This window comes from Bacteroides sp. 214 (assembly GCF_010501015.1).
Lineage (GTDB): Bacteria > Bacteroidota > Bacteroidia > Bacteroidales > Bacteroidaceae > Bacteroides.
In genome coordinates this window covers 461,370-518,201 of sequence record NZ_QVML01000002.1, presented here as the reverse complement: position 1 = coordinate 518,201, position 56,832 = coordinate 461,370, and the positions used below count along the sequence as shown (strand labels likewise).

Here is a 56,832-nt window from a genome sequence, read left to right as displayed (position 1 = left end):
ACTCCTCTTTATCGGGTGTGATGCTCCAAACAGATTGTGGAGCCCATGAAAAGAACAATCGCTCACTAACCGCTACCCCCTCCTCGTTTATAAGTAAAAAATGACTAATTCCGTCGTCGAAGAAATCTGTTGGTAGTATTCCTTTAAGGGACTCGGATGTAATGGTACGAAACAGTTTGACAGCACCACGTGTATGAACAACCAAAGACAAGCCTTCAGGAAAATCTGTGGCCGGTGTGTGTTGTACAGTATAGAGTATACCTTGCCGGGTACGTGCTACAGATATCCCTACTCCCACTTTTTTTACTTCAGGTAATGCAACTTGTTTTCGCACCCCGCTCACTGTAAACAAATCGGCATAATAGACTTCATTGGCAGATGGCAACAAACTAAAAACGCCCATTCCGTCATGTTCTGTTCTTAGGTAAGCTACGGTATCTCCCCGATCTGTATAAACCCGCCCTTGTAGCTCCTTCGACAATCCATCAAAACCTTGAACTTTAAATGCTACCTGTTGTGGAACGCCATCCAGCAACTCGCCGCCTTCCGGAAAGAAAGTCACGGCATAATCATCTGCTAAGCAAGATAGAAAGGAGTCTCCCTCTTTCTCCTTATACTCCAATATAGCTTGTTTATTTACATCTATGGAATTCACCACCTGTATATTGCGCGAATAGATAAACTCTGGTCCGGCGTTAAGCATCCAATTGGAGTAACCACGTAAGGTATAATATCCTTCGGGTATATTAGCCGCAAGAGGAATAGAGCCGATAAATCCATCACCCTCTCGCCTTATTTTCTTCCGCAACAGCACCTTGTTATCACGATTAGTCAATTCTACTATAATGTAGTTGCTGGTAGTAACACTACTATGCGTGATGGCATCTTGCAAATATCCTTTAAACCAAATGTTCTCTCCGGCAGCATAAAAAGATTTATCAATGTGTAGATAGAGTTTCTCTTGCGGCGCACTTTCCAATAATTTGAAATAATGGAGAACGGAATTTTTAAGCGTTTGCGAAAAAGCCAGTGAAGGCAGTGTAATTATAATAACCGTGATTAAGAAAAATCGTTTAAATACAGTAGTGTTATTTGCCATGACGTTATTCTAAATTTGAGTTGTTCGTTGGTAAATATACAATAGAAGAGATTATCAAACGTATGGCAATGGTAATTGTGGTAAATAATCTACTTTTTGTGCGCGTTTTTTTCACCTTTTTGCCCTCACAAAGTCTTCATTACTTATTTTCGGGCTGTTTTTTATGTTAGAAAAAAAGCAACGAATTCAATTTTATTTTTCATTTTGATTATGTATTTCAAATTATAGGCAGCCGGAAACCCCAGTATATTTTACTTCAAAATACACTGGGATTTTTTATGAGTTGTATGGCTTTCCATCATTCCTTGTAGAATGATTCGGGAATATCAATAATCATCACTGCCAATCGTTTGCCCTCCGAGAGTTTGCCCGATTGTATCAATACTTTTTTATTGTCTAAGCTGAAATAAGGATGTGCATGATTTGGTTTCATCACATGTCCGGTAGTAAGCAAATGCATCTCTCCGGTCTTCACATTAACGAGTGTTACATTTCCTTTGAAGTCATCGCCCGCTGCCCACTGTCCATCTTGCGAACCGTTGCAATGCCAAAAGCTATTTGTTTGCGCCGGGATACTCTTCAAGTCATCATTTACATTACCAGTAAAGACTTGTCCAATCACACGTACATGTCCGTTGCGCAGATTAACCGAAAAGATGCCCGAAGGTTTCGTTTTCAGCCGGTCCAAGTGACACAACACATTAAAATAAACATGATTGGCATCGACTATGGTTTCGTGTGTCACCCATTCATAATCCGATTCAATGTAAAGCGGGCGATAGCTATTGGCAGCCATATCACCAAACCACATACGTTGCGGCGAGTCTCCTCCTGTTTCATGGCAAAATACAATCTCACGCGTAACAAACGGACTGGCTTGTACATGCCCCATCGTAAAATCGACATCGAAGGCTTTGCGAATTTCACCCGTTTTCACATCCAGAATACGAATACCACCGGGATGATTTTTTATGCGATGATTGGTATCATCAATAGGATTTTGCCACGTTTCGACATTATAGGGAGGGGTAACCCCTACATAAAGCAAGTCTTCTTCCACGTCTAGCCCCATACCTCCTGATATGCTGAGTGAATCGGGCCACACGCTAACAACACGTTCGTAAGCGGTGTGGTGTTTCATAGTGCCTTTTTCACTATCGGCAAGTACTCTGTCTGTATCCAGTTCTATGACTTGAGCAGGTTGATCTTTCAGCTTTCGCGTAAAATACAACAATCCCTTCTTGCGCGAAAGGTTGTATTCGCCACTTCGTCCTTCGCCGTCGGTTATCTGAATGATTTCGCCTGTGGTTTCGTGTACAAAGAAGAGTTGTCCGTTACCACTTCGTTGTGAGCGGAAGGCAATATATTTATTATCGTACGACCATTGCGGATGCGTTTGGTAAATGCGTGTATCGCTAAATTCGGGACTATTGGTAAGTACTTTAACGGGAAGGCCCGTTATGGAATCGTTGTAGGTAAACATTTCCGAAGGGAAACGTCTTCCTATCTGTGCATGCAGACTGCTTACAGTAAAAAGCAGCAAAACAGCAAATAATGCCGTAAATGAGTTGAATGTTTTCATCCTGTTGATGTTTAATTGGTTAAAGGCAAAAGCCTTCTCCAAAGGTAGGATTAAAAAAAATCAAAGCAAGGTTGTAAAGATAAGAAGAGATGTAGATTTGTAGCTTTAAGATACAATTTTGTACACTTACTCCGACATATTCTTAATATAAGGAAGCGCTACTAACTCTCCAAGCCCATAAAACCGCTGTGCGTTCTCTCCAAGAAATGCCGCTTTTTCTTCTTGCGTCATCAAGTCCGACTTTGTTACAAAATCATACGACATCCGATAAGTTATTGCTGCAATAGTTCGCGGATAGTCCGAGCCCCACATTAATTTATCCATACCCACAAGTTCTGCCGATTCTTTAATAGCAAGTACTGCACCACGAAACGGATAAAATTCATCATTGAACAACCACGTAATGCCGCCCGATTCAATCATAACGTTTTTATGTCGCGCCAACTTGATTTGTTCCTGCCATTGCGGACGAGTTACCATTGCAAAGTGCCCTATTGCTATACGTAAAGAAGGACACTCGGCAATAATCTCTTCCATCTCTGCTACTTGCTCCGTGCCATCGGCTAAATCGATGGAGAGAAAGATATCCTTTTCTTCCATGAGATGAAAAAGTTTCATCATTTCGTCGGAGGTAAGCCACACCCTGCCCTCAGGAAGGAGTAAGCGTTGAGCAGGTATCTTAATTCCCCGGAAGCCTTGTTCTATCAATGCCTTGCCATGTATGAAATAACCCGGTTGGCGAGCGTCCACCATGCCGCAGCAAAGAAAACGTTCTGGGTATTGCTGTTGCACCTGCCACAAATAGTCATTCTGTAGCCCATCAATATACTCTTGTGTAATAACGGCCGCAGAAACTTGCGCATAATCCATGTTAGAAAGAAAGACTTCGGCACTGTTTTGCCCATCAATCATAAAAGGAGGAAGCATCTGACGTACTTCATCCATAAAGAACGACTTTCCATTCTCCATAGTTTTGATTGTTTTTCCATCTACCACAGCATCTTGCCGCAACCACAGATGCGCATGTGCATCAACAATACGATAATCCATATACGTTAGAATTTGATTAAAATTCGGAACACCTTACCGGAATTGGCTGCCCAAGTATCCAATACCTCTTTGGCTTGCTCGGGAGCATATACACCGCTGATTAACCTCTCGATATTTGCCGCATCGCGTTTCATATACTCAATAACAGCCCGGAAATCTTCGGGCATGGCATTGCGCGAACCACGAATATCCAATTCTTTCATCACAAAGTATTTGGTTTCAAAAGAAACATCAGACTTAGCATAGCCAATACAAATAACCCTACCAGTGAAAGCTACCTCATTAATTGCCAACTGATAAGTAACAGGAGCACCAACAGCTTCTATCACTACATCGGGCCCTGCATTCTCTGTTATCTCCTGCAGACGCGCATGTACATCTTCGGTAGCGGAGTTTATTGCATAGTGGGCACCCAACTGACGTGCCAGCATAAGCTTTTCATCATCTACATCTACAGCAACAACACGAGCACCACGAAGTACAGCACGCACAATAGCCCCCACACCAATCATTCCGCAACCAATAACCATAACCACATCGAGGTCTGTTACCTGTGCGCGAGATACTGCATGAAAGCCCACACTCATTGGCTCTACCAAAGCAAACTGACGAGGAGTCAGGGTATTATCTACCAATACTTTTTGCCAAGGCACAGCGATATACTCGCACATAGCACCATCACGCTGTACTCCAAAAGTTTGATTAAATTGACATGCATTGGGTCTTCCGTTGCGACACGAAGGACAATGGCCACAACTGGTATAAGGATTTACCGTACACGGCATACCTTTTCGAATTGTATCAGGTACATTTGCACCTATCTCTTCCACTATCGCACCTATTTCATGACCGGGAATAACCGGCAGTTTAACCATAGGATTTTTACCCAAATACGTATTCAAATCTGAGCCGCAAAAGCCCACATACGCTATCTTGATTAACACTTCGCCGTTTCCGACTTGTGGTCTTTCTCTTTCGGTAAGGGCTACATTTCGTTCGCCCAGTATACTGATTGCTTTCATCCAACTATGCTGTTTTAAGGATTAACTATTGAGCCATGTATCACGAAAACCGGGTTCAAGGATGTGGCTTACTTCTTTTAATAATGTTTCGTCGAGAGGTGCATTTGTCCATGCTATGTTCTCTAATACTGCTTCTGCGCGGGTAGTACTGAAGAGCGTAGTTGCTATACGCGGATTAGAGGCGGAAAATTTCACAGCTAATTGCTCTATGGACTTGCCTTGTCCCTTGCAATGTTGTGCGGCTTTTCTACAAAGGCGTTGCAAAGGTGCGGGGGCAGGATGCCAATCGGGTGCACCACGCTCGGTTAGTAACCCCATAGAAAAAGGCGAGGCATTGATAACACCTATTTCATTAGCTTCAAAATAGTCGAGGTAATCTGTCAGCGCATCGTCATTGAGACAGTAATGACAAAATGAGAGCACACTCTCCACAGTACCCGCGGGCACGTGGTCAATGACATACTTAAAATGACGTAATGTGAGGTTGGTAATTCCAACATGCTTTACAATTCCTTTATCACGTAGTTCTACCAATGCCGGAAGAGTTTCGTTGCAAATTTGTTCGAGATCGGCAAACTCAATGTCGTGTACATTGATGAGGTCGATATAGTCTACATGCAGACGCTCCATACTCTCATAAACGCTTTCAATGCTTCGCTTTGCGGAATAATCCCACGAGTTTACACCATCTTTACCATAACGACCTACTTTAGTAGATAAGTAATAACGACTCCGCTCTATCTCTTTAAGTGCTTTACCCAACACGATTTCGGCTTTGAGATGACCGTAATAGGGTGATACATCGATAAAGTTTATACCACTATCTACTGCGGTATGTACCGCGTTAATACCTTCTTCTTCCTTAATAGAGTGAAATACGCCGCCGAGAGAAGAGGCGCCGAAACTGATGTTGGAAACATTCATTCCTGTTTTTCCGATTGGTCTATATTCCATAATAATTTATTGTTTGTTCAAAATTACCTTATCCCACTTATTCATACAACATCAGTCCATGAAAACTTTACGCAAACCTTTGCGTAATCAATCCTTTTTTTCTATTTTTACTCTTTAATTACATATTTATGGAGAAAAAAAAACCTACTTCTCTTAAAGAACTTGCTTCTGAGCTCGGAGTATCCATCTCAACTGTTTCACGTGCATTGAAGAACAGCTCCGAAATCAGCGAAGAACTACGTGAGAAAATCAAAGCATTAGCAAAAGAGCGCAACTATCGTCCTAATCCTTTTGCTATGAGTTTATTGAAAAATGCTCCACGTATCATCGGCATCATTGTTCCGGATATTGTAACGCACTACTATGCCTCTATCATCAGTGGTATAAACGACAGAGCACATAAACATGGCTACTCCACCATCATAACCTCTTCATACGAACAGTTTGAAAAAGAGAAAAAGTGTTTAGAAGACTTGATAAATATTCGTGTAGAGGGTATTATAGCTTGTTTGGCGCAAGAGACCACAGACTTTGCCCACTTTGAAGCATTAACAGTACAAAACGTCCCCCTTGTATTTTTTGATAGAGTATGTTTAACGAACATTTTCCCTTCCGTGGTTACTAACAATGCCACGTCTGCACAAGAGGCTACCGAGCATCTTCTTTTCCACGGATCTCAACAAATAGCTTTTATCGGTGGATCCAACCATTTAGCTATCGTCAAAGAACGCAAACACGGCTATCTACAAGCATTGCGCGAACATGATATACCTATTGATCGAAATCTAGTGGTCTGTAAGCGAATAGGATATGAAGCAGGATACGAGGCTGCCAGACAACTGTTAACACTCTCCTACCCCCCCGATGCTATTGTAGCTATGACCGATAGCCTTGCATTTGGCACCATGAAAGCCATCAAAGAGTTGGGACTATCAATTCCACAAGACATCGCCCTGATAGGCTACACCGACGAAACACATGCCAACTACGTAGATCCACCACTTACTGCAGTTACACACCAAACATATAAAATGGGCGAAACAGCTTGTGAGTTATTAATTGATCAGCTTAAAGGAAGTTCGAAAATAGAACAGGTAATTATTCCCTGCGTACTTTCCATTAGAGGGTCTTCCATCAAGACTCCAAAAAGTTGAATTAATGAATTTAATCAACTCTCTGGAAAACAGCAGTCAAGCTATTTTGCCAGATGCTTTTTTATTGATATTTTTGCGAATAGACCAATGGAGTAAATAATAGAAATATGCTAGCAAAAGAAGTTTATACAAATCTTGAAGATTACTTTATCAAACCAGAAATAAGCGATGAGTTTTATCAGCACATGACAGAACTCGACTCGTTTCTTTGTGACAACTTCAAGAAGAGAAGCATTGGTTTGGTTTGTGATTTTACAGAAACAATTAATCGTGTTTTTACAGCTGTCTTCCCAACAGAAAAAGTGATCCGAGCCGTATTGGAGCAACCGGGAAAAGCAATGCTCTTTACACACCATGCTTGTAATTGGGATTTAACGAAGTCGCCAACCGGCTTTTACAATATGAATGCCGGACTTCTTGAAGAATTGAGAGAAAAACAAATCTCAATCTATTGCTTACACACGCCTCTGGATAATTATTCTGAATACTCAACGAGCAAAACACTTGCCGAGAAGTTAGACATAGAGACCGTTAAAGCTTTCATCAATTATTTCGGTGCTATTTGCGGTATAGCAGGAAGAACAAAATGCAAAACAGTAAACGAACTTCAAAAGATATATTCGGAAGCGGTCGGACACTCAACTTCACTGTATCAATATGGAGACAACGAGATAAAAGATGGCATAGTAGCCGTAGTTGCAGGTGGCGGGAATAATACTTTTGTTTTGCCGGAACTGCATAAAAACAACATTAGCACCCTTATAACCGGCATAACATTGAAGAATGAGGTATCGGCAGAAACGCACGAATATGCAGAAAAGAACCGGATAAATATTCTCGGGGGAACACATTATTCTTCCGAAAAATTCGCTTGCATTGCTATGTGCAGCTACTTTGAGAAATTAGGTCTGCCTGCTGAATTCATTGACGATGAGCCTTGCTTTGAAGATATGTAAGAACGAAATCAGGCAACCCTATGAGCAAACATTTTGAGTTTAATGCAATCATAAAAAAGGTACCGGATATGGATGCCGCTTACGTGGAAATTCCATTTGATGTAAAAGCAACATTTGGAAAAGGTAGGGTTGCGGTCAATGCTACGTTTGACAGTGTTCACTATCAAGGAAGCTTGGTGCGAATGGGAACCCCCTGCCATATTATCGGCATACGAAAAGAGATACGTAAACAGATCAGGAAACAGCCCGGTGATACTATTTATGTAACCATTGAGGAACGAGAACAATGAAAGAAAACAAATACGACGACTCCGCCTTTTTTGAGCAATACGAGAAAATGAATCGCTCGCAGAAAGGACTCGAAGGTGCAGGCGAATGGTACGTGCTCAAAGAGATGTTGCCCGACCTTGCTGGGAAAGATGTACTTGACTTAGGCTGCGGATTTGGCTGGCACTGCCGGTATGCAATAGAGAACGGGGCAAGATCGGTTGTTGGCGTGGACATTTCCAACAATATGCTCGAGAAAGCAAGGAGAATAAACAACCTGAAAGGAGTAGAATACGTTAAAAAGGCTCTTGAAGACATTGATTATCCCGCCGAACAGTTTGATGTTGTATTGAGTTCGCTCACATTTCATTATATAGAGTCGTTTGAGAGCATCAGCCGGAATGTTTTTAAATGGATCAGACCCCGGGGACGCTTTGTTTTTTCAGTCGAGCACCCTATTTTTACCGCATTCGGCAATCAAGACTGGGCGTATGGAGAAGATGGTGAAAAGCTATTCTGGCCGGTCGACAATTACTTCAAAGAAGGAAAACGGGAAGCTGTATTCTTAGGCGAAAAGCTCATCAAATACCACAGAACGCTAACAAACTATATAAATACGCTATTGAAACAAGGCTTTACAATCAATGAAGTAATAGAACCCGAACCAAGTAGCGGGATGTTGGCAGAATTCCCGGAAATGAAAGAGGAGTTACGACGTCCGATGATGTTGATTGTTTCGGCGGAAAAATAAAACACTCTGAAATTGAAAGATATGATAACAGGAAAACTAAAGCCGCAGGGAGTGAAAATACTTAAAATGCTCCATATCTTTTTAGCCTTTTGTTGGATTGTAGGAGGACTTACCTTATGTTTACTGGTCTTTATTACTCATCCGCAGTCAGGCGATGAACTATTTATGCGCTCACGGATATTGCAGGTAGTAGACGATTATTTCATAATCTATGGAGCAATCGGATCGCTCATCACAGGATTGATTTATAGTATATGGACAAATTGGGGCTTCTTCAAACATACCTGGATCACAGTAAAATGGGTGATGATCGTTTTGCAAATATTATTCGGAACATTTGTGCTTGGCCCTTGCGTCAACGACAATGTTATTCTTGCAGACCAACTTCGTGAAGCTGCTTTAACCGACCCGGTATTTATTGAAAACATTCGCATGACACAGCTATGGGGAACCGTTCAAACAGCCTTATTGCTGATAGTCATTATTATATCCGTGCAGAAACCATGGAAAAAGAAGAAAATTGAAAAATAAAAAAGCAATATCATTATGAACATCAACGTATTTATCAACAACTACAGGGAAGCCTTTGGCGAAAAAGCAGAGTTACCAATCGTTTTTTGGTACTCCGAGACTCCCCTTGCCGATACTGAAAAGATAAACGGTTGTTTCTTCAAAGGGCTGAAAACAGTGAGAGAAGGGAATCCAATAAGCCTGAACGCGGAAGTTATTGGCTGTGGAGGCGGTAAATTCTATACCGGCTTTACCGAAATGCCCGAACGGGTACCCAACTTCGTTTCGCTGAAAGAGAAATATAAGAAGACGCCGGAGATGGTGGTTGAGTTTATTGAAAACCTGGGCGTGCCACTTACCAACCGAAAATACCTGAATTTTGCCCGTATTGATATGGTTGAAGCTTTTGCCGAGGTGGAAGGCCTCTTGTTTTTAGCAACACCCGATATACTATCGGGATTAACAACATGGACTTATTTCGACAATAACTCGGAAGATGCAGTTACTTCAATGTTCGGTTCCGGCTGCTCGGCAGTGGTAACAAATGCAGTTATTGAGAACAACAGGAATGGAAAAAGAACATTTATCGGGCTTTTCGATCCTTCGGTTCGCCCTTATGTAGAAGCCAATATTTTAAGTTTTGTGATACCATTCTCCCGCTTTAAGGAGATGTATTATACTATGCGCGAAAGTAGCTTGTTCGATACTCATGCCTGGAAGAAGGTACGTGAGCGGATAAATCAAAAGATAAATTAGAAACCGTTTTGAATTTTATGAAATATATAATTTCTTAAACTATATCTCATAAAATTCAAAACAGTTTCTTAATACTGTTCGTATATTTGCGAATTAAAAATCTATTCGTATATTTGCGAACTGATAATAATAAAGCAATGCAAAAGCAAGAACTTACAAAGGAACAAGAACAGATAGCGCGATTTGCTAAAGCAATGGCGCATCCTATACGGATTGCAATACTCCAAATGCTTGCCAATCAAACATGTTGTTTTCATGGCGATATGTCGGAGGTACTACCTATTGCTAAAAGTACCCTGTCTCAGCATCTGAATGAACTGAAGGATGCAGGATTAATACAGGGAGAAATCACACCTCCGACAGTTAAATATTGCATCAATAGAGAAAATTGGGCTTTGGTAAAAAAGCTATTAGGTGGATTTATAGAAAGTGTAACTACTTCAAAAGGTAGCTGTTAACAGCTATTTTTTTGCTTAATATGTTCGTTGAATTACGAACTGCAAGAAACAAATATCATAATGTTCAACTATCATTCTAAAACAACTAACATGAGAAAGAGTATTTTATTCGGATTACTGGTCTTATTACTGACCGCTTGCGGTGGTAGTACACAAAAAAACAATCAGGAATCATCTGCCTCACCGGAAACAAAAACGCAACTTGCCGATGTTTCTACTGTGAATGTCTACTATTTCCACGGCAAACAGCGTTGCAAAACATGCGTTGCAGTAGGCGATGTTACAGCAAAGACTATAAAGGAACTTTATACGGATAACCTCCAGGTGAAATTTGTTGAAGTAAAAACCGATGAAGAACAAAACGCTTCGCTTGTAGAAAAGTACAAAGTAACATGGAATGCCCTCATTATTGCCAAAGGAGACAACTATATCGAAATAACCAAAGAGGCATTCGCCAATGCTTTGAGTAGCCCTGAGAAACTTACCAACCTTATCAAAACCGAAGTCGATAAAAGGTTATGATGGATTATTTGCAAAACCTTGCCGATGGGTCGAATTGGCCGGTACTGACAGCCTTCATATTGGGACTGATGACTGCCATTAGCCCTTGTCCGTTAGCGACGAATATAACCGCAACTGCCTATCTGAGTAAAGATATAGGAGCGAAACACCGCGTATTGTTCAATGGGTTATTCTATACACTGGGACGGATGTTTACCTATACGGCACTGGGACTTATCTTTTATTTCGGAGCAAGCCAGTTCCAAGTAGCACGGCTACTGCAAAACATCGGTGGTATGTGGTTGGGTTTAGCACTTATAGTGATTGGAATATTGATGCTCGATGTGATTAAGTGGAATATTCCGGCAATGGGAAAGCTGACATCCAAACTCGAAAAGAAAGAAGGGAAGAAAAGTTATCTTGATGCCTTTCTGCTCGGGTTGCTCTTTGCACTTGCTTTCTGTCCATACAGCGGGGTACTTTACTTTGGAGGTTTAATTCCTCTGACCATTGCCAGTCCATCAGGCTTACTGCTTCCTCCGGTATTTGCTATTGCAACAGGACTTCCGGTTATAGTCATAGCATGGCTGTTGGCATACAGCGTTAGCAATGTCGGTAAGTTCTATAATAAAATGAACATTTTTCAGAAATGGTTTAAGCGTATAGTTGCAGCTATATTTATTATAGTTGGGATTTATTATATAATTACGAATTAAAAATTACGAATTACGGAAATGCTTTATGAAGAAGGATAATATTATACAAGAAAAATCATTTGCTTTTGCTATACGAATAGTGAATTTATACAAATATTTATATGAAGAAAGAAAAGAGTATATTTTGTCGAAACAAGTTCTACGGAGCGGAACTTCTATTGGTGCAAATGTAGAAGAATCTATCGGAGGACAATCAGAAAAAGACTTTATATCAAAACTGTCTATTGCGTACAAAGAAGCTCGAGAAACAATATATTGGCTGAAATTATTATTCGCAACTGATTATTTGAATCAGGAACAGGCTGATAGCTTACTTGAAGATGCCGAAGAAATCTGCAAAATTATAGGAAAGATTCAAATCACAATAAAAAATCGTAATTCGTAATTTTTAATTCATAATTGAAATAATATGGAAATCATTGTATTAGGTACTGGTTGTGCCAAATGTAAAACAACCTATGAGACAGTAAAGAAGGTAATTGAAGAAAATGGATTAGACATCAAACTATCCAAGCAGGAAGACATCATGGAAATCATGAAATATAATGTAATGACCCTGCCCGGAATTGTTGTAGACGGCGAAGTAAAGATCAAAGGGCATGTTCCTTCCGAAAGCGAAATCCGCAAGTTGTTAGGTGTTTAATAAGCTACAAATGGAAACTAAAAAGGAATTAAAAATTCTACTTTGGATAATCGTTATCTTCACAGCGGTATTTTTCCTGCCGCTGGAGAGTGAGCGATTCATGACAGCGATTGATGCCACACTCGACTTATCGAAATGGTATGCACAGGAGCACGTTGTTATGTGCCTTCTGCCCGCCTTTTTCATTGCAGGGGTGATAGCTGTTTTTATCAGTCAGGGTGCGATATTGAAGTACTTCGGAGCCAATGCTAAGAAATGGCTTTCCTATACGGTTGCGGCCGTTTCGGGCGCGATATTGGCGGTATGTTCCTGTACGATATTACCCCTGTTTACAAGTATCTATAAACGTGGAGCCGGATTAGGCCCGGCTATTGCGTTCCTCTATTCCGGTCCGGCAATCAGTATACTATCCATCATCCTTACATGGCGTATTCTCGGAACCGAAATGGGTGTTGCCCGTATGATTGGTGCAGTTCTCTTTTCTGTCATTATCGGTTTAATAATGGCATTTATCTACCGCAAAGAAGAAAAGATAAAAAAGGAAGAACAAATGAATATTACTGTTCCTCCGGCTAAACGCCCGATGACGCAAACCATGTTTCACTTCTTCACACTGGTGCTGATACTTGTCTTTGCCAATTGGGGCGCTCCGGCAGCAGATGATACAACAAGTGTTTGGAGCTATATATTCATGTATAAATGGTATATCACAGGAGGATTGGCACTTATGCTTGCCTATTCGCTTATTGCTATTCTGAAAATTAAATGGCAGTGGGTTATAGCGGGAGTTATTGCTACGGCAGGCTCGACCATATTGGCCAACCTGTTTATATCGAATCCGAAACTTATTCCGCTTGTACCTATGATCGTCGGAATCGCTTCGCTATCGCTTATGACACTGTTTGATAAACGTGATGCCGAAAACCGCGAATGGACATTATCGGCATGGGGATTTGCCAAACAGATAATGCCGCTTTTGGCTATCGGTGTGGTTACGGCAGGCTTCCTGCTTGGCTCCACCCACGACAACACTGCAATTGCGGGTGTAATACCCAATGAATGGATTGAGTGGGCAGTTGGTGGAAACTCTTTTTTATCCAATTTCTTTGCCAGTTTCACAGGAGCGTTTATGTACTTTGCTACTCTTACCGAAGTGCCTATCATCCAAGGATTGATAGCTTCGGGCATGGGAAAAGGCCCTGCGTTGGCTCTACTGCTGGCGGGCCCTTCGCTTTCCCTGCCTAATATGCTCGTTATACGAGGCGTTATGGGTACGAAAAAAACGATTATCTATGTAACGTTGGTCATTATCATGGCAACAATCTCCGGCCTTGTTTATGGAACTATTATTAATTAATAACGAGATTAAAAACGTATAGTTATAAATGAATTATTTGAAAAAGGAGCCATCCTCAATATGGCAGAAATGATTGCGGGCATTCCACATGCTTTGTATGCAAACAAACAGTTTAAGATGCTGCTTACAATGATTAAGGGATAATGTCTCTTTTTTACAATCACATATTCCGCCAAACTTTATACCTTTGGCGGAATATTTTGGTTTAAAGATATATGGAAGAATTCCGAATCATACCACCCTCGCCCCTGCCTGCGCCCTACATAATTTATAATTCATAAACCTATGGATAAGAAAGAATTTACAGAAAAAGCAAAGTTGCACTTAGCAGTATTATGCGCTGCGATTGGCGAACGCCGGGTGGGAAGCGTCGAAAACCGCAAGGCAACAGCCTATGCAAAGAAAGTATTGGAAGAATCAGGTTGGAAAACCGAAGCAACCGAACTGTCGGTTATCGATTGGAAAACCGATGGAGCAGCATTGAACTGTAACGGTCAGTCATTCGAAGTATTTTCGTCTCACTACTCTTCGGGCTGTTCCGTACAAGGAGAGTTGATTGCCGTGAACACCATCAATCAACTGGAACAGACTGACATAACGGATAAAATCGTTCTTCTTTACGGGGAGATTGCATCTCAACAAATTGCCCCGAAACGCTTTCCTTTTTGGAATCCCGAAGAACATCAACACATCATTTCCTTGCTGGAGAAAGGCAATCCTAAAGCCCTTGTTTGTGCCACGGAACGTAATTCGGCAACCGCAGGTGGTATTTATCCCTTTCCTTTGTTCGAGGATGGTGACTTCGACATCCCATCGGTTTACATGAAAGATACCGAAGGAGAAAAGCTGCTCGCATGTGCAGGACAAACGGTAGAACTCGAATCCAAAGCTATCCGCATTCCCGAAACAGCATTTAATGTCATAGGCAGAAACGGCAATCAAACAAAAAACCGGATTGTTATTACCGCCCACATAGACACCAAAATAGGCACACCCGGAGCAATAGATAACGGAACAGGCGTAGCAATCGTGTTATTGTTGGCAGAGCTACTAAAAGAACACTCTTCAAACCACCCGATAGAATTAGTCATCTTCAATGGCGAAGATTACTATGGTGCGCCGGGACAAGTAAAATACATGGAGCAGAACACCGGAAAATTCAGCGACATACTACTGAATATAAACATTGACGGAGCCGGATACAAAGAGGGCCTTTCCTGTTTCTCTGCGTTCGATCTTCCCGAGAATATCCTCGACGCACTTCATGAAGTTTTTTGGGATACTCCCGAGATTGTCGAAGGACTTCCATGGTATCAGGGCGACCATAGTATGTTCTTGCAGAATGGTTGTCCGGCAATCGCTGTCAGTTCGCAGTGGTTTATTGAGAATATGGAATGCCAGGAACTTACGCATACTCCGAAAGATAATCTAAGTGTGGTAAACTATGAACGGGTGGTTGAATGTGCCTGGGGAGTTGCAGGGTTGGTAAGAAGGCTGTAGTGAGTTTCAACATCATCTACAGCACAATATGTATAATAATATAACCATTTGACAACCTATTAAAAGCTGATTTATTTATAGACTATTAACTTTAAAGTTTCTGTAAAAAAGGTAGCATTTACTTTGGTTATATCGCAGAAATGGCAGTGCGAAGAATTTTATTTTCCGATGCAGCGTTTTAGACTTTGTGGTAACCACTAAGAGCGCAGTGGTTACCACTTTGGGTGTCGGTGGTTACCACTTCGACTAAAAGCAGTAACCGTTTTTGGTCGATTTTGTAAAAAAGAGAGGCGAAAAACCCTATGGTTTCCCGCCTCTACATGTATATATTATCTGTATATCTTTGCTATACTAAAGATAGCCTTTTTGTATGACATATCCAAATCCGAATTAACGTTTTACAACTAACTCATAGGGCGGTTTGTGTGATATTTGTACTTCCCCAACGTTGCTATGCAAAGATTTTGTTAGTGTGGAATATAGATATTCTTAGCTTTTACTAAAAAAAATCCCACCTAAGGGTAAAATTATCGCTCTTTATGGAGCGGATATTTGCTCTTATATGCAAGCTGGATTAATAGATATATTGAAAATTAAAACAGAAAATATAGATAAAAGAGATCATAATTGAAAAATCTTTCAGCCAGCAACCGTATATTTATTCGCATAAAAGAAAAAAAATGATAATTGTCAATTATTTGAAAAAGAGAGAATCAATTTGCAAGAAAAAAAGAGTTCCCCACGGTTTGTGGCTTCAAGAAGACAAAAAATATTTTATTGATTGTCAGGTAGATAACATTTTTTCTCCTAATCTAATTTTTTCTCCTGCTACATTATATATGGAGAGTGCTCATTTCATGTCGAGTTTAGTTTCGTATTATATATAGAAAACATTGAAAACAACAAATAAAAAAACGAACAATGAATACTTATACATTAATTATGGATATAAATGCGATTAAATCATGAATATTTTTAATGCACTCGCAAGCGGTAGCAGTTCAATCAACGAATTAAATATAAATAGTAGCGGGGATGCCGAAAAGCGTTTTTAGAGTAGGCGCAATTTATTTGTCTGCAAAAAGGGCGGACGTTAAACAAATTATTATGAGTCAAATAGTAGTAATGAAAATTGAGAATGGGAATGCCGTGGGTTATAGCGCACAGGGGCAATGTATTCGTACAATTACCAATAATGCCGTTAGTGCAGTTATTAATGGAGACATTATAGCCGTAACAAAAACAAATGGTCGAGTTGAGATGTATGATGCAAATAGATTTAATCTAATACGAACTGTTTAATTTTCAGAGAAGAGACTAACTATCAAAGTGTAGGTAGTCTCTTCTATGTATAAGCGAGAAATATTATGGCAATTGAATTAACATCAAAAATGTATGACAAAAGATAAAACTATTTTCAAATTAATTGCAATAGAATATTGTATAGATGATAATCCTCAATATCCTGAATTTGATGTGCATCGTTCCACAATGGGCTATTTTTCAAGTCTTGAAAAAGCCGAGACACAAATGAACAGTCAAAAACACGTTGAAAGCCGTAATCCCACATACAAATATTTTGGTTTTTTAATAGAAGAATATAGACTTGATAACACCTGGATTCTGCCGACAGAGAGCAGGCGAAGTTATTTACCCGACGGTTCGCTTTTAATGGAAAATTTACTATCTGAAACGCCTAATGGTGATTATGGATTTGAAGAATTCCTCGGTCACCCGGCAGATAAAGTTCCAATTAAAATCGGTGATTTAGTTGAAGTATTAAACTACAATACTGTAAGACTTGAAATTGTAGGAAATCTGCCCCCTTCACCCGAATGGGTGCGTGATTTGCACGAACGTAATAGTAAAAATGGACACCGTATTTCTCTCGAATCAAGTGATGATTGCTATTACACCCTTGATGAAAGTGGAGAACATAATCATCCCGAAGTGACCAATGTGTTTCCGGCCCGATTTGAAGTAAGCAAAGAATTGAGAGGAAAACTATTCGGAGAGGAGTATCATTCATATTGGGCACAATATGATGATTTGAATAAAAGATAGAGGAACTATAAAATGGAAATAGAACTCTAAATGCGAATTGATAAATTACAAAAAATAAATTTTGTTTATAACTTTGAAGAAAATAAAGTATAAACCTATAATCTTGATGATGTAAAACGAATCAAATAAAACCTGATGAACTATGGCAATCGAATTAGCATACATGAATTTGGTTATTCCAATCGAGAATATTGAAAAACACTATCCCGGCGGATTTGACCAATACAAGAAAGACAACGAAGCCGATATGAAATCGGACAATTATTGTGATAATGCGAAAATCAGACACGACAATCACCTTGTTGTAAAAAGTGCAGTATGCATGGAGGATATAGAATCCTTTGTCAGAGAGTGCGAAGATTTTGGCTTAATCGGAGTTGTCGAGAAAGACGGCATTAAGCAATGGCAAGATTTCTGTATCGTCGATATAGTTCCTACTCTGCCCTGTGATTGGCTGGTAGATCATAACCCTGAAGTTTGTCATATAGATGAGGAGAAAAGCGATGAGAAATATTGAGTGGGAATTTGTAACCCGAGATATAAAGAGTATCAATGATTATTTCGACGATTTGGAATTATCTAATCGAGATTTGAAAAAAATATTATTAGAAACAGCGCTACCAGAAAAGCAATCGCCCGAAAAGATAGAGCTATTGTTAAAACATCACTATCATTCATGGGATAGAGCAGGGCATAGAGATTTAATATATTTTTATTTAGAGCAACGAAAATATTTGCTTGATAAAGTTTTTGAATTCACGCCTAAAAATATCGAAAACTTTCTTCGAGTAAACCGTATTTTATCCGAAGGTAGTCAAAAAGTAATGACTAAATCAGTTGAAATGGCAAGAGAGTTGCAAAATAGAGAAGATAATTTTACAAATTATTATGAAATCAGTGGAACCGTACGGGTCTTATATGATGGTAGTGATTCATTAATTGATTTTGATCCAGAGCACGATGAAGACGAACTCTCTGACTGTCCTCATATTATGGAAATCATCAGTTCTGCGATGAGTTCAAGATATAGAGAAGATTTGTTTTTTTGCTATCCTTCTAAGAATGGCGATCTTTATGGTACTCCTTTGTATGCAGATGATCCTTGGAATCGTAATTTCGACTCACGCCCCGAATTTGCAGGAATCCGTTTCTCTTGGGCGTTCCATAATTTAGTCGACCACACACTCTATGCTTTACAGGATGTTGTTCGGATTAACGATTTCTGGAATGAAGTAACCGTTATACATCAGAACTTGGATGGGAAAGAACGCATAATCGATTAATATCAAAACAGAATAAAGATAAAACACAACAACAATGAGTTACATAGTAGTCGATATAGAAAGTGATGGTCCCATTCCCGGCGATTACTCAATGATTTCATTTGGAGCTGTTATAGTGGACGAAAATCTGGATAAGTCTTTTTATGGAAGATTAAAGCCGATCTCTGAGAATTACGAACCGGATGCGCTTGCCGTTTCAGGCTTTAGTCGTGAAGAGACATTACAGTTTGACGATCCTCGAGAAGTAATGCTTCGATTTGAAGAGTGGATAAAGGAAAACTCCAATGGGAAACCGATTTTTATCAGTGACAATAATGGTTTTGATTGGATGTTTGTCTGTTGGTATTTTCATCATTTTTTGAAACGAAATCCTTTTGGTTATTCATCGCGTAGGTTGTCGGATTTATATTGCGGACTTGTAAAAGACACTTTTGCTCAGTGGAGACATTTACGAAAAACCGTACATACACACGATCCGGTTGATGACGCAAAAGGCAATGCCGAAGTATTGCTTTTTATGAAAAATGAAATGGGACTCAAAATAGATTTAAGATAATAGAAACCTATAAAATTTGAATTAGATATGGCAATAGCAGCAATATTTATCAACCTAATCATTCCCATCGAGAATATCCAAAAACATTATCCCGGTGGTTTTAAGCAATACAAGCGAGATAACGGAAACGATATGGCACACGACTGTTTCCTTGTTGTGAGAGGCGCTATGAATGCGATGGATATAGAATCCTACGCCAAAGAATGCGAGACATTCGGGTTGGTTGGAGTAGTCGAAAAAGAGGGCATTAAGCAGTGGCAGGACTTCTGTGTGGTGGAAGTTGAACCCACCCTTCCCTGCGATTGGCTCTTGCAAAGTGGCGCTTACGTATACCATAAAGATGATGTGGCGCAAAAAATCGTCAGTTCATTTTCCCCTACCGAATGGATAAAGCAATTCCGAACGGCTTCGCGGAACAAGTCAGGTTTTCGCGAGCTGCGTGCCGAGATATTTCAGCAGACGGTTGAAGTCGCTCTACAAGGCGAATATGCCTACGGTTGGAGTTCGATAAAATTAGATAGTGCCTCTACAACCAAAGAGACGTATTTCTACACAAAGCCCAAAGCTTTGGAGCCAATAGAAAGTGATAGTCCCACTAAATTCAGTGTCATCGAGGCCGATTGCCTCGAAACGGCCGGCTTGTTAAAGAATGCAGGTTATAATGTATGTGTACTCAATATGGCAAGCCGGCAAAATCCGGGAGGAGGAGTCTTAAACGGTGCCGGTGCGCAAGAGGAAAATATTTTCCGAAGGAGTAATCTCTTTCAGTCGCTCTATCAATTTGTTGATTATTCATACCAATACGATGTAGAAAGAAATAGAGAAAATAGTTATCCATTGGATAGAGAGTCGGGGGGCATTTATTCGAAAAAGGTGTCGATAATAAGAGGATCGGAGAATAACGGGTATTGTTTTCTGCAAAGTCCGTTTGAAGTTTCGGTTGTCAGCGTGCCTGCCATAAATCATCCTCAACTCGAGACTTTTGACGGGAAACAATATATCGTAAGCGAATTGATTGAACCAAGCAAAGAGAAAATCAGAACGATTTTAAGAATATGCGGAGAATTTAACCACGACTGTTTGGTATTAAGTGCCTTTGGCTGTGGAGCGTTTAAGAATCCGCCTCATCACGTTGCTAAATTATTTAAGCAGGTTTTCAAAGAAGATGAATTTAAGAACCGATTTAAGTTAGTCGTATTTGCTATCATCGACGACCACAACTCGTGGCGAGAACACAATCCAGAAGGGAATATACTTCCTTTTTTACGGGAATTTGAAACGAATTTTGATTAAAGACTAATTTAATGACTCATACTGAAAAATGGATGGAGATAAGAGCACGGTATTTGAATAAAGAAATTTCGGAAGCAGAGTACTGGGAACTTTGTGATCAGGCCGGTCTTGAAATCGCGGCAATGATAGACGAAGAATATGCGAGAGAATCTTGCGGTTTTACAGGTGATAGTATAGACCTCGTAAGTTTTGCATCGGACGAAGAATGGATAAAAAATAACGTGAATTGATAGAAATTTAAGATTATATGAGAGATACAAGCTGGATAAAAACAATAGAAGAGTTAGACCAACTCTCTGTTTCTGAATTAGAAACATTGGCAATTAACGCAAGTAAAATAAGAACAAGACGTTCTTATACGGGCGAAAATGATTTTCACAATATTTTGGCAAAGCGGAAACTGAAACTCAATCAGGAATTTGTGTTTACACCCGAATACATTGAGAAATTTCTGTGGCTCGACCGAGAGATTAAAAGATATGCAGGTATCTTAAAAGAAAAAGGAGAAAAAATGCTTGATGATTTGGAACGAATGATAAAAGATGAAGATTCATTTTTCAACGACTATGAAATTGAGGCCATCATTAGCCCTTTTATCGAAGAGGATGATGACGATGATTATTATAATGGAATTATGTGGGCGATAGAGAGTTTTCATGATTGTGAATTAAAATTCAACATTAAGCATATAGAACACTCTTTATATTTTGAAGATTTTTATAGCGATGGAATGATGGCTGGCAAAGATAATTGGAATATAACAATACCGAAATGGCGAGATTTGATAACAGAAAAACCGGAATTAGCCAAATACAACATTGGATATGGAATGCACGAAATCTGCGACCACTCTCTTTGGGCATTGCAAGATATTATGCAAATCTGTGATTTTCATTGTGATTTGAAAGTGGAATATCAGAAATATATTAGTTGAAGAGTGAAAATTCAGCAAAAGATTAAATTTATTTATAACTTTGAAGACAAGAGATTATTAACCTATAAAATTAAATATTATGTCAGACAATAACAATGAGGAACCCGATTTCAAAGAATTGTATAAGAACCTATTGAACGACCCCAATTTTGAAAAATTGGAAACAGAGTTACAAAAACCTAATATCTTTAGTATTCTTGGAATCGGTAGAGCGGAAATCCGACATTCTAATTTTTTAGCATGGTTACTCGACCCAAATGAATCACATGGGTTAGGCAATCGCTTTTTAATAAGAGTATTGCGCGATTTGGCATTAGAAAAAAATAATGATTTGGATATTGTTACAATAAACAAATTGAATTTCAGTAATGTAGAAGTCGGAAAAGAAGTTAAGTGTCCTAATGGTTCTATAGACTTACTGATTAATTTTAAAGATGAACATGACAAACTGATAATCTGTATTGAGAACAAATTTGACACAATAGACTCTGTTGGACAATTGGGGAAATACAAAAACTTTATCCAAGATGATGAAAGTTTTAAGGGGTACACAAAAAAGATCTTTGTATATCTTACCCCTATAGGAGATAATCCTAAAAATTTCGACGGAGACGAATGGAATACATATTCGTATAAGAAAATTGTCAATCATTTAGAAAATATTCAAGAAACAGCTATAGATACAATAGTAAAAACATACATATCAGATTATATAACAACATTAAAACGCGAAATTATGGGAACAAATGATAAAGTCACAGAGTTGGCAAATGCCATTTATAATGAGAATCGAGAAATCTTTCAGTTTGTTATCGATAATATCTCGGATGAAGTGAATAGAGTTACTTGGGAAGATGATAAAAATAAATGGTTAAAAGAATTCGGAGAAAAAATAATAAAAAAAGTTCAAGAAGAAGATCAAGATAAAACAAAAAAATATGAATTAGGATTTACGAAAAGTTATATTTCAATAAAACGTGGTGGACAAAAAATCTATTCTCTCTGGCCACGAACAAAACCAAATTATTCTATGGATTTTGACTTTGCAGCTTCTGAATCTGGGAAGAAGGATATCATAAAGAAATCTATAATTGAGCTATTGGAAAAGCTAAAGAATATTGATAATGATAGGTTGAGAAATTTGAAATGGAGTGATGGTTCTTATTTTACGATAAACAATGTAAATCTTCTAAGTGATGATAATCTCAAAGAAATTCAAAAAATAAGATTTGGAAATAACGACGATAATTCTAAGATTTGAAAAGTTGATTTTTTATATCCAAAGTGCTTTACCAATATGAATTAAAACTTAACTTTTATGAAACTATTGTATATACACGGTTTGTCGTCGTCAGGCGCATCATCCACCGCGAAGAACTTACGGATACTACTGCCGGAGGCAAGCGTTATTGCGCCCGATTTGCCTATTAACCCGAGAGAAGCCTTAGCGCTTCTTTCGGGAATCGGCAAAAATGAATCACTGGGTATAATCATCGGCACATCTATGGGAGGCATGTTTGCACAGAAAATTGTCCTACCACATATTTCCTGATATTAAAGAGTGAGGTAAAAGAATGAAAATACTCCACCTCTCCGATACACACAATATGCACTATTTATTGCAGAACTTGCCTGATGCAGATATTATCGTTCATTCGGGCGATATTTCTTTTGCCGGCACGGAGTCCGAAGTATTGGATTTTATCGAATGGTTCGAAAAACTGCCTTATAAGTATAAGATCTTCGTAGCGGGCAATCACGACCACTGTTTGTTTGGAGAAACAATAACCGGTTTGCTCGATAATTGTTTTTATCTGTGTAACTCGGGAATTGTAGTCGAGGGCATAAAATTCTATGGCGTCCCGCTGTTTATGAACGATATCTTGTCGGACAAATATGATAAGCAAATATCGAAGATACCGACAGACACTGACGTACTTATAACACATCAACCACCTTATTCCGTGCTGGACTTTTCGGAAAACATCCATTACGGCGACCCTCTTTTGTTGCAACAAGTATTAACCATTCAACCTCAATACCACCTTTTTGGGCATATACACAAAGCTCGCGGTATAGAGAAAATCGAGAATACAATATTTGTAAACGCTTCGTTACTCGATAATAACTATGAATTAACAAACAATCCAATTTTGTTAGAAATGTAAAAATTGTTCAATCCTAAACAACTAAAAAAAATGAGAATAAAACTTTGGGACTTAAACACAGAAGCGGTAAACAAATACTTCGATGAAATAGCTTCTTTACGCCTTGCAAGACATTGTCCGCATCAACGATTTTTGGAATGAAGTCACCGTTCTTTGCCAAAACTGGGGTGAAACAGAGCAAATTGACGAAAATTAGCTATTGCGATTACAGAATCTTCACTATTCGACCTTGTACCAGATAAAACACCAAAGCATCTAAAACTGTTTTGCCGACAACTTGCTTAACATTTACATATTCAGCGAGTTGCCTATTTGCTGTCTTGAGCAAAGTTTTTTTGGGTTATATTGTTGGAAATTATGATGCAAAGACAACTATAATTTCAATAAATATGTTTTTATACAATTCTACACAAATCGAAGATTTTTATCTACATTTGTATACAAAAGTTTCTCAATCAGGATACGGTTGATGAAATAACAATATGGTTTTATTATATCGGACAAGGATATCATCCTTGGGGAGAACAATCACGAATTTATCAAATAAAATTATGAATCTGTAGTATTATGATAAAAGATAATTTGTTATCAGATGTTCGTCAGGCACTAATGGACAGCATTGAAGAACAGTTGAATTATTTAGAGAGCTGGTTAAAAAGAATAATACAATAAAGTATGTATAAAGAATATCCACCCGACCTACGCTTACAGCATCTGATAGAAACTTATTGGGTTACAGATGATGTAATAGAGAATCCATTTACGCATAGGATTCTCCCCGACGGTTGTGTAGATATTATCTTCGATTTCGGAAGTAATCAACCTTCAGCCGGCTTGCCTATGCTTGTCGGTACCATGACCTCTTTATTGGAAATAACCTATCAGCCGGGACGGGTGCAAATGATGGGAATCCGCTTTGCGCCGGCAGGAATTACCGCATTTACCCGTATGCCTATTTTCGGAATTACCAACCGGAACATAGAGCTTCCGCTTGCTGAAACCCTGTTTGATGAAAGTTTCTATGAACGATTACCTGAGATGGAGTATGTGCAGGAACGGGTTGCTTATATCAACACCTATTTACTGGCGCGTATGCACAAGTTATATCTGCCCGACAGGCAAATCAGGCATGCCGTTTCTCTTATTCAAAGCAATAACGGACATGTATCTGTCAGGGAGATAGCCGGAGAGGTCTGCCTATCGGAACGACAATTCGAACGTAGATTCAAAACAACCATCGGTATCTCTCCCAAAGTATTCAGTAACATCATGCGTTTCCGGTCTGTTCGCAGTTATATGAAAGCCCATCCGGATGAAAGCATGTACGAAATAGCCATTGCCTGCGGATATCACGATCACTCGCACATGAATAAAGAGTTTCAGCGATTGGGAAGTATCTCTCCATCGGAACACACTGTGTAGAATGTCGGTTTTTTACACGAAACAGTTCGAACCGGTATTGTATTTTTGCACTTAAAAAAGAGGAAAGCCATGGAATATCAAACCCTATCTCCCAATATTGGCGTAAAGAGCGTCGATGAAACAGTACAGTTCTATACCGAGACATTAGGTTTCAATCTGATAATGAGTGTTCCCGCTCCAACCGGAGGTTTGCAATGGGCAATGGTTGCTAATGGCGGAGCAACGCTTATGTTTCAGGAAATGGGTAACTTAACCGAAGAATATCCGCAGTTAGCTGGTCGGCCGGTGTTGGGTGCTATAACCTTTTATGTAAAGATGAAAGGCATGCAAACACTGTACGAAAAGCTTCAGGGAACAGAATCTATCGCCAAAGAGATGCATCAAACATTCTATGGAGCCGACGAGTTTGCCATCTTCGATAACAACGGGCATATCCTAACGATAACAGAAGATGCAGTAGAGCCTACCGCAATTAAGAACTATGATAACTACTTCCTGCCAGCTAACAATTATCAGGAAAGCGTACATTTTTATTCCGAAGTATTGGGATTGGAAAAGAAATTCGAGTTTGCAGAACAGGGCATGGTAGCCTTCAAGGTCGGCAATGAAGAGCCGGCAATTATTCTGAAAGACAAAACCAAGATGCCGAACACAATACCTGCCATTTGGATAGAGGTTGAAGATACCAAAGCGGTTTACGAAAAGATGAAAGCCAAAGGCATTGTCTTTCTATCCGAACCATTTAAGATACGGACAGGTTGGGCGGTAGAATTGAACGACCCTTCGGGCAATAGATTAGGATTTACAGACTATAAAAGAGATTAATAAATTAATAACAGAAGAACTATGAGATTCAGTAACGTAAGACTATTAGTCAAAGACTATCGGAAATGTTTTGATTTTTACACTCAACAACTTGGCTTGGAAGCCGCCTGGGATGTTGAAGACTGTTATGCCAGCTTCAAAGTAGCCGACGGAATAGAGGGACTTGCCTTGTTTACCTCCGATTATATGGCTCCCGCTGTTGGTAATGCCGACAAAACGCAACCCACAGGTTATCGCGAAAAATCAATGATATCTTTTGAAGTTGATAATGTAGATGAGACTTATCAAGCACTTTCGGCAAAAGGACTTAAATTTATTAATGAGCCAATAGATATGCCAGGTTGGGGAATGCGTGTTGTGCATCTGTACGACCCGGAAGAGAATCTGATAGAGTTGTATTCTCCGCTGAATCAATCAGAGTTATAAAAATAAACAATCGAAAAATGGAGGCTTCAGAACCCATACTGTTTATTCTATCGGGATTGCCCGCTTCGGGAAAATCAAGTCTGGCAAAACTGATTGTCAAGGAGTACAATGCTGCCTATCTGAGAATTGATACCATAGAACAAGCATTGCGAGATTTATGCAACTACAATGTACAAAGCGAAGGATACCGTTTGGCTTACCGCATAGCAAGCAACAATCTGGACTTGGGGCATAATGTAGTTGCCGATTCATGCAATCCGATAGACCTTACCCGTAGAGAATGGGAAGAAGTAGCTATACAAAGCAATAGCCGGTACATTAATATCGAAGTAATCTGTTCGGATAAAGAAGAACATAAAAAACGAGCTGAAAACCGGTGTAGCGAAGTGAAAGGTTTAACACTCCCTACATGGAATGAAATCCAAAGTAGGGAGTATCATGCATGGGCGACAGATAGAATTCTGATTGATACAGCAGGTAAATCGACAGAAGAAAGCTTCTATGAATTGATAAAAGAAATAAGAGATGCAATAAAAGAATAGAATGCATGGTAATAAACAAAAGAAACATCCTATTAAAGCCTCTACTTAAAGAAGATATGCCTTTATTTGAGGAATGGCTCAATAAAGGCTATGTTTATAAATGGCTCTGTCCCGATGGAGAAGAACAACGCAAAGCTTGGTTAGAAGAAGTTAACAACAAAGACGGCAAGTACAATTTTCTAACTCACTTTATTGTTCACCACAACGAGCATAAAATAGGCTACTGCCTTTATGTCGACTGCTTCTTTCTGAAAGAATTAGAAGAGGAAGGGCATGATTTCGAAAGCTTATATGGAGATGTAACAGAGAAAAACCATACCTTTGAAATTGGTTACCTGATTGGGGAAGAGGAGTATCTGAATAAAGGCATCAGCAAAATTGTTATTCAGCAGTTAGAAGAAAAAATCACAGCTTTAGGCGGACGTGAGATAGCAGCAGACCCTTCCGAAGAAAACACTTTCTCCATAAAGGCACTATTAAGTAATGGATTTATGAAAAAGAAAGACGGAGATTATAGAAAGGTAATAATATGAATGTCGATTTCATAAACATAACACCGGAAAACATTGCTAACGAACATCTATGCTGTATTATCCGCAGCAAAGTAACTCACCCGGGCATAGAAGCAAAGCGACAATGGCTTACTGATCGACTTAATGAAGGCCATGTCTTTAGGAAGTTGAATGCAAAGGCAACAGTTTTCATTGAATACGCTCCGCTTGAAACAGCTTGGGTTCCCATCGTCGGCGACAACTACATTTATCTCTATTGCTTGTGGGTCTTAGGCGAATACAAAGGAAAAGGATATGCGAAATCATTGTTGGAGTATTGCGTGGCTGATGCCAAAGCGAAAGGCAAATCAGGCATATGTATGCTCGGATCAACAAAGCAAAAAGCTTGGCTTTCCGACCAATCGTTTGCCAAGAGGTTTGGATTTGAAGTAGTTGATACGACTGATAACGGCTATGAATTACTTGCACTTTCTTTCGACGGGACAACGCCGCAATTCGCACAAAACGTTAAGACACAAGAAATAAACAGTGAAGAACTGATCATTTATTATAGTATGCAGTGTCCGTTTGTCTATCAAACCATTGAAATCTTAAAACAGTATTGCGACACACACGATATTCCCGCCTCCTTAATTCAAGTGGATACACTGCAAAAAGCGAAAGAATTGCCTTGCGTTTTCAACAACTGGGCTGTATTTTATAAAGGACGATTCGAGACGGTAAATTTATTGAGTGTTGAGAACTTAAAGAGAATACTCAAAAAGTAGCAAGAATGTATTCCAGTAAAACCGTTGTAATCTTTATTTCAAATTCTTCTTTAAGTAAATCATATCCACCAACTGGACTCCCTCTTCAAATATCAGATGGACATAATTATCTGTAAAGAAGTTCTTAATGCGATGAGATAACGTAAATCCGCATTGTTGATAGAACGAAAGGTTCGAAGGAGTTTCTCCCGTACCGACAAGCATCCTGTTGTATTTATCTTTATAATACTTTGAGATGTGCGAGATGAGGGCTTTCCCATATCCTTGTCTGTGGAATTGCTGATAGACGGCTATATTCTTCAACTCGCAAACCTCATTATCGATGTGAGCTACAACGCATACTGCTTTCAGATTCTCATCATACAAGGCGAACATATCGCCTGCCTCCAAATAGCGGTCGATCATACTTTCCTGTTCATCGCCCAAAAGCAGTAGGTCCAGGTATTGCTTTTTGTTCTCTGTTATTTGTTTGATTGTCATTGTCCTGATTTGAATCGTAAAAGTAGTACATTTAAGGCAGATACAGAAAAATATCGTATCTTTGCCATGTCGGACGACCGGCTATACACTAATAACAGATGGACGACCATCCTAAATCAATAAATTATGGCATGGTTATTCCTTATTTTGGGAGGCATCTTTGAAATAGGCTGGCCTCTCGGTTTCAAATTAGCTTCATCTACTTCACACAAGTTCTTGTTTATTGCGATGTCCGTAGTCTCTATGGCTTTGAGTGGTTACTTTCTTTATCTTGCTCAACGAAATATCCCGATTGGTACAGCATATGCCGTATGGACAGGCATCGGAGCTATTGGTACAATCACAATCGGTATTCTCTTTTTCAATGATTCTATGGGGTTTATGCGTCTTTTTTCTGCTTTCCTGATTATTGCCGGGATTATTGGGTTGAAGTTTTTTTAAGTCAACTCATTACTGTAATACAATTATAAGCGAATAAAGAAAAGCGAATACAGAGAAATATCGTATCTTTGCCTCCCTATGACAACAACAAAGAAGGATTTGGTGTAGTAAATAAGTTCCGGCGTCCTGCCGAACTTATCCCTTAGTCTATACTCGGGCATGGTCTTGCCGGAGTTATTTTCATATATCTATATTATAATAATCACTTATGACTTGCGGTAGGCGTATTACGTTCCTGTTGTCATGTCACAAGGCGCAATCACACAACAATGAATAATTTACAGCTATACGGTTGGAACGAAGAACTGTTCCAACAAAAACAAGATTCTAATTTCAAAGACCTTCTGCACGGGCGGGTAACAGTCACCCATAAAACCCGTTACGAAGTAGTTGCCGAAGAGAGATTCTACACCTGTGAACTTGCCGGAAATATGCTCTACGGCAAGAGCTCATCCGAATATCCCTGCACAGGCGACTGGGTTATTTTTCAATCCATCGACACAGACAAAGGTCTTATTCTTGATTTATTGCCCCGGCAAAAGACGCTTTACCGGCTGAAAAGTGGTACTGTTTCGGAAAGGCAGGCAATCGCTTCATTCATAGACAAAGCCTTTATCGTGCAAAGTCTGGATGAAAACTTTAATGTCCGCCGCATCGAGCGTTTCATGTTACAAACCGTAGACGAAGGTATTCAACCCGTATTGGTTTTGAACAAAATAGACTTGGGCTTCAATAGGGAAGAAACAGAAAATGCTCTGAGGCATATTTCCGGTAAGATACCCGTTTTTTATACCAGCGTGGAATCGATGGAGAGTATTAATCAACTTCGGGCGTTTATCTCTCCGGGAGAAACCATTGTCTTTACAGGCATGTCGGGTGCGGGTAAAAGCACGTTGATCAATGCGCTTTGCGGACAAGAGCTTTTGTTGACAGGTGCAATTAGTGACTCAAACGGAAAAGGACGTCATACTTCAACCCGCCGGGAGATGGTCTTGATGGCGGATTCGGGTGTACTGATTGATACTCCGGGTGTAAAGCTGTTTGGTGTTACAAACGATAATGCCGATAACCTGTCAGAGATCTTGGATATATCAGCTTATGAAGGTAAATGCCGATTTAGCGACTGTCAGCACATCCATGAAAAAGGATGTGCCGTAATCGAAGCGGTAGAGAATGGAGAGATAGATCGAGGTGTATACGAAAGCTATCTTAAACTTCGCCGAGAAGCCTGGCATTATACAGCTTCTGTACATGAGAAAAGGAAGCAAGAGAGGTCATTTACCAAGATGGTAAAGGGTTCCTATAAGGACAAAAGGAAATAAAACAGACAAATCGAGTGAGGGTGTGTCAAGGTAGTAAGGGCTCAAGTAGAAAACCTTTGTTGGTACTTGTCTTCCCTTTATATTTCTACCTATTTCCCCAAAAAACAACCTTGCGATAAGGCGCTTCTGAGAGGGGTATTTCGGTCCCAAATACTTGACGCGTCAACTCTTTATACTTGAAGCGTGTACTCTTTATACTTGACGCGTCAAGTATTGGGAGCACACGCCTATACTATTTAACGATCCGTTAATTACTTTGAAAACAGAGCAACCAATGCAGCAACAAAATCATTCAATGCGAAGGTAAAAGCATTTAGAGCACAGTTCAGGGGAGTAAGAGATATACCATTCTTTATCTTTAGGTTGGCTAAACTTTGTGCGTAAGAATAGAATCACCAACAAAAAGAGAGGGAACGGAACCAATTTCTCCAAAGTTCTATATATCAGAATGATTCGTCGGCAATCGACATGCAGGTTACGAATTGGTTACGAGAAAAAATGACTACTTTGTCCTTCTCTGTCTAACCTTTGTCTGCAATAATCTTAGGTTCAAAATTACTATATTTTTTTGGATATACAACTATACTGTATATCAAATATTTATCCCCGGTGCAAGGTGCAAGCTTATCTATATAGATACTTGCACCTTGCACTGGGACAACATTTGCTTTATTTTTTCTTGATTAATGTAACCGCCATTAACTTAATGACCATTACATTATTTAATCCATATAAACCTCAAATTCTCTTCTCATTTTAGGCGGACATCCCAAATGATTTAGCTGTTTCAAAGCAATTCTGTGTAGTATTTATTTGAGGTTTCGATTATTATCACTATTTTTGCACCATTATCACCATGTATGATAACGATGCAAAATACAAATGATAACATCTGAATATGAGCAATATTATATCCATATTAGGAGCATCACAAGAGTTGATTCCGGTACAACGGGATAAACTACGGGGGCTTAATGCAGATATGCTTTTGAGGTTTTCGTTTTATACCATTGACTTCAACCATCAGATTTTATGCGTTATCCAAGCAAAAAATGAAAAGGAAGCCATAACGCCCTTGAAGTATAAGAAAATCACCCAACAGGTTGGTAATGTCATGGGTATGCCCGTTGTCGTTTTGTTAGGCTCATTGCCTTATTATGAACGGGAGCGATTGATAAGCCAGGGTGTGTACTTTATCGTTTCAGACAAATATGCTTTCTTACCTTCTTTAATCGCTAATATTCAAGCTAAAAGAAGAGAAAAGAAAACTCAGTCCCAATTAACACCCGGTGCACAATACGTGCTATTATACTATCTTTTGAAAGAGAACAGTGAAAACGAGCTTACAATTAAGAGATTGGAAGAACTTGTCCCCTATAATTATGTGACATTGGCACGTGCAATAACAAGCCTCGAAGATTGTCAGCTATGTACTGCTGAAATACGGGATTCAGGGATTAAATACATTCGCTTCAAGGATTCTAAACGGGAACTTTGGTTGAAAGCACAAAACCACTTGTCGTCACCCATAAAAAAAGTTTTTTACTGCGATTCGATACCCGAAGGTAATTTCAGTACAAACGGAGTGAATGCCTTATCGCATTATTCACACCTAAATCCGGAACAATATGGTGCAATGGCAATATGGGATAAGCAATTTAATTCAAAGGATGGACACTATAACGAAATAGAAGGTCTGTACAAAATAGAAGTATGGAGATATCCGGCAACGATACCTTATGAGTCAAATGGTGGTATTGTCGATAAACTTTCATTGTATTTGGCAATGAAGGACGAGCCGGATTCCCGGATTGAAAAGGAGTTGGAAATTATGATTGAAGAAATGAAATGGTAAAAGGACTGGAAATATTCAAAGAATACTTCGCCGGATTTGAAGACAACTATGTTATCATTGGCGGAACAGCTTGCGACATAGCTTTGCGGGATACAGATATGCGCCCACGAGCAACCGACGATATCGACATGATATTAGTCATTGAGAAGATGACCCCTGAATTTGCTCTGCGCTTTTGGGAGTTTATTAACTTGGGTGAATACAAAAACCGTGAACGAAAACGAGACGATAAAGAACCGGCAACCGAATTATTCCGGTTTATCAACCCTAAAAATGGGTTTCCGGTTCAAATTGAATTGTTGTCAAAGTTTCCTGATGTATTGGGAGAACCGACAGGATTTCATTTGACACCCATTCCGGCTGGCGAAGACATTTCAAGTTTATCAGCTATACTGATGGATGAAGAATACTATCATCAGACGATTAATAGTAGCATCATCGAGGAAGGTGTTCGTATTGCAGATCCATTATCTCTTTTATGCTTAAAGGTAAAAGCGTTTCTGAATCTTACGGAAGAAAAGAAAACAAACCCGAATGTTCGTAGCAGTGATATCAAAAAGCACCGTGATGATGTTTTCAAGTTGTTGGCTATGCGCATCGATCCATTCACTCCTGTTGAATTGTCGGCTACGATGAAGAGTGAATTGGTTGCCTTTATTGGAATGATAGAAGATTCTCTGCCAAACCAATCTTTGCGGGATAGTTTGCAACGTACCGACAGTGATATCAGGGGATTTATAGAGATTATGAAAGAAATATTCGGAATTAAATAGCAATGAAAATTCAATACGCATCAGACTTACATCTTGAATTTCATGATAATTCGAGGTTTCTAAAGGAGAATCCGCTTCTCCCGGCAGGAGAGATTCTTATTCTTGCAGGTGATATAGGGTACCTGAACGATGACAATTACAATAAGCATCCGTTTTGGGATTGGGCTTCGGAGAATTACAAACAAGTTCTCGTTGCTGTGGGTAACCACGAACTGTACAAATACTACGATTTAGCAGAAATGCCTCAAGGTCTGGTTTGTTCAATCCGAGATAATGTAAAATGTTACTACAATGCAGTTGTCAGGATTGAGAATGTCGATATTATTGTTTCAACATTGTGGGCGAAAATCCCATTGGAAGAAGCCTACCCTACCGAACGTGGGGTTACTGACTTTCACCGAATTTTATACAAAGGAGAAACATTGACTTTTGCTGATTTTAACCGTGAACACGATAAGTGTTTTCATTTCATTCAGAATGAAGTTGCAAGAAGTACAGCCGACCACATCATTGTCGTAACACATCATGTTCCGTCATTCCAATTAGCTTCATCTGATTTTGCCGGAAGCAAAATAAATGGAGCATTTACGGTCGAATTGAAATCATTCATCGAAAATAGTCCGATTGAATACTGGATTTACGGTCATTCACACCGGAATATAGATAAGATTATAGGGAAAACGCAATGCGTGAGCAACCAGTTGGGATATGTATCCCATAATGAACATCACACATTTGATCCCGGAAAGGTAATTGAAATCGGCTAAGATTTGTACCTTTGCATCAAAATACAGAATTTAACGGATTCGTCCGTTTAGATATAACATAACGTTCGCTGAACGTCTCAACACGGAAACTGGTAATTTTCATTTGAAAGAGACTGATAGCGCAATGTTCATGCTATACGAAAGTATGGCGTGGGCTTGCCTGTTTCTTTCAAAGGGTATACCAGTACCTCGTGTTGGAACTGCGTGAGTTCCACGCTTCTTTTTTTGAAGTACAGCGAGCGATGGTATGAACAATTAAATTCAAAAAAACATGAAAAAGATTATCCTTTACATTGCTGCATCGCTTGACGGGCGTATTGCCGAACCGGACGGTGGCATCGAATGGCTTTCGGAATTTCCTATTACTGAAGAAATGAATTATGGCTACAAAGAATTTATGGATTCGATTGATACGATTATCATGGGTGGCCGTTCTTGGCGTGAATTATCAAATATGGATGCGATGGGTGCGTATGCCGACAAAGTGGTTTATGTAGTTTCTCGTCATGATGGGAAGAAAAAGAAAATATTAAATTCATTACGGAGAATGTGATTGAACGCATTGCCGATCTGCGTAATGAACCGGGAAAGAACATTTGGCTATTTGGCGGTGGCGAGTTGATTTCAATGTTCTTGGCTGCCGATTTAGTAGACGAAATGCAGATAGCTTATATTCCTGTTATTCTTGGCAAAGGTATTTCTTTATTTCCAGAACAGCCCAAAGAGTCAAAATGGGAGTTGTTGAATAATGCGATTTTTCCTTCTGGCGTCTTAATGGTAGAATATAAAAAGGTATGATATCATAGTTCATCACCTTACAATCTGAGAAATAAAAAATATTTCTTCATTTTTTAGAAAAAAGTACTTACCTTTGCAGCCACAAAAAAGAAAATGCCTTTATGCGATTTGAGTCCGTGTAAATACCATATTACAAGTTCGCTTCTCTAATCTTTTGAGAAGCCTATTACACTTATAGATTATTGGGTGTTGTCTCTGCGATATCCTATATTTATAGTAAAGGAGTGTATATTGTTGTAATATGGGAAATTTCTGTTTTTAATCAATTACTTTTTATTAATCGAATATTGACCTGTCAGCTTTATTAAAGCTGTTGGCTTGTATTGTATTAAAAATACGGAATCATGGGTATTTCTAATAAAAAACATAGTAATGAATATAACATTATTCATTTACCTAAAGAACAGTGGCAGAATCAAATTATACCAACAGAATGCCAAACTGAAAGCAGATTGTATAAAGAATCATGCTCACAAACGTGCGCATGGGGAGTTCTCATAGACGAAAAACTGGTAGCTGCAATTGAAGCAGTCCCAGAAACAACAAACAGAGGACTTCGCATCAATGTATTATGGGTTGATGTAAAATACAGAAAACAAGGTATCGGACACAGTCTTATTGAGGTAGCGAAAGAATGGGCAAAAATCGAACGAAAACAGATTATTATAGCAGTCCCGCCATCCACTACTACAATAGAATTTCTCAAAAATGAGGGATTCACATCGGAAAACTTCGGCAATGCAGATCTAGCATTAGAGTTTGGATGGAAATCACCACGCAAGGCTTGGCTAACTCGTTCGGAAGTTGAAATACGAGAAGAGCGTCTGGAAGACTATCACGAAGTTGAACGAATGTTGCAAAAAACTTTTTGGAACAAATTTCAAAAAGGAGCGGACGAACATTATCTGGTTCACCTATTGCGTAACTCTGCGGAATATCTGCCGAAACTTAGCCGTATCTTATTGAAAGACGGTGAAATCATCGGTGCTATTTTTTATTCCCTTGCATACGTGCAAGATGGAGATAAGCAACATGATGTCTTAACATTCGGGCCTCTTGGCGTAAGTGTAGACTGGCGGGGATGTGGAGTTGGTGAATTGCTGCTACAAGAAACAATGCAAATGGCTACAGACGCGGGATATTGTGGGATCATCATTTTGGGTGTTCCTGATTACTATCCGAGATTGGGTTTTCAAACCTGTGATAAATTTGGCATTACCACAGAAGATGGAAAAAACTTCGACGCTTTCATGGGTATGGAACTTATCCCGAATGGAATGAAAGATATACACGGAAAATTCTATCAATCTCCTTTCTTAGCTAATTTGCCACAGGAAGAAACAGAGGAATATAACAAATTGTTTCCACCTCTTGAAAAACAGTATTTCCCATTCCAGTGGTAAGTCAGATTGGGAGGAACTATAATAAATTAAACAAAACTTAAAATATATTTTTATGTATTTTGCTTCCGTATAAATACCATATTACGAATTCGCATCTCTTATTATTGAGATGTCAATGATACTAAATAGATAGGGATATAAATTCTAAAACATCCCCACCTATTGAAATACCGTATCTTGTCGGAATATGGGAAATCTCAGTTTTTATTCAATTACTTTTTTTATCAACAGTATATCGGTCTGTTAGTTTTATAATAACCGACAGCCGATATCATAATGTTATATGAGATCATGATTTATCCAGATAATTTTGAACAAAAAATAGGAATAGATACAATCCGTCAGTTTATTACAGAAAAATGTTTGTCTCCACTCGGAGAAGAACAAGTTACAGCAATGACTTTTTCAACAGATTACGCAACTATTGAAAAATGGTTAGAGCAAACAAGTGAGTTTACACAAATTATACGTAATAGGGAGGATTTTCCCACAAACTTCTTCTTGGATGTTCGCAGTTCGATATCACGAATAGAAAAGGATATTACTGTTTGGTTTTCAGAAGAGGAGATTTCTGATTTAATGAACTCCCTTCAAACAATCAACGATATAGTAACCTTCCTGCATAGTGCAAAAACGGATGCAGAAAAGAGTAAATATCCTGCCCTTACTTCAATGGCAGATAATATAAAAGTCTTTCCGTTGATTGTAGATAAAGCAAATTCAATATTGGACAAATCCTGTCAAGTAAAAGACAATGCTTCACGCAGGCTTGCAGATATTCGCAGGGATAAGCTGGAAGCGACTAAAGCTATTACACGCAACATGCAGACTGCTATGCGGGATGCACAAAAAGCGGGACTTATCGGAAGGGATACACAATTAAGTGTACGTGATGGTCGTATGATGATTCCGGTCGGAGCAGCCAACAAGCGAAAAATTAAAGGAACTGTTCACGAGGGGTCAGGTAGTGGCAAAACTGTATATATCGAACCGGAAGCAGTTGTAGAAGCAAGTAACCGGCTTAAAGGACTGGAAGCCGATGAACGCCGGGAAGTAATAAAGATACTTATTACATTTACAGACCTTGTTCGTCCACATATTGCGGAGATTGTACACTCCTACAGATTCATGGGAGAGATAGATTTCATTCGTGCTAAAGCATCATTTGCCGTGAGAATCAATGGTATTAAGCCAACATTCGAAAACAAACAGCAAGTTGAATGGAAGCAAGCTATACATCCATTGCTAAATATACAGTTATTGCAGCAACGTAAACAAGCATATCCTTTAGATATTATTCTTAATCAGGAAAATAGGTTGTTAATCGTATCAGGGGCGAATGCCGGAGGAAAATCACTTTGTTTAAAAACAGTTGCACTATTACAGTATATGTTACAATGCGGATTACTTATTCCTGTACATGAAAGTTCAAGAACAGGAATGTTTGAACACATCTTTGTAGATATAGGTGATGGACAGAGTATAGAAAATAGCTTAAGTACCTATACTTCGCATTTGACGAATATGAAGTTTTTTGTAGAAAACTGCGATAGCAAAACACTTATCCTGATAGATGAGTTCGGAAGTGGGACAGAGCCACAAATCGGTGGTGCAATTGCTGAAACTTTGCTTGACAGGTTTAACAACAAACATAGCTTCGGTATTATTACAACTCACTTTCAGAATTTGAAGCACTTCGCTTATGAAACAGACGGAATTATAAACGGAGCGATGCTTTATGATGCAGAACGTATGCAGCCATTATACAGGCTTTCTATCGGAAATCCGGGAAGTTCATTTGCAGTTGAAGTTGCAAGGCGGATTGGTCTTCCTGAGGATATTATTATAGATTCTTCGGCTAAAATAGGAGAAGATTTCATCAATATGGATCACTTCCTGCAATCTATTGCCCGTGATAAAATCTATTGGGAAGATAAACGCAAGGAGATTGATTCGATTGAAAATCAGTCAACTGAAAAGCCGAAGTCAAACGAAGTAAAATCCGGTGAAGTAACTAAAGTATCTTCTCCTGAATCTCTCATTATTGAAAAAGGGGATTGCGTTCGGTTAAATGGTCAAACTGCCGTTGGTAGTGTCTTGGAAATACAAGGCAAGCAAGCGATAGTCGCATTTGGCATGATAAAAAGTACTGTTGCATTAGGACGATTAGAATTGGTAAGTAAAGGAAACAGATAAATTCAAAGAACAAGAAAAGAGGGTGTGTGGTAATGCAAAACAACTATCCTCTTTTCTGTTTTTGGTTTAAATATCATAATAGCCTATGATTAATTTTACTACCAGTCTTAGAAAAATGGTTGATGCTAAGATTGAGCAAATAGAATGTTCAGAAGCCAGCATGATCACGAAATCTTTGGAGGCTTCTCGCATGCTTTCCGATGCAGTCTGTCAATTAAAGGTATTCATCCTGTCACATACTTTTAAAGACGAGGAGGAAGAAATATTCTTCTTCAAAGACATAAAACCCAGATTATGCTCTCGTTTAATATATTATCGAAAAGTCTATAATATTGAAATGAGTCGACCTACGGGTGTAGATATGCAACGAGAATACCTAAACGACATATTGGATGGCATAAATAGATATAACTCTAAGCGGCTTGACTTTATTCGTTACTATCGTTCGTGTTCTTCTCATCTGGATACTGCTTATTTTCTGCGTGGCAAACCTGATATGGAGCAATATCTCGAATCGTTCAATTACGAATTTGATCCTAATTTTTCTACAAATTGTGATTTCAAAGTAGCTAAAATTTTAGCGAATGATATGCTTTCTGCTTATTTGATGCACGAGATGGAACTGCTGGATGATAATGGTTTGTCAGCATGTTCTTTTAATTTCCCCGCAACAAAAAAGACATGGAAGGGGACAAAAACGGAATTGCAGGAACAAATTTTCTCTTGGGATAGCGCCAAAACATTTGGCGATGTACCACTTACGCAGCTTTACGATTATATCCAAAACGTGTTTAATATTCAGTTGGATGGGAATCTTTCGAGAGTTCTGGACGATTTGAAAATACGGAATACACCTACACCATTTCTTGATAAATTAAGGGATGTTCTCTTACGACGTATGGGTAGGAAATAATACCGGGGTCGGTATTGTTCGATAATACTTCTCAAACACCCGTTTTTGACCTGAATTAATGTCAGAATCGGGTGTTTTTGTTTGTAGTCCATTTTACCCCGGCCTTACCTCTATTTTCTTTTTCTGCTTTTCAGAGGAATTTCAATTTTAATAAACTGTAAACGAACGCCTTGGGTAAAATATTCAAGAAAAGTCATACCGGCCTCGTTAGCGAACATTGAGAAACGCCCGAACTTTGCACCGAATCAATAAGTTACCATTATGGAAGTGATAACAATGGAATCAAAAGCTTTCAAGGAATTGCAAGCAAAAATTAATGTCATTGCCAGTTATGTTCTCGACCATCAGGAGTCAGAAGATATAAATGAAGATGAAATATGGGTGGATAGTTACGAAGTCTGCACATTCTTAAAAATCAGCGACAGAACATTGCAACGGCTTCGCTCCAAAGGTGAGGTTAGCTATTCTAAAATCCGGGGACGGAATTTCTACAAAATAGGAGAAATCAAACGCCTGCTTGAAAGTCGCTTGATAAAAAGTACTCAGGAGTCTATGCAAGATTTAATAACAAACCACAAGCTTCATGTTAAGGAAAGACGAAATACTAAATAGGACGGCAAACGGGTTGAATGTTTTCAGACATTACATCACTGGACAGTGGCGTGTCGGTCGGAATTTCCTGAACCCATTATATGAAGACAGTAAAGCATCCTGTAATGTTTATTTCGATAGAAAAACAGGAGTATATAAACTGAAAGATTTCGGGAATGACGAATATAGTGGTGATTGCTTTTCCTTTATTGGTAAACTGAAAGGATTGAACTGTAATAACTCCAATGACTTTATGGAAATTTTGAAAACTATAAACTGTGATTTGTCGTTGGGGATATCAGAAGATACAGAAGCTCAAGTTCCGCAAATTGCAAAGTCAACCATATCTATCTCCGAAAAGCGATCTAAGGCATACACTTTTCAGGAACAAAAATTCTCCTCTGTAGAATTAGATTACTGGAAACAATACGACATCAGTTCCGAACTGTTGGCACAATATAAAGTCTGTTCAGTTTGGGAGTTCAAAAGTGAAAATTCAGAAGGCAAGCCTTATACGATCTCTTCATCACCAGAAGAACCGATTTTCGGCTACAAAAACAAGCGATTTATCAAACTATATCGTCCCTTCTCCAAAATACGCTTTTTATATGGCGGAGAGATTGGCGACAATTATTGCTTCGGATTAGAACAATTACCAGCCAAAGGCGATACTGTCTTTATCACTGGCGGCGAAAAAGATGTTCTTTCCCTTGCAGCAAAAGGGTTTCATGCAATATGCTTTAATAGTGAAACTGTAAACATTCCGGCAAGCATCATTCACAAGCTTTCTTTTCGGTTCAAACATATCATCCTACTTTATGATATGGATAAAACTGGGCTTGAGAGTTCTTCCAAACATGAAAAACAGTTGGCAGAATACAGTGTAAAACGACTTCTATTACCACTTTCAGGAACAAAAGAAGAGAAAGATATATCCGATTATTTCAGACTTGGGAATAGCCGTGAATCGTTCCTGAAACTCTTCCTTGATTTTTTAGATACTCTATACAGCGATACTATGACTATGCTGAAATCGTGCGAAATAGATTTTAATAATCCTCCGGCAAAGGCACAGGAAATTATATCAGCCGGGGATGTGCCACTGGGTACACAAGGGAATATCCTATGTATCACTGGTGGCGAAGGGACTGGGAAAAGTAACTATGTTGCTGCGTTGGTTGCCGGGTCAATCAGACTAGAAAACATCCAGGTGGATACGCTTGGTATTAATGTTTACGAAAATAACAAACATAAAGCTGTGTTGCTCTATGACACGGAACAATCCGAAGTGCAGCTATTTAAGAATGTTTCCAACCTATTAAAGCGGGCCAAACAACCGGAAAAGCCGGAAGAGTTGAAAGCCTTCTGTCTTACCGGGATGTCCCGCAAAGAACGTTTACAGGCTATTGTTCAAAGTATGGATAAATTTCATTATCAATATGGCGGTATCCAGTTGGTTGTAATAGATGGTATTGCCGATTTGGTACATTCCGCCAATGACGAAGCCGAAAGCTTACGGGTTGTTGATGAACTCTACCGATTGGCTGGAATATATCAGACCTGTATTGTTTGTGTGTTGCACTATGTTCCGAACGGATTAAAACTTCGTGGACACTTGGGGTCGGAACTGCAACGGAAATCGGCTGCCATACTCTCCATAGAATTGGATAATGAACCGACTGTATCAGTAGTAAAAGCCTTGAAAGTACGGGAAGGTAGCCCATTGGATGTTCCGTTAATGCTTTTTTCATGGGATAAGGAAGCCGGGATGCACTTGTATCGTGGAGAAAAGCCCCGGGAAGAAAAAGAGAAGCGAAAAGAAAAAGAACTGGTAAGTGTAGCCCGTGAAGTTTTCGACCAACAAACATTTATCACTTATATAGACTTGTGCGAACAAATACAGCAGATTATGGATGTAAAAGAACGTACATCCAAAAGTTATATCCGCTTCATGCGAGAGAAGGAAATTATCATTAAAGACCCTTCTAATCAGAGTTATTTTATCAAAGGTCATTTTTAATCAGTTATAGTTATGCATATAGATAGAGAAACATTCATCGCTTGGATGGAACGTATAATGGACAGGTTCGATATGTCAGACAAGAAAATCGAACGATTGACAACCCAGCGTAATTGCTTGGACGGCGAACAGCTTTTGGATAATCAGGATTTAATGTTTTTACTGAAAGTCAGCCTTCGAACACTTCAACGCTATCGGGCAAAAGGTATTCTACCCTATATAAAGTTAGATGATGGCAGGTGTTACTATAAGGCTTCGGATGTACACAAACTGATTAGGGAGCGATTTTAATCATATTCTTTCCCTCAAAATACAGCTTTAAGCATATCCACCACAAATAGATTCCATATTTTTCAATTTCAAAATGGGTTAGAAGTCCATGAGACAAATTATTCCTAAAATTGACATCTATCCCATTTTGTAGAAAGGATTCTATTTCATATAGTATCTCTTCGTCAATTACATCTTGAAGCATCGGAAAAATTACACCTAAAGAAGGAGCCTCTTGACGTTTTTTCTCTAAAGTAGTTATGTTTCCCTTTGTGATTTCAGCAATATTATGTAAAGCATGTTCTAAATATGGCATTAGGATATGAGATGCACTTATAAAGTCTTTATTTAAGCCTGCAACAATTCCTTTAGTCCAAAATATCAAGTTTTCGTCTTCTATATATGCTGGTTTTTCATTTTGCAAATAGAAATAGATTAAATCCTCTTCCGATTTTATATTTGACCATTGATGAAGATTGATATATGTCCATATTGCATACAGTCTTTTTTGTCGAAAATAAATATGAGCTTCTGTTTTTAATGACTTCTCTGACTCTGCTATGCCTACGACATTTCCCTTTTTATCTAACTGATTGTGGCCAAGCATAGAAGACATAGGGCTTGCCTTTCTCACTGCTGCTTCATAGGCGCAGACTTCTTCCGAAGTCATGAAAGGAATTGAAAGCATCAGGTTAATTGTGTCAATAAAATTACCTATAGTAATTTTTGAAATGGATTTTTCTACACTTTTAATGAAATCATCAGAAAGTTTCATTTGAGTTTTAATACCACAGAGAGAAAGCATTTCCATAAAATCAGACTTTTCTTGTAGCAACTTACCTTTTATCCTTTCAAATTCTTCAGGTGCTTGATTTTTAATTTGAAAAATTTCATTATATGCATTTTGGTAAACATCAACTAAATTCGGATAAAAAGTATTCGGTTCTTTATTGTTTACAGTAGCATCTGCTTCATTCTCAAAACATAAAGCCATCTCTTTATGAAATATCTGCTTACTTATTACTTTAAGTGAGTATTGGGCTTTTATATACTCTCTTTTTTCGGAATAACTACCGTCAACCAAGCTGTTTTTTTGACATTCAATATAATTGCATAATTTTTCAAGTTTTTCTACAGGGTATGATTTTTTTATAGAATCGACAACTCTCTGAATCCAAAATGGATGACTAAATTTATCATTAATTGCAGATATGATATCTTTCAAAAAAACATCAGTATTAAGAATCTTGATATCACGAACTGTAATTGAGCGGATTAAAAATTCAATCTCACCAAAGAACTGATAAGCGACAAGATAATTGTTTGATGTTGTTACTTTTACAAAACGTTTGTCTTTCTCAAATCTACACAGAACATCACTACAGCGTGATTTCACTTCTGCGTTTTCAGAATTATTCCATTCGTGAAATAAAACAAGCTTCTGTTCTTCCTCTGTTAGGATTAAATCTCTAATTTGATTTGACTCATGGAAATCAGTTAGATTTGTCATGCAAATTTTATGTAATAATTCAACAGCTTGTTTTTCATCCTCAGTCTCAAATCTATTAGGATGAAGAAAGCATAGCAATTTAGAGTCATGCAAGTCTTTCGGAACTATAATTTTGTTTTTTATATCTGTACTCATTTCTATTATTCTACATAAATAGCTTTTACGAAAAGCACCCAGTGTCCCCACCGGGTGCTAACCACAAAAATCCTCAATCACGGATAGCATAAATTCTATTCATAATGGAATTTTCTGTGGTAAAGATACGGAACTTCAGATTATTTCCTTGATTTCCCTTTCTTTTCAGGGAAAACGAATACCACGTTGAACTGGTCGTCAAAAGCCAGTGAAGCATCGAAGGGCTCTCCGGCTTTACTCTTGAAGCCTTTTATCACTCCTGTTTTCTTCGCTGTTACCAGTTCCGTAACCTGCTTATCCGTTAATTGCTTATCGCTTTTGTTTCGGAAGATAACCAGCCCACAATCAGCATTATCACACTTTGCCACTTTCGGATACAACAGGATCCGACCTGTTCCGCATTTCGGACAGGTTAAATCCTGCTGCGTTGATAAGGTGAACTGTACCCCTAAAAGTTCGCTGATTATCTGTGAAGCATGAACTTCTGTACTTTTATGGAAGGTGTCGGGATTCATTTCCCCGCTTTCAATCTTGGATAGTGCGTTTTCCCACATACCTGTCATTTCCACATCAGCAATTTTCTTGTCCCGAACTACATCGTAAACCGCCAGTCCCTTTTCGGTCGGCACAAGGGCTTTCTTCTCCCGGATAATATACTGGCGGGTAAAGAGAGTTTCAATAATCGCTGCCCGTGTCGCTGGCGTACCGATACCGGAATCCTTCATACTGGCTTTCAGTTCTGCATCTTCCAGTTCCTTTCCTGCATTTTCCATAGCCGACAACAAAGAACTTTCCGTATGTAACGGCTTGGGCTTAGTCTGCTTTTCCAGTAACTCAATATCGGAGAGGGGTAAATTTTCACCTTCTTTTAATGCTGGTAAAACGGTATTTTCTTCGCATTCTTCTTGGACGTTGAAAACAGCCCGCCACCCGGCATACTTTATTACTGTTCCTTTCACTGCAAAAATACTCTCGCCACTGGTGAGAGAAATTGAAGTAACTTCCTTGACACACTTTTCCGAAAAAGCTTCCAGCATCCTTCCGGCAACCAGTTCATATATTGCCTGTTCATCCGCTTGTAAACTTCCGGGCTTATTTTCGGTAATAATCAGGGCGTGGTGGTCAGTAACTTTCTTATCGTCCACCGAACGTCGATTCAGGTTGCTACCATTCATTGATTTTGCGTAGCCGGCAAACCGGTCGTAAGTTTCCAGCAGGGAAATACGTTCCGGTATTTCATCGAAAACGTCTTGTGATATATAACGGCTTCCGGTACGGGGGTATGAAATCAGCTTGCCTTCATACAGTTTTTGTGCAATGGACAGCGTTTTATCTGCTGAAAAATTAAGTTTCGTATTGGCTTCCTTTTGTAATGTGGTAAGGTCATACAAGAGTGGTGGTTCTTGGTTCACTTCCTTACAGTCTACCGATTTAACCTGCACCTGACCGTTATCCTTTATTATTTGCAGCTTGTCGATGGCAGGTTGCTGGTTATCGAATTTTTCTTCTGAAAGGGCCGAAAACTCGATGCTGTCTTTCCCGGTGTGTAATTTCAGTTGCCAATACTTCTGTGGAACGAAGTTCTTGTTTTCAAGATAACGGGAACATATCATCGCCAGCGTGGGTGTCTGTACCCGTCCCAAAGAATATGTCCCTCTTCCGGCAGCTATACTTAACGCTTGGGAAGCATTAATGCCGATAAGCCAATCTGCTTCGCTTCTTGCCTTTGCCGACCGGAAAAGGTTATCGTACATTGTCCCGTCCTTGAGATTCTGCAATCCGTCCCGGATGGCTTTATCCGTCAAGCTGCTTATCCATAAGCGGACGAAAGGTTTCCGGCACTCAAGATATTGGTAGATATACCTAAATATCAGTTCACCTTCCCTATTATCATTAGTTGTGATAAAAGAGAAGGAGAACTCATATTCCGCTATATATTTGAATATATAGGCAGTTCACTTCCGTTCCGCCGTTTGTGGATAAGCTCACTTACCGACAGAGCAATCAAAGACGGTTTTCAAACCTTACGCCCCGGAAGTGATTACGATAACCTCTATGCTTCGGCGAAAGCCCGCAGTACCGCTGATTGGCTTGTCGGCATTAACGCAAGTCAGGCACTTTCTATATCCGCAGGGTATGGTGTCTGGTCGCTCGGCAGGGTGCAGACCCCGACACTGGCGATTATTTGCAGCCGATACCTTGAAAACAAGGATTTCAAGCCGCAAACCTATTTCCGTCTGAAACTGCATACGGCGAAAGATGCGGTGGCTTTTCCCGCCCTTTCGGTGGATAAATTCGTTACCCGAACCATTGCCGAAGAAGTAACGGCACAGGTCAAAGCTGCCGGAGCGGTTAAGGTTACAGGCGTGGAGTGTAAGGAGGTCAATCAAGAACCACCCTTGCTGTACGACCTTACCACGCTTCAAAAGGAAGCCAATAGTAAGCATGGGTTTTCGGCAGACAAGACGCTGACAATAGCACAGATATTGTATGAAGCGAAGAAAATCTCGTACCCCCGAACAGGCAGCCGTTATATCTCCGAAGACGTACTGGAGGAAATACCGCACCTGATTGCTATGCTTCGTTCACATCCTCTTTTTGGTGCGTATATTGACAGCAGATTCGATACAACGCTTAATACTCGTTCGGTGGACGATACAAAAGTTACCGATCACCATGCGCTGATTATTACGGAAGATCCGGCTACCGGATTATCCAAAGACGAACAGCTTATCTACGATATGGTTGCCGGGCGTATGCTTGAAGCCTTCGGCGAGGGTTGCATCAAAGAGAACACCACCGTTTCGCTTGACGCGGGCGGCGTACACTTCTCCTGCAAAGGGAGCGTTACGCTCGTCCCCGGTTGGAGGTCAGTATTTAACTTTAAGGACGAGCCAAACGATGAGGACGATACGGCAGTTTTACCCGCCCTCATAGAAGGTGATAGTCTATCTGTCCGCGATTGCGAAATTCAGGAGAAGCAGACCAAGCCCCGACCGCTTCACACGGAGAGTTCATTGCTGGCGGCGATGGAGAGCGCAGGTAAAGAGGTAGAGAACGAGGAAGAGCGCGAAGCGATGAAGGATTGCGGTATCGGAACACCCGCTACTCGTGCTGCCATTATTGAAACTCTGTTTTCCCGCGAGTATATCACCCGTGAAAAGAAATCCCTTGTCCCGACTAACAAAGGGCTGGTGGTCTATCTGGCGGTAAAGGACAAGAAGATAGCGGACGTTGCCATGACAGGGCAATGGGAACAAGCCCTGAATAAGATAGCATCGGGCGATATGGAGGCATTGACATTCCATAAAGCAATAGAGGTTTATGCTTCGCAGATAACGTCCGAATTGCTTGATATGACTTTTGAACGGCAGGATAACCGCCAGTCATGCCCTTGCCCGAAATGCAAGAGCGGGAATGTAGTTATCTATAATAAAGTCGCCAAGTGTCAGAATGAAGCCTGTGGGCTTACCGTATGGCGTTCCATTGCTAAAAAGGAACTGACGGACGGGCAACTTACAGACCTCTTGATGAACGGCAAGACCGCCCTTATTAAAGGTTTTGTAAGCAGTAAGACCGGAAGCACTTTCGAGGCAGCGGTTAAATTCGATGCGGACTATAAAACTGTCTTTGAGTTCCCGCATAATAAAGGAGGTAGCAAAAAACGACGTTCTAAGTAAAATCTTCATTATCTTTTCATAAGATACTCACGCTCGACAATGCTAAAATGAATTTTGCACTGTTCTCGCTTAATCGTATCTTTGCCACTGAAAGACTTTGTTTTACGATTCGGAATAGTCGTTTAACATTGATCTTTTAGTGGTGGGCATCCGGGGCAAGGCTTCGGATGCCTTTTTTGTATTTGCTACCTTGAAAGTTTCAGAATACGGACAGCACCGCGTATCACTATCAGAAATATTATTATACCAATAATCAAGTCAGGTAGATTGCTCCCAAACCACCAAACGAGTAACCCGGCAACGATAACCCCAATATTTATAATAACATCGTTCGCCGAGAAAATAATACTTGCTTTCATGTGTGCATCTTTACTTTGGGTGCGTTGTAACAACCAAAGACATACGGAGTTTGCCGCTAAAGCCAATAGCGAAATTCCAATCATGGCTTGAAACTCCGGTATAACTTCCAAACCTACAAATCGCCGGATAACCTCCGATAAACCGAGCAAAGCGAGGATTATTTGTAGAATCCCACTCCACAATGCCACCCGTTTTTTCTTCGCAATTGCAGCGCCGACTACCATTAGGCTCATACCATAGACCAACGTATCAGCTAACATATCGAGGCTGTCGGCAACCAAGCCCATAGACCGGGAAATAAGCCCGGTTGTCATTTCTATAAGAAAGAAACCGAAATTAATAGCAAGGACTATCCATAGGACTTTTCGTTGCCGGGAATCATCTTCTGCTATAACTTCTCCTTTTTCCTCAACGGAAACAACAAGGTGCGATCCTAAATTAAGTGAATCGAGTTCTGCCGAAATCGGTTCTACTTCCCCAGTATGCCATACATCGAGCGTTCGCCCGGATAGGTTAAACTCCAATTTCTCAATCGTAGTTATTTCCGCCAATTTCATGCGGATAAGATTTTCCTCACAAGGACAATCCATTTTATCTATACGAAAGGTCGTTTGTTGCATATTAATCACATAATTGCGGCCTACAAAGATACCACTTTTAGTCCATATCATAAGCTCGCATTTATAAATAAAAGCGACATCGTTTTCCCCCTATAAACCAGGTATTCCCAATCTTTTACTATTAACGGTTCTTCTTTCGTTCGGTTGAAACGGCAGCATCTTTTATCTTCCTTATCGGTTAAGACAGGAAACCACATCATTAAATAAAAACCATCATTCATAGGCGTAAGCATTAAAAATCCAGCTTCTTTCATTTTCCAACTTACACATACGGCAACTGCTCCGGTGGGTTATTTTCTATCATGGCGCAAAGGTGTTTACGGAATCTTAACGGGCAGTAAAGTACAAGCCTTGCAGGTTCACTGAAAAATCTCCACGCCATATAAGTTCAGGGTAGTATTTTATCCGTGAATACTTGACAGCCCTAATCCCTACACCGAAAATGCACCTGAATAAAAAATCAACCCGGCAGATGCCGATTAAAAATTAAGGTTATGGAAAATATATCAGAAGCACGGATTTATGTAGGAACTTACGCTAAGTATAATGAAGGTTCAATTTTCGGTAAGTGGTTAGACCTTTCGGATTATTCCGATAAAGAAGAATTTTACGAGGCTTGCCGCGAGTTACACAAGGACGAGGAAGACCCGGAACTGATGTTTCAGGATTGGGAATATATACCCTCCGGGTTAATAGGAGAAAGCTGGCTGTCCGATAACATATTTGAAATTATCGAAGCCATAGACGATATGGACGATGATAAAAAGGTAGCATTCGAGGTCTGGCTGAACCACGAAAACTACGATCTTAGTTCCAAAGATATAAACGACCTGATTTCCTCCTTCGAGGATGATTTTCAGGGGGCATACAAAGATGAAGAAGATTATGCGTATGAAGTCGTTGAAGAATGCTACGACCTGCCGGAATTTGCGAAAACTTACTTTGACTATGAAAAGTTCGCACGCGATTTATTTATGACCGACTACTGGTTCGATGACGGTTATGTGTTCCGGCACTCATAACTGAACCGGAAACGGTTTTCAAGGCGGAGCAGTCCGCCTTTTTTAGTGTCTGTCAAAAATAGCGAGCCCCGCTCTATCTCACGACAGTACGGGGTTCTAAACATCAAATAATCAAAAAAATGAAAAACTAACCGGATGGTTCAAGTTCTGTTTCGCTATTATTATCTCCTTTGGCGAAATGGTCACGGATGAATTTCTCTACGTTTTTCTCCGTATAAAATATCTTGTGGTGTATGGTTATGTAGGTCAGTTCACCCGCAGAACGGTAGCGTTGCAGTGTCCGTTTACTTACGTTCAGTAGTTGGCATAAATCCTGATTATCTAAAAGCCGTTCGCCATTCAATACGTTATGCCGTCCGCTCATTATATCCATGAACTTATCCAATCGGTCAAAACGCCCCATGAATTGCTCGAACCATTCCTGCATCCAGTCTCTCAATCCTTCGTCTTCCTCACTCATGGCTTGCCTCCTTTCGTTTTATCGTTCCTAATTACTCGACCAGATAGCAGGCGTTTAACTTCTGCCAATGTGTATCTCGCTTTACCGCCCCGGATTGAATAGGTTATATTCCCGTTACTGCGTAATCGCTGCATGGTGCGGCGGCTCACCTGCAATATGGTTGCGGCTTCTTGGTCGCTTACCCAAACCTCCGAAGGATCGGGTTGAGGGATTGCACTCTCTTTCGCCTGCTTTTTTATTTCGGAATGAATACGCTCGATTTTTCGCACCAGACTTTTATACGCTTCCGATTCTATGGTTATTACTTTCATGTTCCTTACTTATTGATTCGATGCAAAGGTCGGAAGTAATGAAATGTCGATTTCACAAGTTTACCCAAGTTGGGTACGAATTTTCTTTGATTTAACAGTAATATGCTATTGTATAAATAATTACTCTTTCTATTGTCATTTTTAGCCATCATTGCCAGTAAGACAATCAAGCGAAAAATAGTGTAAATACCCCTAAAAAGACAAACACCCAAGTTGGGTGAACTTGGGTGTTTGATATATTTATGACGTGATCAATAAAACTTGGGAATATCTATACAGAATCAATTCTTGCTTGCTATTAGAAAATAATGATCAATCTTAACTCTCGTTGTATTCTCTATTTCATCAAAAGTCAACTTCATCGTTTATCTTGTTTATATGCTTTTTCCAGTATTAGTTCAACAACTAATTCCAAATCTTTGTGATACTTAGGAAGTTCCATTGCCAAAGCCTTCAAGAATAATAATTTTTCTAAAGAAATCGCAATATAGTTCTGCTCAACTACACCGTTTTCTTTCAGATAATCATAATCAAACGTGCATATTTGGTTCCACATTTCAAAACTATATTCGCATATTCCGATATCACCACACAGATCCTTGATGTTATTTGGATATTTATTCTTTAGCGCTTCATGGTCTTCACTATGTACTACAAAATCAATATCTAACCCGGATTTACGCAAGCCATAATACTCCATTGCTTTTCCGCCGATCAACAAAGGTTTATGCGTGAATTTATATCCCAAAATGTTTAAGTCTATTTCCATACTTATTCATATACAGTTTCTGCGTCTCGTTACTGTGGCTTTTTTTGTCATAACAACAGGTCTTTCAAGCTAATTATTTTGCAGCCTTTACTCTCGTAATAATGAAGCATCTCATCAATTTTCCTTTTGTCGTAACTCGTAATACAATCAGACAAGACATTAACCGTATAACCAGCCTTACTCATGTTATAGCAGGTTGATTTAACACAAGCAATAGCATCTGCTCCTGTTATGTAGAACTCATCTATTCCGTTTTTACTAATAAAGCCTGCGAACTCTTCACAGGTCAATGCATTTCCTTTGTATTTCGTGAAAATATTCTCCGATACTATTTTCATATCCGGAACTAATTCAGCCCCACGTGTATTTGGTTTGAAAGTTCTTGTACCGTCTGATAAATTTTCGTGCCTTATATAAACAACGTGAATACCATTACTGGTCGCCCAGTCGATGGCTGTATTTATATTGCCGATTACTTCTTTGTAATTCTTTGTTATATCATTTTGAATATCTATTACTACCAATGCTTTACTCATTTTCTTATGCTTTGCGTCCTTATTGGGCGGTTTATTCTTAGTTCATCCATTTCTTTTCAGGCACAAAGATATTGGTTTTATTCGACAGAAGCCTTTATCTCTGTTCCTGATTTCTCTGATATTGCCTATTTACATATTAGAAAATTTCTTTTGCATAGCTTCGTTTACCTTATAAAGGGAACAATGCTTTTACTAAGGGCATCATGAAGCCAGTTTTCGTTTAACTGTCCCATGTTATCAGGCAACCTATCATACTGAAAGAATCTAAGTTCTTCCGTTTCTTCATTTGAAAAGTTTGACTGAATCTTTTCTGTCAACTTGGCTTCAAAATAAGACGTGATATACTGTACATTTCTTTCAGGATAGTAATAGGCTTGAGATTTTGGACTTGAATAAATCCCAATAAGACGCTTGATAATAGCATCACAAGCAGTTTCTTCTTTAATTTCTCTTATTACGGTATTTTCAATCGTTTCTCCGTATTCTACGTGTCCGCTGATAATACACCATTTTCCTGTGTCTCTTCTCTTTTGCAAGAGAATCTCTCCTTTGTCATTGAATATAATTACTGCAATAGCAGGTAATATATAATTATTTTGTTGCATAGTTTCTAATTATTCAAAAAACGTAATTGTACATGCCGTTGGTGCTACACGCCCTGCTTCTAAGATATAATCTAATGTTTCGGTATAGAACTGAACGGTTTCGTCAACGTTCTTCACGCCAATGTTGGGGGATAGAGTTTGATACTCCATGATTTTTATAGTTTTAAATAGTGCATGATTTATTTTTCAGTGATAACTTCTTATATCTGTGGACGGAACAAACTCTTTTTTAACATTACCATATCCTTTAGTTGAACGCCGTTTTCATAGATTGGAGCATCATAAATATTGGTAAAGTAATCTTTCTTTATGTCGTACTGAATAAATCCGTTCTTTTCATAAAAACGGATTTGCTTTATTCCGCAATCGGCTGTCCCGAGAATAATTTCTTTATATCCTTGTGCTTTGGCAATCTTAAATGATTCCATCAATAATTGGCTACCTATTCCTGTATTTTGATATTGTTCGGCAACAGCAATATTCATTATTTCTATCGTATCAGTATTTATATGACGCAAGCAAAACACACCGATAGAAATACTACTGTCAATCTGTTTCGCCACATATACCTCCGAATCGAAAAGATATTTGTTAATCCCTTCTATTGTTTCGTCCGCCAATAAAAGCAGGTCATATGGATAGTTCTCTGTTACTTTGCTTATTTTTAGATTCATACCTCGTTTTTGTTGTTTTAAAAGTGCAGAAATAGACTTTATGGCTTTTTATATACCATTTGTACAACTCCATTTTTATAACTCTCACTACTTTGCAACTCCCATTTTAATTCTTTGGACTGTCCCGGAAATAAGCGAATGCCGTTTCCGAGAACAATAGGAATGGCGGTTATTATCATCTCATCAACCAGATCCGCAGCAAGTAGCATTGAGAGCAATTCTCCGCCACCAAACAGCCAAATATCTTTTCCCGGTTCGTTACGCAGAGCAACAATACGTTCAGTTACATTTCCCGTAATGAATTTTATATTGTTATTTTCTCCCCAATCATGGCGAGAAACCACATAGACTATTTTATCAGCATATGTACCCATTGCATCCATGTTTGATAATTCACGCCAAGAACGACCACCCATGATAATAGTGTCAATCGAAGCCATAAATTCTTTATGACCATAATTCATTTCTTCGGCAATATGAAATTCCGAAAGCCATTCGATACCACCGTCCGATTCTGCAATGTATCCGTCAATGGAAGCCGCTATGTACAATTTTATTTTCTTCATGATTTTCAATGTTATACAAAATATAAAAAAAGCGTGGAGCTCACACCATTTCGACGTAGAGGCACTGGTATGCCCAATAAGCGAAACAGATAGAGTCCACGCCATACTTTCGTATAGCATGAACACTTCATCTGTTGCCTCGCTTATTTCAAAAATTACCAGTTTCCTACATCGAGACGTTCAGCGAACGTTATGTTATATATCTATGAAGTATCTGATATACTTCTTATTTTCTTTATTTTACGCATACAAAGATAGTATATTTAATCGGTTTATCTACTGTCTGCATCATCCATTCTTCGGGTTAACGCCTTAATCAAGCGATTGAGATATTCCGTCCGATTGCTTTTTCGGCTTCGGATTTCTAAAAATATATGGTAAATATCGCTCAAATCGACCTTGAAAATTCTTCCGAAAATGGTTGCCAATGCTTTTATTTCTATCATTCCCGCATTGATGCTCTTTTCTTCATGTATACCATAAATAATTTCTCCGAGTGCCGTTTTTTTGTCCGTCCATTTAGCAGGTGGCAGTTCATCATCTATTTGATAGCCGTTTTCTTCCTGATACTTCAATTTCGACAACTCGCAATTCAGATAAGCCGCCAACATATCATTGGCAAGTAATTTAGCAACCTTAAAATCGAAGTTGGTAGAAAATTTGGGGTCTCGTTCGAAATAGAAACTTTCCAGATTCAAATCTATTTCGTGGCGACCTCTCAAAAAATAAACTTCATCAAAACAGCTCTGTCCTGAACGGTAGTACTGAATAAATTCAGTATTCTTATTACAGAAATCGTTTATTTGGTTATGCTCTTTTTCCAGATATGTTCTTATGGTAGTATAGTTTGAAACAGGGCGATTGACCTCAAGGTAATATATCTTACGAAGATATATCAACTTACTGAACGCTTTGGGCTTGGTTTCTTTGAAGAATGTTATTTCCTCCTGTCGGGTTGGAAACTCGTACTCCGAAACCGTCGCTTTCAGTTCTTCAAAAGTATTTTCCATCGTCAATATCATGGACGGAGTGTTTTGAACTATATCATACAATTCCAATTCTCCTACTTGAATTGAAGCACTCAACTCGCTGACTATTTTTTCTATTTTATCTTTCATAAGAGTATCTGAATAATGAAAGTTGTCTAAACCATTAGAATCTTAAACCTATCTTAAAAGAAATAGAATGATGACTTAGCTTCTCCTCAAACTCTTTCAGGAAGAAGCTATCAGTATGTTTTTTCAGCCGTTCTAATTCCTGTAACTCATAACCGACAGCCAGTTGCAACTTCATTTTGTTCTTTAGCGGATATTGAATCCCCACAGATTGGTTCATGAAAAAACCGCCGTTGGCATTACCGGACGGGGCAAAAGAATACCCGACAGCAGATTCGACATAAGGCGTAAACTTTCGTTCCCTCCCGATTTGAAACCTTATATTGCCATACACAGGGATAAGCGTTTTCTCATAAAACGATAATCCCGTTCCTGCTCCGGCAGACCATCTATCGGTCAGCTTATAATACCCCAAGACCTGCCATGTGAAAGGAGTGGAGGACGGTGTACTCATGGATAATCCCGTTCCGATAGTCGTTGCGAAAGATATTTTACTTTCTTTACTTTCGCCATTGGTTTGCGCTTTCACGCTACTAACTGCAATACACAGAAGTATAATAAAGATAAATCGTTTCATATCATTGAATATTAATGGTTATTTCTTTTGCAATGTTTAATGCGGATGTCAAAGAAGATGTGTCAGAATAAATATTCCCGTTGCTTCCGTCAGGACTGCTATGCCCAATGATTGTTGCCGAATATTGCTTCTTGTTGGAATCAAGGTCTATTTCTGCCGAATAAACTACGGCGGGTTGTCCGCTACCTTCTTTACCGCCTGAATAATTTGCATCCCCTTCTTTTGCATTTTTTTGGTAATTATCGTTCCAGTCCGTCGAATGGTTCAGTTCTATTTTCACAACGAATTGTTTCAAATCACCGACCGGACGCATTTTTACGTCAAAACTTCCGTGTGGTGTTGCACCGGATATACCGTCAACCAAAGGTTGAGCCTTTGTTGGCAGATACAATCCGTCCGGATACTGAACTCCGCGAGCGTAACACCATGCCGGCAAGGATTCTTTTCGTCTGTTACCCCCATTGGATTGCCACGATTCGGTTGCTATCTTGTGGCTTGCGTAAATGGTTGTGAGGTAATTACCTGCCAAATCCTCCACCCATATAGCAATTTGGGGTGGATTTTTCTTGTCAATGCCCAAAAATGCAGGGAAGTCATGTAACCATTCATCGCCTTTTGTTACCAAGACTTTAATATCGTCCTCCTTGTAGGTAACTAAATCCTTGTCGCACGAAGTCAGCACTCCCAATGCTGTAATTCCTGCTACTACTAAATTTCTTGCTTTCATTTTTACTTTATTTATTTGTTAATAATGTGTCCGAGTGGGTACATTTTGGATAAAAAAATATCACACGTACCTATCCATGCTTTCCGACTGTTTTATACGGTAGTTATCCTGTTCGTCCAGATAAATGATATAATACTCCATTGCTCCGTTTGTTCGTAGCAATTCGTCCAGTTTGTCTGTTTCTACTGCCATAATTGCGGTAGCATATGCATCGGCGGTGGTACAATCGGAAGCAATAACCGTAGCACTTAAAATACAGTTATTCGCCGGATAGCCTGTCTGCGGATTAATCGTGTGTCCATATCGCTTATCGTTTTGGGAGCGGTAGTTATTATAGTTCCCCGAAGTCGCAACCGCTGTTTTTCCCGTCAAGTGAAGGATTATTTCAAATTCGGACGATTTATCAATTCCTAAATACTTGGGCGGTTTAATTATCCCGATAGACCAATCCGAGCCTGTACCATTTTTACCCTTTGTTACAATCTCACCACCAATATCAACCATGTAGTCATTTACGCATTTGCTGTCGAGGTAACGGGCAATAATATCACATGAAAGTCCGTCCCCGATAGCGGAAAAGTTTAGTTGAATGCGGGAATCTCCCTTTTCAATGAAATCATTTTGGAGAGCAACTTTGTTGTAGCCGACATACTCCATTATTTCATTTATTAAACTATCGGACGGTTCTTCCATATTCTTAAATCCAAATCCCCAAAGATTGATTAACGGAGAACAGGTAGGGTCAAATACACCTTTTGTCTTTTCCGCAAGTTCCATCGAGCGGTTAAAGGCTTCTGTGAAAATGGCATCCAAAGTTACTTCCTCGTTATTATTTACTTTCGATAAAGTTGATTGCTGGTCGAACGGATTAATGGATTCGTAAAAGACATCATAAATAAACAGGATATCTTCGCTCAAATCGTAAGGATAGTTGTAAGTTATCCTGTAATATGTATGCCTTTCTCCCGACAATACATGATATTTGCTCTTATCATTGCATCCGGTAGAACCATATAATATAAATGGGAACATAGCTAATGTAAATTGCTTATTGATTAACATATACAGTAATTCCTTTTACAATTTCCAGAGCTGTAGTCAGTTTAGAAGTATTGGGATAAATGTTGCCATCGGAACCGTCTGGACTGCTATGCCCAATAAGCTCTCCCTTAAATTCCCGTTGCTCATTAGTCAAATCAACTACGACCTGATAAACGATTGCAGGTTGTCCGCTTCCCATTTTTCCACCGGAATAGTTCGTATCTCCC

The 56,832-nt window shown here is 39.2% G+C and carries 66 protein-coding genes and 4 pseudogenes (2 of these 70 running past the window's edge); 47 read left to right on the top strand and 23 right to left on the bottom strand.

All coding sequences use genetic code 11. The features are described 5' to 3' along the window. From D0T50_RS03940 to D0T50_RS03920, 5 genes are all read right to left on the bottom strand, one after another. On the bottom strand, positions 1–1,099 hold the 5' end (the start) of the coding sequence (locus D0T50_RS03940) for a Plug and carboxypeptidase regulatory-like domain-containing protein (protein ID WP_163222177.1). It extends 1,307 nt beyond the left edge of the window; the window shows 1,099 of its 2,406 coding nt (coding positions 1–1,099); it begins with the start codon at positions 1,097–1,099; the stop codon falls past the left edge of the window. Positions 1,100–1,397: 298 nt separating this feature from the next. After that, positions 1,398–2,681 (bottom strand): hypothetical protein, encoded by a 1,284-nt coding sequence (locus tag D0T50_RS03935; protein ID WP_163222175.1) that lies wholly within the window; start codon positions 2,679–2,681, stop codon positions 1,398–1,400. Between the two features lie 126 nt (positions 2,682–2,807). Beyond that, a complete protein-coding gene (locus D0T50_RS03930; RefSeq protein WP_163222173.1) occupies positions 2,808–3,731 on the bottom strand; it encodes an amidohydrolase in 924 nt (307 codons plus the stop codon). A 5-nt stretch (positions 3,732–3,736) separates the two neighbouring features. Next, positions 3,737–4,753, bottom strand: coding sequence for a zinc-binding alcohol dehydrogenase family protein (locus D0T50_RS03925; protein WP_163222171.1), 1,017 nt, complete (start codon positions 4,751–4,753; stop codon positions 3,737–3,739). A gap of 21 nt (positions 4,754–4,774) precedes the next feature. Further along, positions 4,775–5,707, bottom strand: a complete 933-nt coding sequence (locus tag D0T50_RS03920) for an aldo/keto reductase (RefSeq protein ID WP_163222169.1) — start codon at positions 5,705–5,707, stop codon at positions 4,775–4,777. Between the two features lie 128 nt (positions 5,708–5,835). On the opposite strand from D0T50_RS03920, the gene D0T50_RS03915 reads away from it, so the two are divergent. The 30 genes from D0T50_RS03915 to D0T50_RS03770 all read left to right on the top strand — a co-directional run bounded on the left by D0T50_RS03915 (position 5,836) and on the right by D0T50_RS03770 (position 28,068). Beyond that, entirely contained in the window at positions 5,836–6,861 is a 1,026-nt protein-coding gene (locus D0T50_RS03915; RefSeq protein ID WP_163222167.1) for a LacI family DNA-binding transcriptional regulator, read from the top strand. A gap of 107 nt (positions 6,862–6,968) precedes the next feature. Next, positions 6,969–7,817: a Nif3-like dinuclear metal center hexameric protein gene (locus D0T50_RS03910; protein WP_163222165.1), complete on the top strand. Its 849-nt coding sequence runs from the start codon at positions 6,969–6,971 to the stop codon at positions 7,815–7,817. Positions 7,818–7,837: 20 nt separating this feature from the next. Further along, positions 7,838–8,107, top strand: coding sequence for a DUF1905 domain-containing protein (locus tag D0T50_RS03905; protein ID WP_163222163.1), 270 nt, complete (start codon positions 7,838–7,840; stop codon positions 8,105–8,107). After that, positions 8,104–8,835, top strand: a complete 732-nt coding sequence (locus tag D0T50_RS03900) for a bifunctional 2-polyprenyl-6-hydroxyphenol methylase/3-demethylubiquinol 3-O-methyltransferase UbiG (RefSeq protein WP_163222161.1) — start codon at positions 8,104–8,106, stop codon at positions 8,833–8,835. Before D0T50_RS03905 ends, D0T50_RS03900 begins: the two co-directional genes overlap by 4 nt. A 21-nt stretch (positions 8,836–8,856) precedes the next feature. After that, positions 8,857–9,366 carry a DUF2269 family protein gene (locus D0T50_RS03895; protein WP_203558177.1) on the top strand — a complete coding sequence of 170 codons (510 nt, stop codon included), beginning with the start codon at positions 8,857–8,859 and terminating at the stop codon, positions 9,364–9,366. A 15-nt stretch (positions 9,367–9,381) separates the two neighbouring features. Then, the gene (locus tag D0T50_RS03890; protein ID WP_163222158.1) at positions 9,382–10,101 is read left to right on the top strand and encodes a DUF169 domain-containing protein; all 720 of its coding nucleotides are present in this window, start codon (positions 9,382–9,384) and stop codon (positions 10,099–10,101) included. A gap of 137 nt (positions 10,102–10,238) precedes the next feature. Continuing rightward, positions 10,239–10,559, top strand: coding sequence for a helix-turn-helix transcriptional regulator (locus D0T50_RS03885; RefSeq protein ID WP_163222156.1), 321 nt, complete (start codon positions 10,239–10,241; stop codon positions 10,557–10,559). Between the two features lie 90 nt (positions 10,560–10,649). After that, on the top strand, positions 10,650–11,081 hold the full coding sequence (locus D0T50_RS03880) for a nitrophenyl compound nitroreductase subunit ArsF family protein (RefSeq protein WP_163222154.1): 432 nt from the start codon (positions 10,650–10,652) through the stop codon (positions 11,079–11,081). After that, positions 11,081–11,776, top strand: coding sequence for an aromatic aminobenezylarsenical efflux permease ArsG family transporter (locus tag D0T50_RS03875; RefSeq protein ID WP_163222209.1), 696 nt, complete (start codon positions 11,081–11,083; stop codon positions 11,774–11,776). Before D0T50_RS03880 ends, D0T50_RS03875 begins: the two co-directional genes overlap by 1 nt. A 25-nt stretch (positions 11,777–11,801) precedes the next feature. Next, complete coding sequence (locus D0T50_RS03870) at positions 11,802–12,161, top strand: four helix bundle protein (RefSeq protein WP_163222153.1); 360 nt, start codon at positions 11,802–11,804, stop codon at positions 12,159–12,161. Positions 12,162–12,185: 24 nt separating this feature from the next. Next, positions 12,186–12,419: a thioredoxin family protein gene (locus D0T50_RS03865; protein ID WP_163222151.1), complete on the top strand. Its 234-nt coding sequence runs from the start codon at positions 12,186–12,188 to the stop codon at positions 12,417–12,419. 10 nt (positions 12,420–12,429) lie between these two features. Continuing rightward, a complete protein-coding gene (locus tag D0T50_RS03860; protein WP_163222149.1) occupies positions 12,430–13,776 on the top strand; it encodes a permease in 1,347 nt (448 codons plus the stop codon). Between the two features lie 285 nt (positions 13,777–14,061). After that, a complete protein-coding gene (locus D0T50_RS03855) occupies positions 14,062–15,276 on the top strand; it encodes a M28 family peptidase (protein ID WP_163222147.1) in 1,215 nt (404 codons plus the stop codon). Between the two features lie 1,035 nt (positions 15,277–16,311). Beyond that, entirely contained in the window at positions 16,312–16,578 is a 267-nt protein-coding gene (locus tag D0T50_RS03850; protein WP_163222144.1) for an IceA2 protein, read from the top strand. 93 nt (positions 16,579–16,671) lie between these two features. Then, complete coding sequence (locus D0T50_RS03845) at positions 16,672–17,340, top strand: hypothetical protein (protein ID WP_163222142.1); 669 nt, start codon at positions 16,672–16,674, stop codon at positions 17,338–17,340. Between the two features lie 142 nt (positions 17,341–17,482). Next, positions 17,483–17,857, top strand: coding sequence for a hypothetical protein (locus D0T50_RS03840; RefSeq protein WP_163222140.1), 375 nt, complete (start codon positions 17,483–17,485; stop codon positions 17,855–17,857). Beyond that, complete coding sequence (locus tag D0T50_RS03835) at positions 17,844–18,623, top strand: hypothetical protein (protein WP_163222138.1); 780 nt, start codon at positions 17,844–17,846, stop codon at positions 18,621–18,623. The genes D0T50_RS03840 and D0T50_RS03835 overlap by 14 nt, the downstream gene beginning before the upstream one ends. A 34-nt stretch (positions 18,624–18,657) precedes the next feature. Next, positions 18,658–19,179 carry an exonuclease domain-containing protein gene (locus tag D0T50_RS03830; RefSeq protein ID WP_163222136.1) on the top strand — a complete coding sequence of 174 codons (522 nt, stop codon included), beginning with the start codon at positions 18,658–18,660 and terminating at the stop codon, positions 19,177–19,179. 27 nt (positions 19,180–19,206) lie between these two features. Beyond that, on the top strand, positions 19,207–20,472 hold the full coding sequence (locus D0T50_RS03825; protein ID WP_163222134.1) for a TIGR02452 family protein: 1,266 nt from the start codon (positions 19,207–19,209) through the stop codon (positions 20,470–20,472). 11 nt (positions 20,473–20,483) lie between these two features. Continuing rightward, entirely contained in the window at positions 20,484–20,702 is a 219-nt protein-coding gene (locus D0T50_RS03820; protein ID WP_163222132.1) for a hypothetical protein, read from the top strand. Between the two features lie 17 nt (positions 20,703–20,719). After that, positions 20,720–21,406, top strand: coding sequence for a hypothetical protein (locus D0T50_RS03815; RefSeq protein ID WP_163222130.1), 687 nt, complete (start codon positions 20,720–20,722; stop codon positions 21,404–21,406). A 79-nt stretch (positions 21,407–21,485) separates the two neighbouring features. Further along, positions 21,486–22,667: a PD-(D/E)XK nuclease family protein gene (locus tag D0T50_RS03810; RefSeq protein ID WP_163222128.1), complete on the top strand. Its 1,182-nt coding sequence runs from the start codon at positions 21,486–21,488 to the stop codon at positions 22,665–22,667. A 57-nt stretch (positions 22,668–22,724) separates the two neighbouring features. Further along, positions 22,725–22,958: a YqiA/YcfP family alpha/beta fold hydrolase gene (locus D0T50_RS03805; protein ID WP_163222126.1), complete on the top strand. Its 234-nt coding sequence runs from the start codon at positions 22,725–22,727 to the stop codon at positions 22,956–22,958. Positions 22,959–22,980: 22 nt separating this feature from the next. Further along, a complete protein-coding gene (locus D0T50_RS03800; RefSeq protein ID WP_163222124.1) occupies positions 22,981–23,574 on the top strand; it encodes a metallophosphoesterase in 594 nt (197 codons plus the stop codon). Between the two features lie 675 nt (positions 23,575–24,249). Then, positions 24,250–24,996 (top strand): helix-turn-helix domain-containing protein, encoded by a 747-nt coding sequence (locus D0T50_RS03795; protein ID WP_163222122.1) that lies wholly within the window; start codon positions 24,250–24,252, stop codon positions 24,994–24,996. Between the two features lie 69 nt (positions 24,997–25,065). Further along, positions 25,066–25,821 carry a VOC family protein gene (locus D0T50_RS13740; RefSeq protein ID WP_239058193.1) on the top strand — a complete coding sequence of 252 codons (756 nt, stop codon included), beginning with the start codon at positions 25,066–25,068 and terminating at the stop codon, positions 25,819–25,821. Positions 25,822–25,842: 21 nt separating this feature from the next. Further along, positions 25,843–26,247 carry a VOC family protein gene (locus D0T50_RS03785; RefSeq protein WP_163222120.1) on the top strand — a complete coding sequence of 135 codons (405 nt, stop codon included), beginning with the start codon at positions 25,843–25,845 and terminating at the stop codon, positions 26,245–26,247. Positions 26,248–26,264: 17 nt separating this feature from the next. Then, positions 26,265–26,789, top strand: coding sequence for an AAA family ATPase (locus tag D0T50_RS03780; protein WP_163222118.1), 525 nt, complete (start codon positions 26,265–26,267; stop codon positions 26,787–26,789). A gap of 5 nt (positions 26,790–26,794) precedes the next feature. Then, positions 26,795–27,322 carry a GNAT family N-acetyltransferase gene (locus D0T50_RS03775; RefSeq protein WP_163222116.1) on the top strand — a complete coding sequence of 176 codons (528 nt, stop codon included), beginning with the start codon at positions 26,795–26,797 and terminating at the stop codon, positions 27,320–27,322. After that, on the top strand, positions 27,319–28,068 hold the full coding sequence (locus D0T50_RS03770; protein ID WP_163222114.1) for an N-acetyltransferase: 750 nt from the start codon (positions 27,319–27,321) through the stop codon (positions 28,066–28,068). Before D0T50_RS03775 ends, D0T50_RS03770 begins: the two co-directional genes overlap by 4 nt. Before the next feature lie 33 nt (positions 28,069–28,101). On the opposite strand, the gene D0T50_RS03765 is transcribed toward D0T50_RS03770, so the two are convergent. After that, on the bottom strand, positions 28,102–28,548 hold the full coding sequence (locus tag D0T50_RS03765) for an N-acetyltransferase (protein ID WP_163222112.1): 447 nt from the start codon (positions 28,546–28,548) through the stop codon (positions 28,102–28,104). 126 nt (positions 28,549–28,674) lie between these two features. Between D0T50_RS03765 and D0T50_RS03760 the strand changes: the two genes are divergently transcribed. The 15 genes and pseudogenes from D0T50_RS03760 (at position 28,675) to D0T50_RS03700 (ending at position 41,918) form a co-directional block, all read left to right on the top strand. Then, the gene (locus D0T50_RS03760) at positions 28,675–28,989 is read left to right on the top strand and encodes a multidrug efflux SMR transporter (protein WP_163222110.1); all 315 of its coding nucleotides are present in this window, start codon (positions 28,675–28,677) and stop codon (positions 28,987–28,989) included. A 269-nt stretch (positions 28,990–29,258) separates the two neighbouring features. Continuing rightward, positions 29,259–30,311, top strand: coding sequence for a ribosome small subunit-dependent GTPase A (rsgA, locus tag D0T50_RS03755; RefSeq protein WP_163222108.1), 1,053 nt, complete (start codon positions 29,259–29,261; stop codon positions 30,309–30,311). Positions 30,312–30,557: 246 nt separating this feature from the next. Beyond that, positions 30,558–30,695: pseudogene (locus tag D0T50_RS03750) on the top strand (transposase); the annotation flags it as partial. A gap of 514 nt (positions 30,696–31,209) precedes the next feature. Next, a complete protein-coding gene (locus D0T50_RS03745) occupies positions 31,210–32,166 on the top strand; it encodes a hypothetical protein (RefSeq protein WP_163222106.1) in 957 nt (318 codons plus the stop codon). Continuing rightward, on the top strand, positions 32,160–32,939 hold the full coding sequence (locus D0T50_RS03740) for a hypothetical protein (protein WP_163222104.1): 780 nt from the start codon (positions 32,160–32,162) through the stop codon (positions 32,937–32,939). Before D0T50_RS03745 ends, D0T50_RS03740 begins: the two co-directional genes overlap by 7 nt. Before the next feature lie 2 nt (positions 32,940–32,941). Continuing rightward, entirely contained in the window at positions 32,942–33,706 is a 765-nt protein-coding gene (locus D0T50_RS03735) for a metallophosphoesterase (protein ID WP_163222102.1), read from the top strand. A gap of 271 nt (positions 33,707–33,977) precedes the next feature. After that, positions 33,978–34,259: a dihydrofolate reductase family protein gene (locus D0T50_RS13735; protein WP_239058192.1), complete on the top strand. Its 282-nt coding sequence runs from the start codon at positions 33,978–33,980 to the stop codon at positions 34,257–34,259. Next, entirely contained in the window at positions 34,256–34,504 is a 249-nt protein-coding gene (locus D0T50_RS13730; RefSeq protein ID WP_370520868.1) for a dihydrofolate reductase family protein, read from the top strand. Before D0T50_RS13735 ends, D0T50_RS13730 begins: the two co-directional genes overlap by 4 nt. A 344-nt stretch (positions 34,505–34,848) precedes the next feature. After that, entirely contained in the window at positions 34,849–35,907 is a 1,059-nt protein-coding gene (locus D0T50_RS03725; RefSeq protein WP_163222100.1) for a GNAT family N-acetyltransferase, read from the top strand. Between the two features lie 291 nt (positions 35,908–36,198). After that, entirely contained in the window at positions 36,199–38,103 is a 1,905-nt protein-coding gene (locus D0T50_RS03720) for an endonuclease MutS2 (RefSeq protein ID WP_163222207.1), read from the top strand. A gap of 85 nt (positions 38,104–38,188) precedes the next feature. After that, positions 38,189–39,016 (top strand): RteC domain-containing protein, encoded by an 828-nt coding sequence (locus D0T50_RS03715; RefSeq protein ID WP_163222098.1) that lies wholly within the window; start codon positions 38,189–38,191, stop codon positions 39,014–39,016. A 261-nt stretch (positions 39,017–39,277) separates the two neighbouring features. Beyond that, positions 39,278–39,628 carry a helix-turn-helix domain-containing protein gene (locus D0T50_RS03710; protein ID WP_163222096.1) on the top strand — a complete coding sequence of 117 codons (351 nt, stop codon included), beginning with the start codon at positions 39,278–39,280 and terminating at the stop codon, positions 39,626–39,628. Then, a pseudogene (locus D0T50_RS13925) lies at positions 39,600–39,903 on the top strand (bifunctional DNA primase/helicase); the annotation flags it as partial. The gene D0T50_RS03710 and the pseudogene D0T50_RS13925, both read left to right, overlap by 29 nt. A 59-nt stretch (positions 39,904–39,962) precedes the next feature. Continuing rightward, positions 39,963–41,627 (top strand): annotated as a pseudogene (locus D0T50_RS03705) (AAA family ATPase); the annotation flags it as partial. Between the two features lie 12 nt (positions 41,628–41,639). Continuing rightward, positions 41,640–41,918, top strand: coding sequence for a helix-turn-helix domain-containing protein (locus D0T50_RS03700; RefSeq protein WP_163222093.1), 279 nt, complete (start codon positions 41,640–41,642; stop codon positions 41,916–41,918). Here the strand turns inward: D0T50_RS03700 and D0T50_RS03695 are convergent. Beyond that, the gene (locus tag D0T50_RS03695) at positions 41,902–43,542 is read right to left on the bottom strand and encodes a DUF4209 domain-containing protein (protein WP_163222091.1); all 1,641 of its coding nucleotides are present in this window, start codon (positions 43,540–43,542) and stop codon (positions 41,902–41,904) included. The genes D0T50_RS03700 and D0T50_RS03695 overlap by 17 nt on opposite strands. 140 nt (positions 43,543–43,682) lie before the next feature. Continuing rightward, positions 43,683–45,434: pseudogene (locus D0T50_RS03690) on the bottom strand (DNA topoisomerase); the annotation flags it as partial. Here D0T50_RS03690 and D0T50_RS03685 point away from each other — a divergent pair. Next, the gene (locus tag D0T50_RS03685; RefSeq protein ID WP_239058190.1) at positions 45,393–47,222 is read left to right on the top strand and encodes a type IA DNA topoisomerase; all 1,830 of its coding nucleotides are present in this window, start codon (positions 45,393–45,395) and stop codon (positions 47,220–47,222) included. The pseudogene D0T50_RS03690 and the gene D0T50_RS03685 sit on opposite strands and share 42 nt — an antisense overlap. A 185-nt stretch (positions 47,223–47,407) precedes the next feature. On the opposite strand, the gene D0T50_RS03680 is transcribed toward D0T50_RS03685, so the two are convergent. Together D0T50_RS03680 and D0T50_RS03675 are read right to left on the bottom strand one after the other, a co-directional pair. Beyond that, entirely contained in the window at positions 47,408–48,253 is an 846-nt protein-coding gene (locus D0T50_RS03680) for a cation transporter (RefSeq protein WP_239058189.1), read from the bottom strand. Beyond that, complete coding sequence (locus D0T50_RS03675) at positions 48,250–48,456, bottom strand: hypothetical protein (protein ID WP_163222089.1); 207 nt, start codon at positions 48,454–48,456, stop codon at positions 48,250–48,252. The genes D0T50_RS03680 and D0T50_RS03675 overlap by 4 nt, the downstream gene beginning before the upstream one ends. Positions 48,457–48,696: 240 nt before the next feature. Between D0T50_RS03675 and D0T50_RS03670 the strand changes: the two genes are divergently transcribed. Next, the gene (locus D0T50_RS03670) at positions 48,697–49,224 is read left to right on the top strand and encodes an antirestriction protein ArdA (protein ID WP_163222087.1); all 528 of its coding nucleotides are present in this window, start codon (positions 48,697–48,699) and stop codon (positions 49,222–49,224) included. A 127-nt stretch (positions 49,225–49,351) separates the two neighbouring features. Here the strand turns inward: D0T50_RS03670 and D0T50_RS03665 are convergent, their stop codons facing one another. The 13 genes from D0T50_RS03665 to D0T50_RS03605 form a co-directional block, all read right to left on the bottom strand. Then, the gene (locus D0T50_RS03665) at positions 49,352–49,684 is read right to left on the bottom strand and encodes a helix-turn-helix domain-containing protein (protein WP_163222085.1); all 333 of its coding nucleotides are present in this window, start codon (positions 49,682–49,684) and stop codon (positions 49,352–49,354) included. Beyond that, positions 49,681–49,995, bottom strand: coding sequence for a helix-turn-helix domain-containing protein (locus tag D0T50_RS03660; RefSeq protein ID WP_163222083.1), 315 nt, complete (start codon positions 49,993–49,995; stop codon positions 49,681–49,683). The genes D0T50_RS03665 and D0T50_RS03660 overlap by 4 nt, the downstream gene beginning before the upstream one ends. 358 nt (positions 49,996–50,353) lie before the next feature. Then, on the bottom strand, positions 50,354–50,764 hold the full coding sequence (locus tag D0T50_RS03655) for a hypothetical protein (protein ID WP_163218524.1): 411 nt from the start codon (positions 50,762–50,764) through the stop codon (positions 50,354–50,356). A 47-nt stretch (positions 50,765–50,811) separates the two neighbouring features. Further along, positions 50,812–51,300, bottom strand: coding sequence for a cysteine hydrolase family protein (locus tag D0T50_RS03650; protein WP_163222082.1), 489 nt, complete (start codon positions 51,298–51,300; stop codon positions 50,812–50,814). A gap of 164 nt (positions 51,301–51,464) precedes the next feature. Beyond that, positions 51,465–51,905, bottom strand: coding sequence for an NUDIX domain-containing protein (locus D0T50_RS03645; RefSeq protein ID WP_163209540.1), 441 nt, complete (start codon positions 51,903–51,905; stop codon positions 51,465–51,467). Positions 51,906–51,914: 9 nt separating this feature from the next. Further along, positions 51,915–52,055, bottom strand: coding sequence for a hypothetical protein (locus D0T50_RS03640; RefSeq protein ID WP_163222080.1), 141 nt, complete (start codon positions 52,053–52,055; stop codon positions 51,915–51,917). Between the two features lie 50 nt (positions 52,056–52,105). Next, a complete protein-coding gene (locus tag D0T50_RS03635) occupies positions 52,106–52,579 on the bottom strand; it encodes an N-acetyltransferase (protein ID WP_163222078.1) in 474 nt (157 codons plus the stop codon). 38 nt (positions 52,580–52,617) lie between these two features. Beyond that, complete coding sequence (locus tag D0T50_RS03630) at positions 52,618–53,145, bottom strand: dihydrofolate reductase family protein (RefSeq protein ID WP_163222076.1); 528 nt, start codon at positions 53,143–53,145, stop codon at positions 52,618–52,620. A gap of 272 nt (positions 53,146–53,417) precedes the next feature. Beyond that, positions 53,418–54,263 (bottom strand): RteC domain-containing protein, encoded by an 846-nt coding sequence (locus D0T50_RS03625; protein ID WP_163222074.1) that lies wholly within the window; start codon positions 54,261–54,263, stop codon positions 53,418–53,420. Between the two features lie 34 nt (positions 54,264–54,297). Further along, positions 54,298–54,837 (bottom strand): hypothetical protein, encoded by a 540-nt coding sequence (locus D0T50_RS03620; RefSeq protein WP_163222072.1) that lies wholly within the window; start codon positions 54,835–54,837, stop codon positions 54,298–54,300. Between the two features lies 1 nt (position 54,838). Continuing rightward, positions 54,839–55,564: a hypothetical protein gene (locus tag D0T50_RS03615; RefSeq protein ID WP_163222070.1), complete on the bottom strand. Its 726-nt coding sequence runs from the start codon at positions 55,562–55,564 to the stop codon at positions 54,839–54,841. A 60-nt stretch (positions 55,565–55,624) separates the two neighbouring features. Then, on the bottom strand, positions 55,625–56,626 hold the full coding sequence (locus D0T50_RS03610) for an FAD:protein FMN transferase (protein WP_163222068.1): 1,002 nt from the start codon (positions 56,624–56,626) through the stop codon (positions 55,625–55,627). Beyond that, positions 56,613–56,832: the end of a hypothetical protein gene (locus tag D0T50_RS03605; RefSeq protein WP_370520866.1), read on the bottom strand. It continues 509 nt past the right edge of the window; the window shows 220 of its 729 coding nt (coding positions 510–729); its start codon lies beyond the right edge, outside the window — the gene reads right to left on this strand; the stop codon is at positions 56,613–56,615. Before D0T50_RS03605 ends, D0T50_RS03610 begins: the two co-directional genes overlap by 14 nt.

What these genes read in the sequence shown, in the direction of transcription:
- D0T50_RS03935 (WP_163222175.1), bottom strand. Translation starts at nt 2,681, where the DNA reads ATGAAAACATTCAACTCATTTACGGCATTATTTGCTGTTTTGCTGCTT.
- D0T50_RS03930 (WP_163222173.1), bottom strand. Translation starts at nt 3,731, where the DNA reads ATGGATTATCGTATTGTTGATGCACATGCGCATCTGTGGTTGCGGCAA.
- D0T50_RS03925 (WP_163222171.1), bottom strand. Translation starts at nt 4,753, where the DNA reads ATGAAAGCAATCAGTATACTGGGCGAACGAAATGTAGCCCTTACCGAA.
- D0T50_RS03920 (WP_163222169.1), bottom strand. Translation starts at nt 5,707, where the DNA reads ATGGAATATAGACCAATCGGAAAAACAGGAATGAATGTTTCCAACATC.
- D0T50_RS03915 (WP_163222167.1), top strand. Translation starts at nt 5,836, where the DNA reads ATGGAGAAAAAAAAACCTACTTCTCTTAAAGAACTTGCTTCTGAGCTC.
- D0T50_RS03910 (WP_163222165.1), top strand. Translation starts at nt 6,969, where the DNA reads ATGCTAGCAAAAGAAGTTTATACAAATCTTGAAGATTACTTTATCAAA.
- D0T50_RS03905 (WP_163222163.1), top strand. Translation starts at nt 7,838, where the DNA reads ATGAGCAAACATTTTGAGTTTAATGCAATCATAAAAAAGGTACCGGAT.
- D0T50_RS03900 (WP_163222161.1), top strand. Translation starts at nt 8,104, where the DNA reads ATGAAAGAAAACAAATACGACGACTCCGCCTTTTTTGAGCAATACGAG.
- D0T50_RS03895 (WP_203558177.1), top strand. Translation starts at nt 8,857, where the DNA reads ATGATAACAGGAAAACTAAAGCCGCAGGGAGTGAAAATACTTAAAATG.
- D0T50_RS03890 (WP_163222158.1), top strand. Translation starts at nt 9,382, where the DNA reads ATGAACATCAACGTATTTATCAACAACTACAGGGAAGCCTTTGGCGAA.
- D0T50_RS03885 (WP_163222156.1), top strand. Translation starts at nt 10,239, where the DNA reads ATGCAAAAGCAAGAACTTACAAAGGAACAAGAACAGATAGCGCGATTT.
- D0T50_RS03880 (WP_163222154.1), top strand. Translation starts at nt 10,650, where the DNA reads ATGAGAAAGAGTATTTTATTCGGATTACTGGTCTTATTACTGACCGCT.
- D0T50_RS03875 (WP_163222209.1), top strand. Translation starts at nt 11,081, where the DNA reads ATGGATTATTTGCAAAACCTTGCCGATGGGTCGAATTGGCCGGTACTG.
- D0T50_RS03870 (WP_163222153.1), top strand. Translation starts at nt 11,802, where the DNA reads ATGAAGAAGGATAATATTATACAAGAAAAATCATTTGCTTTTGCTATA.
- D0T50_RS03865 (WP_163222151.1), top strand. Translation starts at nt 12,186, where the DNA reads ATGGAAATCATTGTATTAGGTACTGGTTGTGCCAAATGTAAAACAACC.
- D0T50_RS03860 (WP_163222149.1), top strand. Translation starts at nt 12,430, where the DNA reads ATGGAAACTAAAAAGGAATTAAAAATTCTACTTTGGATAATCGTTATC.
- D0T50_RS03855 (WP_163222147.1), top strand. Translation starts at nt 14,062, where the DNA reads ATGGATAAGAAAGAATTTACAGAAAAAGCAAAGTTGCACTTAGCAGTA.
- D0T50_RS03850 (WP_163222144.1), top strand. Translation starts at nt 16,312, where the DNA reads ATGCCGAAAAGCGTTTTTAGAGTAGGCGCAATTTATTTGTCTGCAAAA.
- D0T50_RS03845 (WP_163222142.1), top strand. Translation starts at nt 16,672, where the DNA reads ATGACAAAAGATAAAACTATTTTCAAATTAATTGCAATAGAATATTGT.
- D0T50_RS03840 (WP_163222140.1), top strand. Translation starts at nt 17,483, where the DNA reads ATGGCAATCGAATTAGCATACATGAATTTGGTTATTCCAATCGAGAAT.
- D0T50_RS03835 (WP_163222138.1), top strand. Translation starts at nt 17,844, where the DNA reads ATGAGAAATATTGAGTGGGAATTTGTAACCCGAGATATAAAGAGTATC.
- D0T50_RS03830 (WP_163222136.1), top strand. Translation starts at nt 18,658, where the DNA reads ATGAGTTACATAGTAGTCGATATAGAAAGTGATGGTCCCATTCCCGGC.
- D0T50_RS03825 (WP_163222134.1), top strand. Translation starts at nt 19,207, where the DNA reads ATGGCAATAGCAGCAATATTTATCAACCTAATCATTCCCATCGAGAAT.
- D0T50_RS03820 (WP_163222132.1), top strand. Translation starts at nt 20,484, where the DNA reads ATGACTCATACTGAAAAATGGATGGAGATAAGAGCACGGTATTTGAAT.
- D0T50_RS03815 (WP_163222130.1), top strand. Translation starts at nt 20,720, where the DNA reads ATGAGAGATACAAGCTGGATAAAAACAATAGAAGAGTTAGACCAACTC.
- D0T50_RS03810 (WP_163222128.1), top strand. Translation starts at nt 21,486, where the DNA reads ATGTCAGACAATAACAATGAGGAACCCGATTTCAAAGAATTGTATAAG.
- D0T50_RS03805 (WP_163222126.1), top strand. Translation starts at nt 22,725, where the DNA reads ATGAAACTATTGTATATACACGGTTTGTCGTCGTCAGGCGCATCATCC.
- D0T50_RS03800 (WP_163222124.1), top strand. Translation starts at nt 22,981, where the DNA reads ATGAAAATACTCCACCTCTCCGATACACACAATATGCACTATTTATTG.
- D0T50_RS03795 (WP_163222122.1), top strand. Translation starts at nt 24,250, where the DNA reads ATGTATAAAGAATATCCACCCGACCTACGCTTACAGCATCTGATAGAA.
- D0T50_RS13740 (WP_239058193.1), top strand. Translation starts at nt 25,066, where the DNA reads ATGGAATATCAAACCCTATCTCCCAATATTGGCGTAAAGAGCGTCGAT.
- D0T50_RS03785 (WP_163222120.1), top strand. Translation starts at nt 25,843, where the DNA reads ATGAGATTCAGTAACGTAAGACTATTAGTCAAAGACTATCGGAAATGT.
- D0T50_RS03780 (WP_163222118.1), top strand. Translation starts at nt 26,265, where the DNA reads ATGGAGGCTTCAGAACCCATACTGTTTATTCTATCGGGATTGCCCGCT.
- D0T50_RS03775 (WP_163222116.1), top strand. Translation starts at nt 26,795, where the DNA reads ATGGTAATAAACAAAAGAAACATCCTATTAAAGCCTCTACTTAAAGAA.
- D0T50_RS03770 (WP_163222114.1), top strand. Translation starts at nt 27,319, where the DNA reads ATGAATGTCGATTTCATAAACATAACACCGGAAAACATTGCTAACGAA.
- D0T50_RS03765 (WP_163222112.1), bottom strand. Translation starts at nt 28,548, where the DNA reads ATGACAATCAAACAAATAACAGAGAACAAAAAGCAATACCTGGACCTA.
- D0T50_RS03760 (WP_163222110.1), top strand. Translation starts at nt 28,675, where the DNA reads ATGGCATGGTTATTCCTTATTTTGGGAGGCATCTTTGAAATAGGCTGG.
- rsgA (WP_163222108.1), top strand. Translation starts at nt 29,259, where the DNA reads ATGAATAATTTACAGCTATACGGTTGGAACGAAGAACTGTTCCAACAA.
- D0T50_RS03745 (WP_163222106.1), top strand. Translation starts at nt 31,210, where the DNA reads ATGAGCAATATTATATCCATATTAGGAGCATCACAAGAGTTGATTCCG.
- D0T50_RS03740 (WP_163222104.1), top strand. Translation starts at nt 32,160, where the DNA reads ATGGTAAAAGGACTGGAAATATTCAAAGAATACTTCGCCGGATTTGAA.
- D0T50_RS03735 (WP_163222102.1), top strand. Translation starts at nt 32,942, where the DNA reads ATGAAAATTCAATACGCATCAGACTTACATCTTGAATTTCATGATAAT.
- D0T50_RS13735 (WP_239058192.1), top strand. Translation starts at nt 33,978, where the DNA reads ATGAAAAAGATTATCCTTTACATTGCTGCATCGCTTGACGGGCGTATT.
- D0T50_RS03725 (WP_163222100.1), top strand. Translation starts at nt 34,849, where the DNA reads ATGGGTATTTCTAATAAAAAACATAGTAATGAATATAACATTATTCAT.
- D0T50_RS03720 (WP_163222207.1), top strand. Translation starts at nt 36,199, where the DNA reads ATGATTTATCCAGATAATTTTGAACAAAAAATAGGAATAGATACAATC.
- D0T50_RS03715 (WP_163222098.1), top strand. Translation starts at nt 38,189, where the DNA reads ATGATTAATTTTACTACCAGTCTTAGAAAAATGGTTGATGCTAAGATT.
- D0T50_RS03710 (WP_163222096.1), top strand. Translation starts at nt 39,278, where the DNA reads ATGGAAGTGATAACAATGGAATCAAAAGCTTTCAAGGAATTGCAAGCA.
- D0T50_RS03700 (WP_163222093.1), top strand. Translation starts at nt 41,640, where the DNA reads ATGCATATAGATAGAGAAACATTCATCGCTTGGATGGAACGTATAATG.
- D0T50_RS03695 (WP_163222091.1), bottom strand. Translation starts at nt 43,542, where the DNA reads ATGAGTACAGATATAAAAAACAAAATTATAGTTCCGAAAGACTTGCAT.
- D0T50_RS03680 (WP_239058189.1), bottom strand. Translation starts at nt 48,253, where the DNA reads ATGATATGGACTAAAAGTGGTATCTTTGTAGGCCGCAATTATGTGATT.
- D0T50_RS03675 (WP_163222089.1), bottom strand. Translation starts at nt 48,456, where the DNA reads ATGAAAGAAGCTGGATTTTTAATGCTTACGCCTATGAATGATGGTTTT.
- D0T50_RS03670 (WP_163222087.1), top strand. Translation starts at nt 48,697, where the DNA reads ATGGAAAATATATCAGAAGCACGGATTTATGTAGGAACTTACGCTAAG.
- D0T50_RS03665 (WP_163222085.1), bottom strand. Translation starts at nt 49,684, where the DNA reads ATGAGTGAGGAAGACGAAGGATTGAGAGACTGGATGCAGGAATGGTTC.
- D0T50_RS03660 (WP_163222083.1), bottom strand. Translation starts at nt 49,995, where the DNA reads ATGAAAGTAATAACCATAGAATCGGAAGCGTATAAAAGTCTGGTGCGA.
- D0T50_RS03655 (WP_163218524.1), bottom strand. Translation starts at nt 50,764, where the DNA reads ATGGAAATAGACTTAAACATTTTGGGATATAAATTCACGCATAAACCT.
- D0T50_RS03650 (WP_163222082.1), bottom strand. Translation starts at nt 51,300, where the DNA reads ATGAGTAAAGCATTGGTAGTAATAGATATTCAAAATGATATAACAAAG.
- D0T50_RS03645 (WP_163209540.1), bottom strand. Translation starts at nt 51,905, where the DNA reads ATGCAACAAAATAATTATATATTACCTGCTATTGCAGTAATTATATTC.
- D0T50_RS03640 (WP_163222080.1), bottom strand. Translation starts at nt 52,055, where the DNA reads ATGGAGTATCAAACTCTATCCCCCAACATTGGCGTGAAGAACGTTGAC.
- D0T50_RS03635 (WP_163222078.1), bottom strand. Translation starts at nt 52,579, where the DNA reads ATGAATCTAAAAATAAGCAAAGTAACAGAGAACTATCCATATGACCTG.
- D0T50_RS03630 (WP_163222076.1), bottom strand. Translation starts at nt 53,145, where the DNA reads ATGAAGAAAATAAAATTGTACATAGCGGCTTCCATTGACGGATACATT.
- D0T50_RS03625 (WP_163222074.1), bottom strand. Translation starts at nt 54,263, where the DNA reads ATGAAAGATAAAATAGAAAAAATAGTCAGCGAGTTGAGTGCTTCAATT.
- D0T50_RS03620 (WP_163222072.1), bottom strand. Translation starts at nt 54,837, where the DNA reads ATGAAACGATTTATCTTTATTATACTTCTGTGTATTGCAGTTAGTAGC.
- D0T50_RS03615 (WP_163222070.1), bottom strand. Translation starts at nt 55,564, where the DNA reads ATGAAAGCAAGAAATTTAGTAGTAGCAGGAATTACAGCATTGGGAGTG.
- D0T50_RS03610 (WP_163222068.1), bottom strand. Translation starts at nt 56,626, where the DNA reads ATGTTAATCAATAAGCAATTTACATTAGCTATGTTCCCATTTATATTA.